The organism is Marinobacterium sp. xm-a-152 (genome assembly GCF_013282965.1).
Classification (GTDB): Bacteria; Pseudomonadota; Gammaproteobacteria; order Pseudomonadales; family Balneatricaceae; genus Marinobacterium_E.
In genome coordinates this window covers 57,672-114,252 of sequence record NZ_WBYI01000005.1, presented here as the reverse complement: position 1 = coordinate 114,252, position 56,581 = coordinate 57,672, and the positions used below count along the sequence as shown (strand labels likewise).

The 56,581-nt window shown below is 49.3% G+C and carries 56 protein-coding genes and 1 tRNA gene (2 of these 57 only partly in view); 31 read left to right on the top strand and 26 right to left on the bottom strand.

Annotated elements, in window-relative coordinates; genetic code table 11:
• The 3 genes in view from XMA152_RS06200 to XMA152_RS06190 are tightly spaced (at most 19 nt apart) and all read right to left on the bottom strand, a layout consistent with a single transcriptional unit that may run on beyond the window.
• Positions 1-868, bottom strand: partial view of a hypothetical protein gene (locus tag XMA152_RS06200; RefSeq protein WP_173481269.1) — the 5' portion only. Its footprint begins 224 nt before the window's first position; the window shows 868 of its 1,092 coding nt (coding positions 1-868); its start codon is at positions 866-868; its stop codon lies off the left edge, out of view.
• Positions 869-870: 2 nt separating this feature from the next.
• Entirely contained in the window at positions 871-1,191 is a 321-nt protein-coding gene (glpE, locus tag XMA152_RS06195) for a thiosulfate sulfurtransferase GlpE (RefSeq protein WP_173481268.1), read from the bottom strand.
• Between the two features lie 19 nt (positions 1,192-1,210).
• Positions 1,211-2,020: a symmetrical bis(5'-nucleosyl)-tetraphosphatase gene (locus tag XMA152_RS06190; protein ID WP_173481267.1), complete on the bottom strand. Its 810-nt coding sequence runs from the start codon at positions 2,018-2,020 to the stop codon at positions 1,211-1,213.
• 71 nt (positions 2,021-2,091) lie between these two features.
• Between XMA152_RS06190 and XMA152_RS06185 the strand changes: the two genes are divergently transcribed.
• The 9 genes from XMA152_RS06185 to XMA152_RS06145 are packed head-to-tail and all read left to right on the top strand — an operon-like array spanning position 2,092 to position 11,885.
• Positions 2,092-2,604: a DNA-deoxyinosine glycosylase gene (locus XMA152_RS06185; protein WP_173483060.1), complete on the top strand. Its 513-nt coding sequence runs from the start codon at positions 2,092-2,094 to the stop codon at positions 2,602-2,604.
• A gap of 34 nt (positions 2,605-2,638) precedes the next feature.
• The gene (msrA, locus tag XMA152_RS06180) at positions 2,639-3,109 is read left to right on the top strand and encodes a peptide-methionine (S)-S-oxide reductase MsrA (protein ID WP_173481265.1); all 471 of its coding nucleotides are present in this window, start codon (positions 2,639-2,641) and stop codon (positions 3,107-3,109) included.
• Positions 3,097-3,774, top strand: coding sequence for a glutathione S-transferase (locus tag XMA152_RS06175; protein ID WP_173481264.1), 678 nt, complete (start codon positions 3,097-3,099; stop codon positions 3,772-3,774). Before msrA ends, XMA152_RS06175 begins: the two co-directional genes overlap by 13 nt.
• A 34-nt stretch (positions 3,775-3,808) precedes the next feature.
• Complete coding sequence (locus XMA152_RS06170) at positions 3,809-5,026, top strand: multidrug effflux MFS transporter (RefSeq protein WP_173483059.1); 1,218 nt, start codon at positions 3,809-3,811, stop codon at positions 5,024-5,026.
• Positions 5,027-5,028: 2 nt separating this feature from the next.
• The gene (locus XMA152_RS06165; RefSeq protein ID WP_173481262.1) at positions 5,029-6,396 is read left to right on the top strand and encodes a ribonuclease J; all 1,368 of its coding nucleotides are present in this window, start codon (positions 5,029-5,031) and stop codon (positions 6,394-6,396) included.
• A gap of 16 nt (positions 6,397-6,412) precedes the next feature.
• Entirely contained in the window at positions 6,413-7,186 is a 774-nt protein-coding gene (locus XMA152_RS06160) for an NRDE family protein (RefSeq protein WP_173481261.1), read from the top strand.
• Between the two features lie 3 nt (positions 7,187-7,189).
• Positions 7,190-7,825, top strand: coding sequence for a leucine efflux protein LeuE (leuE, locus tag XMA152_RS06155; RefSeq protein WP_173481260.1), 636 nt, complete (start codon positions 7,190-7,192; stop codon positions 7,823-7,825).
• A gap of 42 nt (positions 7,826-7,867) precedes the next feature.
• On the top strand, positions 7,868-11,185 hold the full coding sequence (locus XMA152_RS06150; protein WP_173483058.1) for a response regulator: 3,318 nt from the start codon (positions 7,868-7,870) through the stop codon (positions 11,183-11,185).
• A 7-nt stretch (positions 11,186-11,192) separates the two neighbouring features.
• Entirely contained in the window at positions 11,193-11,885 is a 693-nt protein-coding gene (locus XMA152_RS06145) for a tRNA (guanosine(46)-N(7))-methyltransferase TrmB (RefSeq protein ID WP_173483057.1), read from the top strand.
• Here XMA152_RS06145 and XMA152_RS06140 read toward each other — a convergent pair.
• Genes XMA152_RS06140 through XMA152_RS06130 form a run of 4 tightly spaced genes read right to left on the bottom strand, consistent with a single transcriptional unit; the run spans position 11,880 to position 14,484 of the window.
• Entirely contained in the window at positions 11,880-12,860 is a 981-nt protein-coding gene (locus XMA152_RS06140; protein ID WP_173483056.1) for an LPP20 family lipoprotein, read from the bottom strand. The genes XMA152_RS06145 and XMA152_RS06140 overlap by 6 nt on opposite strands.
• The gene (locus XMA152_RS06135; RefSeq protein ID WP_173481256.1) at positions 12,857-13,864 is read right to left on the bottom strand and encodes a CsgG/HfaB family protein; all 1,008 of its coding nucleotides are present in this window, start codon (positions 13,862-13,864) and stop codon (positions 12,857-12,859) included. Before XMA152_RS06135 ends, XMA152_RS06140 begins: the two co-directional genes overlap by 4 nt.
• Entirely contained in the window at positions 13,845-13,973 is a 129-nt protein-coding gene (locus XMA152_RS12700) for a hypothetical protein (RefSeq protein ID WP_256368157.1), read from the bottom strand. Before XMA152_RS12700 ends, XMA152_RS06135 begins: the two co-directional genes overlap by 20 nt.
• Before the next feature lie 7 nt (positions 13,974-13,980).
• A complete protein-coding gene (locus tag XMA152_RS06130; RefSeq protein WP_173483055.1) occupies positions 13,981-14,484 on the bottom strand; it encodes an LPP20 family lipoprotein in 504 nt (167 codons plus the stop codon).
• Positions 14,485-14,653: 169 nt separating this feature from the next.
• Here XMA152_RS06130 and XMA152_RS06125 point away from each other — a divergent pair, with 169 nt between their 5' ends.
• From XMA152_RS06125 to XMA152_RS06115, 3 genes are read left to right on the top strand one after another with little or no spacing between them, the layout of a single operon-like run.
• Positions 14,654-14,923, top strand: coding sequence for a hypothetical protein (locus tag XMA152_RS06125; RefSeq protein WP_173483054.1), 270 nt, complete (start codon positions 14,654-14,656; stop codon positions 14,921-14,923).
• Positions 14,924-14,937: 14 nt separating this feature from the next.
• Entirely contained in the window at positions 14,938-16,578 is a 1,641-nt protein-coding gene (locus tag XMA152_RS06120; protein WP_173483053.1) for a SulP family inorganic anion transporter, read from the top strand.
• 35 nt (positions 16,579-16,613) lie between these two features.
• Positions 16,614-17,111 (top strand): DsrE family protein, encoded by a 498-nt coding sequence (locus XMA152_RS06115; RefSeq protein WP_173483052.1) that lies wholly within the window; start codon positions 16,614-16,616, stop codon positions 17,109-17,111.
• Here XMA152_RS06115 and XMA152_RS06110 read toward each other — a convergent pair.
• The 4 genes from XMA152_RS06110 to XMA152_RS06095 all read right to left on the bottom strand — a co-directional run bounded on the left by XMA152_RS06110 (position 17,108) and on the right by XMA152_RS06095 (position 20,170).
• Positions 17,108-17,911 carry an ion transporter gene (locus XMA152_RS06110; RefSeq protein WP_173481251.1) on the bottom strand — a complete coding sequence of 268 codons (804 nt, stop codon included), beginning with the start codon at positions 17,909-17,911 and terminating at the stop codon, positions 17,108-17,110. The genes XMA152_RS06115 and XMA152_RS06110 overlap by 4 nt on opposite strands.
• Positions 17,912-18,003: 92 nt before the next feature.
• A complete protein-coding gene (locus XMA152_RS06105) occupies positions 18,004-18,378 on the bottom strand; it encodes a DUF2237 family protein (protein ID WP_173481250.1) in 375 nt (124 codons plus the stop codon).
• An 18-nt stretch (positions 18,379-18,396) separates the two neighbouring features.
• Positions 18,397-19,452, bottom strand: a complete 1,056-nt coding sequence (locus tag XMA152_RS06100) for a PQQ-dependent sugar dehydrogenase (protein WP_173483051.1) — start codon at positions 19,450-19,452, stop codon at positions 18,397-18,399.
• 641 nt (positions 19,453-20,093) lie between these two features.
• A tRNA-Met gene (locus tag XMA152_RS06095) sits at positions 20,094-20,170 on the bottom strand.
• 118 nt (positions 20,171-20,288) lie between these two features.
• Here XMA152_RS06095 and XMA152_RS06090 point away from each other — a divergent pair.
• A complete protein-coding gene (locus XMA152_RS06090) occupies positions 20,289-21,143 on the top strand; it encodes a DUF72 domain-containing protein (protein ID WP_173483050.1) in 855 nt (284 codons plus the stop codon).
• A 13-nt stretch (positions 21,144-21,156) separates the two neighbouring features.
• Here the strand turns inward: XMA152_RS06090 and apaG are convergent, their stop codons facing one another.
• Genes apaG through lptD form a run of 5 tightly spaced genes read right to left on the bottom strand, consistent with a single transcriptional unit; the run spans position 21,157 to position 27,347 of the window.
• On the bottom strand, positions 21,157-21,543 hold the full coding sequence (apaG, locus tag XMA152_RS06085) for a Co2+/Mg2+ efflux protein ApaG (protein WP_173481247.1): 387 nt from the start codon (positions 21,541-21,543) through the stop codon (positions 21,157-21,159).
• Positions 21,544-21,569: 26 nt separating this feature from the next.
• Positions 21,570-22,385: a 16S rRNA (adenine(1518)-N(6)/adenine(1519)-N(6))-dimethyltransferase RsmA gene (rsmA, locus tag XMA152_RS06080; RefSeq protein ID WP_173481246.1), complete on the bottom strand. Its 816-nt coding sequence runs from the start codon at positions 22,383-22,385 to the stop codon at positions 21,570-21,572.
• 6 nt (positions 22,386-22,391) lie between these two features.
• Positions 22,392-23,381 (bottom strand): 4-hydroxythreonine-4-phosphate dehydrogenase PdxA, encoded by a 990-nt coding sequence (gene pdxA / locus XMA152_RS06075; protein ID WP_173483049.1) that lies wholly within the window; start codon positions 23,379-23,381, stop codon positions 22,392-22,394.
• On the bottom strand, positions 23,381-24,667 hold the full coding sequence (locus tag XMA152_RS06070; protein ID WP_371813286.1) for a peptidylprolyl isomerase: 1,287 nt from the start codon (positions 24,665-24,667) through the stop codon (positions 23,381-23,383). Before XMA152_RS06070 ends, pdxA begins: the two co-directional genes overlap by 1 nt.
• Positions 24,654-27,347 carry an LPS assembly protein LptD gene (gene lptD / locus XMA152_RS06065; protein WP_173483047.1) on the bottom strand — a complete coding sequence of 898 codons (2,694 nt, stop codon included), beginning with the start codon at positions 27,345-27,347 and terminating at the stop codon, positions 24,654-24,656. The genes XMA152_RS06070 and lptD overlap by 14 nt, the downstream gene beginning before the upstream one ends.
• A 111-nt stretch (positions 27,348-27,458) precedes the next feature.
• On the opposite strand from lptD, the gene XMA152_RS06060 reads away from it, so the two are divergent.
• From XMA152_RS06060 to dnaB, 13 genes are all read left to right on the top strand, one after another.
• Positions 27,459-28,481: an aminoglycoside phosphotransferase family protein gene (locus tag XMA152_RS06060; RefSeq protein ID WP_173481242.1), complete on the top strand. Its 1,023-nt coding sequence runs from the start codon at positions 27,459-27,461 to the stop codon at positions 28,479-28,481.
• Between the two features lie 5 nt (positions 28,482-28,486).
• Entirely contained in the window at positions 28,487-29,164 is a 678-nt protein-coding gene (murU, locus tag XMA152_RS06055) for an N-acetylmuramate alpha-1-phosphate uridylyltransferase MurU (RefSeq protein WP_217364014.1), read from the top strand.
• Positions 29,164-29,970, top strand: coding sequence for a co-chaperone DjlA (gene djlA, locus XMA152_RS06050; RefSeq protein WP_173481240.1), 807 nt, complete (start codon positions 29,164-29,166; stop codon positions 29,968-29,970). Before murU ends, djlA begins: the two co-directional genes overlap by 1 nt.
• A 91-nt stretch (positions 29,971-30,061) precedes the next feature.
• Entirely contained in the window at positions 30,062-30,733 is a 672-nt protein-coding gene (gene rpe / locus XMA152_RS06045; RefSeq protein WP_173483045.1) for a ribulose-phosphate 3-epimerase, read from the top strand.
• Positions 30,730-31,410 carry a phosphoglycolate phosphatase gene (locus XMA152_RS06040; RefSeq protein ID WP_173483044.1) on the top strand — a complete coding sequence of 227 codons (681 nt, stop codon included), beginning with the start codon at positions 30,730-30,732 and terminating at the stop codon, positions 31,408-31,410. Before rpe ends, XMA152_RS06040 begins: the two co-directional genes overlap by 4 nt.
• Positions 31,411-31,448: 38 nt before the next feature.
• Positions 31,449-32,435, top strand: a complete 987-nt coding sequence (locus tag XMA152_RS06035) for an AEC family transporter (RefSeq protein ID WP_173483043.1) — start codon at positions 31,449-31,451, stop codon at positions 32,433-32,435.
• Between the two features lie 140 nt (positions 32,436-32,575).
• A complete protein-coding gene (gene trpD, locus XMA152_RS06030) occupies positions 32,576-33,601 on the top strand; it encodes an anthranilate phosphoribosyltransferase (protein WP_173483042.1) in 1,026 nt (341 codons plus the stop codon).
• Positions 33,601-34,410 carry an indole-3-glycerol phosphate synthase TrpC gene (gene trpC / locus XMA152_RS06025; protein WP_173483041.1) on the top strand — a complete coding sequence of 270 codons (810 nt, stop codon included), beginning with the start codon at positions 33,601-33,603 and terminating at the stop codon, positions 34,408-34,410. The genes trpD and trpC overlap by 1 nt, the downstream gene beginning before the upstream one ends.
• Before the next feature lie 12 nt (positions 34,411-34,422).
• Positions 34,423-34,827 carry an OsmC family protein gene (locus XMA152_RS06020; protein WP_173483040.1) on the top strand — a complete coding sequence of 135 codons (405 nt, stop codon included), beginning with the start codon at positions 34,423-34,425 and terminating at the stop codon, positions 34,825-34,827.
• A 144-nt stretch (positions 34,828-34,971) separates the two neighbouring features.
• Positions 34,972-35,379, top strand: coding sequence for a 30S ribosomal protein S6 (rpsF, locus tag XMA152_RS06015; protein WP_173481233.1), 408 nt, complete (start codon positions 34,972-34,974; stop codon positions 35,377-35,379).
• A 20-nt stretch (positions 35,380-35,399) separates the two neighbouring features.
• Positions 35,400-35,630 carry a 30S ribosomal protein S18 gene (gene rpsR / locus XMA152_RS06010; protein ID WP_173481232.1) on the top strand — a complete coding sequence of 77 codons (231 nt, stop codon included), beginning with the start codon at positions 35,400-35,402 and terminating at the stop codon, positions 35,628-35,630.
• Between the two features lie 87 nt (positions 35,631-35,717).
• Positions 35,718-36,164: a 50S ribosomal protein L9 gene (gene rplI, locus XMA152_RS06005; protein WP_173481231.1), complete on the top strand. Its 447-nt coding sequence runs from the start codon at positions 35,718-35,720 to the stop codon at positions 36,162-36,164.
• A gap of 103 nt (positions 36,165-36,267) precedes the next feature.
• Positions 36,268-39,135 (top strand): replicative DNA helicase, encoded by a 2,868-nt coding sequence (dnaB, locus tag XMA152_RS06000; protein ID WP_173483039.1) that lies wholly within the window; start codon positions 36,268-36,270, stop codon positions 39,133-39,135.
• Positions 39,136-39,267: 132 nt separating this feature from the next.
• Here dnaB and XMA152_RS05995 read toward each other — a convergent pair whose 3' ends face one another.
• Both XMA152_RS05995 and XMA152_RS05990 read right to left on the bottom strand, forming a co-directional pair.
• Positions 39,268-39,867, bottom strand: coding sequence for a glutathione S-transferase family protein (locus XMA152_RS05995; protein WP_173483038.1), 600 nt, complete (start codon positions 39,865-39,867; stop codon positions 39,268-39,270).
• Between the two features lie 2 nt (positions 39,868-39,869).
• Positions 39,870-40,301, bottom strand: coding sequence for a thioesterase family protein (locus XMA152_RS05990; protein ID WP_173483037.1), 432 nt, complete (start codon positions 40,299-40,301; stop codon positions 39,870-39,872).
• 88 nt (positions 40,302-40,389) lie between these two features.
• Between XMA152_RS05990 and XMA152_RS05985 the strand changes: the two genes are divergently transcribed.
• On the top strand, positions 40,390-41,556 hold the full coding sequence (locus XMA152_RS05985; RefSeq protein WP_173483036.1) for an MFS transporter: 1,167 nt from the start codon (positions 40,390-40,392) through the stop codon (positions 41,554-41,556).
• A 150-nt stretch (positions 41,557-41,706) separates the two neighbouring features.
• Complete coding sequence (locus XMA152_RS05980) at positions 41,707-44,862, top strand: PAS domain-containing sensor histidine kinase (RefSeq protein ID WP_173483035.1); 3,156 nt, start codon at positions 41,707-41,709, stop codon at positions 44,860-44,862.
• Positions 44,863-44,931: 69 nt separating this feature from the next.
• On the opposite strand, the gene XMA152_RS05975 is transcribed toward XMA152_RS05980, so the two are convergent.
• From XMA152_RS05975 to XMA152_RS05955, 5 genes are read right to left on the bottom strand one after another with little or no spacing between them, the layout of a single operon-like run.
• Positions 44,932-45,810, bottom strand: a complete 879-nt coding sequence (locus XMA152_RS05975) for an amidohydrolase family protein (RefSeq protein ID WP_173481225.1) — start codon at positions 45,808-45,810, stop codon at positions 44,932-44,934.
• An 11-nt stretch (positions 45,811-45,821) separates the two neighbouring features.
• The gene (locus XMA152_RS05970) at positions 45,822-47,672 is read right to left on the bottom strand and encodes a feruloyl-CoA synthase (protein ID WP_173483034.1); all 1,851 of its coding nucleotides are present in this window, start codon (positions 47,670-47,672) and stop codon (positions 45,822-45,824) included.
• A 32-nt stretch (positions 47,673-47,704) separates the two neighbouring features.
• On the bottom strand, positions 47,705-49,477 hold the full coding sequence (locus tag XMA152_RS05965; RefSeq protein ID WP_173483033.1) for an acyl-CoA dehydrogenase: 1,773 nt from the start codon (positions 49,475-49,477) through the stop codon (positions 47,705-47,707).
• 24 nt (positions 49,478-49,501) lie between these two features.
• A complete protein-coding gene (locus XMA152_RS05960) occupies positions 49,502-50,269 on the bottom strand; it encodes a 3-hydroxyacyl-CoA dehydrogenase (protein WP_173483032.1) in 768 nt (255 codons plus the stop codon).
• Positions 50,270-50,285: 16 nt separating this feature from the next.
• Positions 50,286-51,056 (bottom strand): crotonase/enoyl-CoA hydratase family protein, encoded by a 771-nt coding sequence (locus XMA152_RS05955; protein WP_173481221.1) that lies wholly within the window; start codon positions 51,054-51,056, stop codon positions 50,286-50,288.
• A gap of 206 nt (positions 51,057-51,262) precedes the next feature.
• Here XMA152_RS05955 and XMA152_RS05950 point away from each other — a divergent pair, with 206 nt between their 5' ends.
• The 3 genes from XMA152_RS05950 to pobA all read left to right on the top strand — a co-directional run bounded on the left by XMA152_RS05950 (position 51,263) and on the right by pobA (position 53,959).
• Complete coding sequence (locus tag XMA152_RS05950) at positions 51,263-51,733, top strand: MarR family winged helix-turn-helix transcriptional regulator (RefSeq protein ID WP_173481220.1); 471 nt, start codon at positions 51,263-51,265, stop codon at positions 51,731-51,733.
• A 4-nt stretch (positions 51,734-51,737) separates the two neighbouring features.
• Positions 51,738-52,637 carry a helix-turn-helix domain-containing protein gene (locus XMA152_RS05945; protein ID WP_173483031.1) on the top strand — a complete coding sequence of 300 codons (900 nt, stop codon included), beginning with the start codon at positions 51,738-51,740 and terminating at the stop codon, positions 52,635-52,637.
• 110 nt (positions 52,638-52,747) lie between these two features.
• Positions 52,748-53,959, top strand: a complete 1,212-nt coding sequence (gene pobA / locus XMA152_RS05940; RefSeq protein ID WP_217362084.1) for a 4-hydroxybenzoate 3-monooxygenase — start codon at positions 52,748-52,750, stop codon at positions 53,957-53,959.
• Between the two features lie 63 nt (positions 53,960-54,022).
• On the opposite strand, the gene XMA152_RS05935 is transcribed toward pobA, so the two are convergent.
• From XMA152_RS05935 to XMA152_RS05925, 3 genes are all read right to left on the bottom strand, one after another.
• Complete coding sequence (locus XMA152_RS05935) at positions 54,023-55,198, bottom strand: YbfB/YjiJ family MFS transporter (RefSeq protein WP_371813285.1); 1,176 nt, start codon at positions 55,196-55,198, stop codon at positions 54,023-54,025.
• A gap of 79 nt (positions 55,199-55,277) precedes the next feature.
• On the bottom strand, positions 55,278-56,186 hold the full coding sequence (locus XMA152_RS05930) for a DMT family transporter (protein ID WP_173481217.1): 909 nt from the start codon (positions 56,184-56,186) through the stop codon (positions 55,278-55,280).
• An 80-nt stretch (positions 56,187-56,266) separates the two neighbouring features.
• Positions 56,267-56,581, bottom strand: partial view of a CoA-acylating methylmalonate-semialdehyde dehydrogenase gene (locus XMA152_RS05925; protein WP_173483030.1) — the 3' end only. The gene runs 1,185 nt beyond the window's last position; 315 of the gene's 1,500 nt are visible here — the last part of the coding sequence; its start codon lies off the right edge, out of view; it ends in the stop codon at positions 56,267-56,269.

Genomic DNA, 56,581 nt, shown 5'->3' with positions numbered 1-56,581 from the left:
CGTTGATTAACTGAAGTTTTTGTTCGGCATCAGCTGTTGGGAAATTCGACAGAGTCGCTGAGTGTCTAGAGAAGGCAATAGCTAGCGATTTGAAACGGTTGGGGACTTTGAGTTTGAGCGCTAAGGCGTCAACCTCCTCGGTGCTCAGATTCGCAAGGTGGCACAACAGAGCAAATCGCTCCTCAGCCGCTTCAAGTAGTGGACTATCGACGCTATGCAAATCCTGCAACGCAATCCTGTCCAGTGGTGCCAGCAGGTAGTTGGCATGACTCTTTGCTAAGGTAGTTAAGAACTGACTGGGTGTCTTAGTATTTAGCGCTCGCTCAAACTCCTGCCAAACCCGCTCTGTGGTCAGATGGTCCAGCTCACCCGAGGCGCTCATACCCTGCATTAATGCTAGGGTCTCAGGTGCGACTTTGAAACCAAGGTGGGCAAAACGCGCATGGAAACGGGCCACACGAAGTACGCGGAGGGGATCCTCTAAAAAGGCGTCAGAGACGTGCCTGAGTAGGCGAGCATTTAGATCTTTTTGGCCGTTGAATGGGTCGGTAATGACGCCAGTATCACTCTTGGCCATCGCATTAATCGTCAGGTCTCTCCTGAGTAGATCCTCATCCAGGGTGACGCTTGGATCAGTATGGAAGGTGAACCCTTTGTAGCCGCGGCCACTTTTGCGTTCGGTTCTGGCTAAGGCATACTCTTCGTGCGTTTCAGGATGGAGGAAGACGGGAAAGTCACTGCCAACCGGCCTATAACCCGCTTCAAGCATCGCTTCTGGTGTGGCACCGACGACGACCCAATCTCGGTCTTTAACCTCAAGACCGAGTAGTTCGTCACGCACAGCACCACCCACCAGATAGATCTGCATGGTTAACCTTTTTCGCAGTGCTCAGGGAAGGCCAATACCCAGCGTTCAAAACCGCCATCAATGCTGTAGACCTCTTCAAAGCCACGCTCACAAAGGAAAGCGGCTGCAGATTGGCTGCTCATACCGTGGTAACAGCAGACAAGAATGGGCGAATCGAATTCGTGGCTATCGATGAACTCTTGTAGGTTGTCATTGGTTAGATTAACAGCGCCTTTGATGTGATTGTTGGCAAAGCTCTGTCCATCACGAATGTCGGCTACAACGGCGCCTTTCTCAATGAGCTCTAGGGCATCTTTTGCAACGACGTGTTTAAATTGATTCATTTAGTATCCTTAGTCATTCTTAACGATTTAACTCTTGGCTTGAGATCGAGAAGATCGATCCATCCTCTAGTCTCAAAGCCGTTAACTCTCCGCCCCAAACACATCCGGTGTCGAGAGCGTAATGATTGGGTGCCACTCGCAGCCCTAATGCCGCCCAGTGACCGGTAATCTGTTTGTGAGAACTGACCTGTGTCGGTAGTTCAAACCAGGGGAGGAAACCCTCAGGCTGTTCGTCTAATCCACCGTTTGCGTCAAAGTCCAATTTACCAGAGGGTTTAATATAGCGCATGCGGGTGAAGTAGTTAGTGATCGTTCGCAATCGATCGAAGCCAATGATCTCATCTTTCCATTTGGCGGGTTTATTGCCATACATCTGTTCGAAATAGTGGACGGACAGGGTGCTGTTTAAGCAATCAGTCACCTCTTTCGCCAGTTGCTCAGCTTGTTCTAAGGACCAGATGTGGGGAATGCCTGCATGGGTCATCACATAGCCTAAGGCGTCACAGCGTTGAATCAGTGGTTGTTGTATAAGCCAACTCAGTAACTCATTGCGATCTTGCGCCTGCATGATCGGTTTTAATGTTTTTCCTACCTTTCGATCGACACCTGAGGCAAGTGCTAACAGGTGCAGGTCATGATTGCCAAGAACAATGCGCGCGCGAGGTCCAAGTGATTTTATAAATCGCAAAACCTCTAAGGAGTCAGGACCTCGATTAACCAGATCGCCAGCAATCCATAGCTGGTCATCTTCACTGAATTGGAGTGAATCAAGTAGGGCGATCAGTGTTCGATAGCACCCTTGAATATCTCCGATGGCATAGGTCGACATTGCGTTGTTAAAACCGCTTAGTTAGGCTGAAAGGCCATAGCATATAGGAATTCTTCAGTGGACCCAAAAGGATGATTGATCACTCGTTTAGCGCAGTCTGCAATACGAGCACTAAACTGCTAATCCTAGGCTCACTGCCTGGTAAAAAATCGATCGCTGAGCAGCAGTACTATGCCCACCCTAGAAATGCGCTTTGGCCTATTCTGTGTGACTGGCTGCAGATGCCAAATTCAATGAGTTACGAACAGAAGTTGGCCGCAGCCTTGGAAGGTGGGATTGGGTTTTGGGACGTCGTTGCTGAAGCCGAACGGCCGGGATCACTGGATTCAGATATCAAGTCATCGACTGTTCACTACAATCCAATTGATCAACTCATCGAGAGCTTGCCCAAGTTGAAGTGCATTGTTTTAAATGGCGGGGCAGCGATGAGGCTATTCAAACGAGCTGGGTTTGATCAGTTTGCTAAAGCAAAGGGGATAGACTTTTTTCAGCTGCCGTCGACCAGTCCGGCGCATGCATCGATGACCTTAGATGAAAAAAGAGTTGCGTGGCACTCTGTGCTGATCGACACTCTGAAAGAGTAACGTACATCCATTCGATATTATTGGAGGTGTTTGTATGGCATTAGCTACATTTGCTGCAGGTTGTTTTTGGGGTGTTGAACTGCGATTTTCCGATTTGACGGGTGTGACCGGCACTCAAGTGGGTTACATGGGCGGTGCTCTCGATCAGCCGAGCTACCAGGATGTCTGTACTGGCCAGACGGGTCATGCCGAGGTGGTGCAGATCGAATTTGATGAACACCTTATCGCGTATGAAGCCCTTTTAGACTCTTTTTGGCAATGGCATGATCCCACCACGCTGAATCGACAGGGACCTGATGTTGGCACGCAATATCGTTCAGCGATCTTTTATCAAGATGATACGCAACGCATCTTAGCGGAGCAGTCAAAAGCGGTTCTTGGAACCAGTGGCGTGTTTGCGAACCCTATCGTGACTGAGATTGTGCCGGCTCAAACCTTCTGGCCTGCAGAAGAGTACCATCAACAATATCTTAAAAAACGAGGCGCCTCTGCATGTGGAATTTAGCCACATCCAACCAATCCGCTCTTAAGTTGATTATTGGTAACCACAACTACTCAAGCTGGTCACTGCGTGCTTGGTTTTTTATGAAGCGATCAGGCCTCTATTTTGATCTGGAACGTTTAGCCCTGTTTGAGTCGGACTTCCATGAAAAACTCTCCCAATACAGTGATGCAGGGCGTGTGCCGGTGCTGATCGATTCTGAGCTTCAGGTTTGGGATTCCCTAGCAATCTGTGAATACCTCAGTGAAGCGCATCTAGCAGGATTAGGTTGGCCAGAATCCCTGCAAGATCGTGCTAAAACGAGATCCATAGTCTCTGAGGTCCACTCTGGTTTTGCCAATCTAAGGCATGCGCTACCGATGAACTGCCGTGCACAGCGATCGATCAGTGTGTCTGAGACGGTGCGATCAGAGATTGAGCGTATTGATCAGATCTGGAGTGATCCTTGGTTCATTAATGCTCGCGAGAAGGGAGTCGACTTAGGTATACTAGATGCATTCTTTGCACCGATTGCTTCTCGTTTTCATACCTATCAGATCGAACTGACAGAGCCTGCCTCACAATACCGAGATTGGCTGCTGCAGACCCCAGAGTTGATGGAGTGGTATCAACTAGCCTCAGAAGAGACTGAGGTGATTGAAGACGAAGAGGTAGGTACACCTCTTTAACTCGATTGATGCCACGCGCGTCATTTGGAATGGTATGAACACCAAATCTCCCATTAAGCCAGAGTTTTTGCTCTTGATGGCCGCTTTGCAATGTCTAATGGCGCTCTATGTCGATGCGATGTTGCCTGCCCTGCATGAAATTGGATCTGATCTTAACGCCCTCGACAACAACCGTTATCAGTTTGTTATTACTAGCGTTATGTTGGGTCTGGCTGTAGGGCAGTTTTTCTATGGCCCCCTTGCCGATGCCTGGGGTCGAAAGCCTGCGGTCTATCTTGGCTTTACACTGATGCTGATCGGCACCCTGATCTCTCTGTTTGCAGAGACCTTTGAGGTCATGTTGGTGGGACGAGTGTTACAGGGGTTAGGTGCAGCGGGTCCGCGTGTTGTTACCATGGCGATTGTGCGTGATAAATACGTTGGGCGCGACATGGCGCGTGTGATGTCACTGATCATGACCATCTTTATATTCAGTCCCGTTGTGGTCCCTATGCTGGGCCAACTGGTATTGCTTGTCGCCGATTGGCGAGCAGTGTTTGGCATGCTGTTGGTGCTGACAACGGCGGCCTGGATCTGGTTTTCTCTACGCCAAGAGGAGACGCTTAATCCAGAGCATCAATCGACTCTCTCCTTTAAACCAGTGATGAAGGCGATGCGTCAGGTTGTGACGACCCGCGAAGGGTTTATCTACACCTTTGCCGGCGGCTTGGTACATGGATCATTGATTGGCTTTTTGGTCTCCGTACAGGGGATACTTCAAGGCATCTACGATACTGGCGCACTCTTTCCGGTCTACTTTGCAATGATGGCGCTTGGGGTTGGGATATCCTCTTTCATGAACTCAAAGCTGGTCTACCGCTTTGAGCTCAGAAAGTTGGTCATCTTTGTCATGGCGTTATCGGGTCTAATTTCATTGCTAGAGGCGATCGTCATTGGTGCTTGGCAGCTGACGGTTCCTCTACAGGTGTTTATCCTGATGATGATTGTTACGACCTTCTTTTTTGGCTTGTTGTTCGGCAACCTCAACGCGTTGGCAATGGCGCCCTTCGGTAAAATCGCAGGTGTCGCTTCAGGCACTATTGGGGCCTTTACCATGTTGCTGGGTGTCTTGGTTGGCTCGCTGATCGGCATGCAGTTTGATGGCACTGTTCTGCCTCTACTGATCGGATTCGCGGTTACAACCCTATCAGGCTTAATGTTAGTGATTCTCTTTTCAAAACCCAGAGTGCAACGTGTTGAGGTGCCACACTGATCATGAGTGATCAAACATCAGCTCTGCTCTCACCCGGCCAGGAAGATCTCTGGTTTTTGCCCTTAGGGGGTTCAGGCGAGATCGGTATGAACATGAATCTTCTCGGTCACGCCGGTGACTGGATCATGATCGACTGTGGTGTCACCTTTGACGAGGTGGTTGATCCTGAATCGCACCGCACTGCAGCTGTAGTGTCAGCCGACCCCAAGTTCATCTCGCGTCAAAAAGAGAACCTTAAGGGAATTGTCATAACCCATGCCCATGAGGATCACTTGGGAGCTCTGCCGTTCCTCTGGCCACGCTTGAAAGCACCCGTATACGCTTCGCCTTTCGCGGCAGAGGTGCTAAGAAGAAAACTGGCACAGCATGGCTTAGATGGCCGAGTACCTATTCATGTGATCAACCAACGGGAGCGATTTACTCTCGGTAACTTCACCCTTGAATTTCTACCTATTACGCACTCGATTCCAGAAGCACAGTCTCTGCTTATTGAAACGGCTGTTGGTACGGTACTGCACACCGCCGACTGGAAAATCGATTATGACCCAGTCATTGGTGAGCCGTTCGATGAGTCACTCTATAAAGGGCTCTCTAAACTGAATATTCGTGCACTGCTTTGTGATTCGACCAATGCGCTGAAACCGGGAATGTCGAAATCAGAGTCGATCTGTTATCGCGGCATTTTGAAACAGCTGGAGTCGGTTCAAGGTCGAATTGTGGTCAGTTGCTTTAGCTCCAATTTGGCCCGCCTTGTCACAGTTGCCCGTGTAGCAGATGCTTTAGGTCGACGCTTTGCTCTGATTGGTCGTTCTCTAAAAAACATCTACTCCATCGCCAAAATGACCGGTTACTGGCCTGATGAGCTAGAACCCATTGATGAGTCTCATTTGGGTTATCTTCCAGCCGAAGAAGTGTTCGCGATTGCGACCGGTAGCCAGGGAGAAGAGCGTGCAGCACTGAATCGCTTAGCGCTAGACTCCTATCCTCATTTTTCAATGGAGGAGGGCGATCTGGTGTTGATGAGTTCGTTCCTTATTCCCGGAAATGAGCGGTTGGTAGAGCGGATGTTGGATCGTTTTAAAGCGCGCAAAGTTAAAGTGGTTGAATCGGCCACCAGCTCGACGCCGATTCATGCATCTGGCCACCCTTGTCAGGCTGAATTAGCCGATATGTACTCTTGGGTACAACCGATTATTGCGGTGCCATTGCATGGTGAGCCTGAGCACATCAAAGCGAATGCCGAGATTGCTCGTAAGTACTCCGTACCGGTTCAACTGATCGGTGAGAATGGCGATCTCTACGAGTTGGCGCCAGGTCATCGTATTCACTATGCCAAGGTGCCCGCCGGCCGTCTTGCTCTCGTTCAATAGCGGTCTGATTTTTGCAATGTGTCTGTTAGCTTTCAACTGGCGTCCTAACCACACTACCCCGTTACTCTTGGTAGCCAATCGAGATGAGTTCCATGACAGGCCAGCTCTGCCTATGCACTGGTGGCCTGTTCATCGAAGTGACTCTTCAGAGGTGTTGGCCGGCCAAGATTTAAAAGCCAAAGGAACTTGGTTGGGGTTCAATCGCTCTGGTCGATTCGCATTTTTGACGAACATTCGCCCTGGTTATATTGGCGTAGAGGGCGCTCGCAGTCGGGGTGAGATTCCACTGCTGTTCTTAAACTCAAACGAATCAATCCAGAAGATTGCTCAAGCGTTAAAAGAGAATAGAGATCAATATGCCGGCTTTAATTTGATTGTTGGTGAGCCTGGGGCGTTGTTTTGGATGAGTTCAAACAGTCCTGACCTTCAGCCAATAGAACCCGGAGTACATGCTCTGAGTAATGATGCACTTGATACTCCATGGCCTAAAGTGACACTGGCACGCCAACAGATCTCCGAACAGGGTGTGTTGCTAGAGACTCAACTGAACGGATCTGGTCTATTAATGGACCCTAACCTAGCGAATGACGCTGAACTTCCAGATACCGGTATCCCTGCCGATTGGGAGCGCTTACTCTCTTCTCAGTTGATTATCAGTGAAACCTACGGCACTCGATCTCGCTGCTTGTTCCGACTATCTGGTGGTCAGTATGATGTTGTTGATCAGCAGTTAGATAAAACCGGTGCTGTCGTGTCAGAACAGCCGTTTAGTTGGTTTGTCGGGGAGTAACAGATGTTTGGAATAGTGGATTTCTACACCTATCTTATTGGGACAATCATTATTATTTTGCTGCCCGGTCCCAACTCTATGTACGTCGCTACGGTAGCAGGGCGCCGTGGCGCTCTCGCAGGGTTTCAAGGCGCGGCGGGTATTTTTGTAGGGGATCTGACGTTGATGACACTGTCAGTCGCCGGTGTGGCGAGCCTGATTCAAACCACCCCAATTCTCTTTACGCTGCTTAAATATGCCGGTGGACTCTATCTGATGTGGCTCGGTTTTGGTCTGCTAAGATCGCTTTTCACTAAACCTCAAAACAGTGATTCGGACATCGATTTGCCCAAGGACTCTAAACACCCGTTTAGAGTAGCGCTGACGATCAGCCTTCTTAACCCCAAGGCAATACTCTTTTTTGTCTCGTTCTTCATTCAATTTGTCGATCCAAGCTACGACAACCCCTGGCTCTCTTTCGCCATTTTGGGTCTGGTTGTTCAACTCTGTTCACAGATCTATCTTGCGGTGTTGATTCTTATGACGATCTATTTCAAGTCTCTTCTAGCAGAGGGGGGGAAACTTTCAGGCTTTGCGAAAGGGTTAGCGGGATCACTGTTTATGGGGTATGGTCTTAAACTAGCACTATCAACTAACTAGTGTTCAGTTTTTGTATTAATAACCCGATCCTTTGGTCCAGGTATGAAGCTTATATTGAAAATAGCTCTATTGTTAGCGTTAACACTACAGGCTCCCCGGATCGCTGCTTCTGATGCCGAATTACTCTCTCAACTGAGTCAACAAGAGCGTGACTATCTCGAGAATAAACAGACCATAAGAATGCCCACCTATAGCAATTGGCGCCCCTTTAACTATGTTGATGCGGGTCAGCCGAAAGGCTATCTAATTGACTTAACTCGACAAATTAGCCAAAAGCTAGGTCTTGAACTGCGCTTTGTTAATGGGTTTGAGTGGTCGCAGCATATGGAAAAATTGGCCGATGGCCAGTTAGATGTTGTCGGTAATATGGTGCTGACTGAAGAGCGCCAACAGCGCTATCTTTTCAGTGAAAAGCAGACACTAGAACTGTTGACTGGGCTAGTCAGTTTAAAAGGGTACACGCGCTTTTCCGATCTGGATGGTCAGATTGTTGGTATTCAGAAAGACTCAATTTTTGAGAGCTATTTTAAGAAGCATTATCCTCAGGTTCGCTATAAAGAGTACTTATCATTTGATGAGATGATGGCCGCTCTGTTGAACGGTAAGGTTGATCTCTTTGTAGAGAACTATTCGATTGCCAACTATCTGATCAACCATACCCACCTCTTTAATGAGGATCTGCAAGTTAGACTGCTAGAGTCTGAATCGGGACTGCAGTTAAATATGCATTTTGCGTTTAACCCGCAAGATAGAATGCTGAAAACCCTTTTTGATAAAGCCTACGATAGCTTCAGCCCTGATGAAATCAGGGCGCTACAAGAGCTGTGGGGCATGGTGCCAAACAGTGAATTGAGCCCTTTCACTAAAGAGAGCTTACAAAAGCTGCTCTATCTCTTTTTCGCCACACTGGGCGTCATATTTCTGCTGCTTTACCGCTATCTACTTCTATCGAAACAGAGCTCAAAAATAGCGCAGATTAACAAACAGTTAGAGCAAGAGCGTTCTGAACTAGAGCGTTTGAATCAAGCTTACGCGGAACAGGCGGCAAAAGTTCAAACCTCTGAAAAACTCTCAAAAGATTATCTCAATGCCTTAACTAAGATGGGTAATATGTTTGCCGTCATAGGTGTTGAGAGCCTGAAGGTGATCGATGCTGACGATAAGACCGCTCAGTGGTGGGGATATCATTCTGCTAAAGAGGTTATCGGTAAAACGATACCTGATTTGATGGATATCACTCCAGAGTTTGCCCGCCAATTTCACCTTGAAGCTAAACGCCAAGGTGCCGTAATCCGATTTCAAAAACAGCTGCGCCCAGCACCAGGTTCTGAGGCTAAAATGGGTGAAATCTGCTTGATCTATCAGCCGGCTAAAGATGGAGTCGAGGCTCATACCATCCGTTTAATGCGCGATGTTTCGGAAGAGCAGGCACTCCGTCAAGCATTAACTGATAAGGCAGAAGAGGCTGAAAGACTCTCGCGGGTTAAAAGCGAGTTTTTGGCCAATATGAGTCATGAGATTAGGACACCCATGAATGCGGTACTGACCTTGGCTCAAACCTTAGCGCGTGCTGAAAACGCCAATAAACCCGTGCTCGAACAAGCGAAAAAAATCCTAAGAGCGGGGCAGTCATTACAAAAGCTGATCGACGATATTCTGGATTTTTCTAAGATAGAGAGCGGTAAGCTGAAACTGGTAACGACCGAATTCTATCTGGCTGAACTGCTTGAAACCCTTGCTCTACTCATGTCCAGCTCAGTTAAAAGTAAGAACGTTCACCTGGCGATTACACCGAGCTATCAGGGTAACATCAAAATATCAGGCGACCAGCAACGCCTGGAACAGATTTTGATCAATCTGATCAGTAACGCGATCAAGTTCACTTCGAGGGGCTATGTTGAGTTGACGGTTGATGTGATCAATGCAGACTCTGTACCCCGTCTTCGCTTTGCGATTCGTGATACTGGCATCGGCATGAGTGATGAGGTTTTAGCTAAAATTCTAAGGCCTTTTGAGCAGGGCGATGGTTCGATAACGCGTAAATTTGGGGGGACTGGTCTAGGGCTTAGCATTACCCAGCAACTTCTCTCATTAATGGGAAGTGAGTTAAGTTTTGAGTCCCAGCAGTTCCGAGGCACTACCGTCTCCTTCGAATTGACTCTGCCTGTGAAGGTTATTGAACCTGATCCTATAACAGAGGCTAGAGTTCTTATTGCCTGTAAAAACCCCTTTACACGTAACTCTCTTGTGGCCGTTGCCAAAGCCATGGGTCTAGATCATGAAGTTGGACAGACGCAGAGTTATCTGATCTATCAACTCGTTTCAGCCATAAAGGCGGATCGCTCCTTTGACTCTGTCATTGTCGATGAAGAGATGTCCGGTAAAAACTTGCAGCGTCTAGAAGCAGAGATCCAGAGTGAGTTACAGAGCAAGGGCGTTGATTGGTCTGGAAAACTGGCCACTGTAACCAGTCCTGTCAGTCATATTGAAGAGTTTGAGAACAGCCCCTATGACTGTTTAATGGAGCCTGTTACCAGTTCTACATTAAAACGCATCATCAATTCTGATACCCAGCCTGAGACAGAACAGATTCCCAGTCAGCGGCTTTTGAACCGAACACTGTTAGTGGTCGATGATAATCTTTTCAACCGTGATTCTGCTCGCGAATTTCTTGAAGCTGAAGGGGCCTCAGTGCTTCTTGCCAATGATGGTAGTGAGGCGATCAAACTCTTAAGAGAGGCAGAGTCATCGATAGATTTGGTATTGATGGATGTGCAAATGCCAGTCATGGACGGTCTTGAGGCGACTCAAAGGATTCGTGCCCTGCGGCGGTTTGAAAACTTACCCATAATCGGTTTGTCGGCAGGCGCCTATGCTGAGGATATTGAAAAGGCTTTAGAGTCCGGCATGAATAACTACATCACTAAACCGGTCGATATTGATAAAGCCGTTGTCGCTATTGCAGAACTGATTGCGCCTGAAGCACTGACGGAAAATGCGATCTCAACAAACACCAATCATTGCGATATAGATAGGCCTCGAAGCTACTTTGATATAGCACTGGCTAGAGATTATTGGAGCAGTGATAAAACGGCTAAAAAGTATGTTGCACAATTCATTGATAAATATGCCCAAACTCTTGAGTCGTTGCAGCAAGAGTCCGAAGAGCTAAATGTTGAGTTTATCCATAAAATTACGGGCGCTAGCAGTATTTTAGGAATGCCACAGCTCACCGAAAATCTACTGCTTCTTGAAGCCCATCTTCGCAATGGAAAGAATTTATCGGCTGAACAGCTCGCCACATTGGTGGCTGTTTGGGCAGAGACAAAGCGCGAAGCTTTGACAAGTTTGGAATCATAAATAACCGATGAGTAAGCAAGAACAGGGTATCTCTAAGGTCGTGACAACCAATCAGGCCGGTTTGCATGAGCGTCTCGATGAAATTGTATTGCGTAACTTAAATAACCCATTTCGCAAACCCATTGCCGACCATACTCAGGTCGCCTTTGATCAGGTGACCGATTGGCTCAAAGGTCGTTCCGGAGAGCTTATCTTGGACTCTTGCTGTGGTATCGGTGAAAGTTCACGTCATCTTGCCAATCGATACCCAGACGCCAATGTCATAGCGGTTGATCGTTCTGCTCATCGTCTTAGTAAGCACGAAAACTGCTTCACGGGTGAGCTTGATAACCTACTCTTTGTGCGAGCGGATCTAATCGACTTTTGGCGCCTTGCTACCGCTTCAGAGTGGCGCCTAGCCAAGCATTTTATTCTCTACCCCAATCCTTATCCTAAATCAGCTCAGGTTCAGAGGCGTTGGCATGCCAGTCCTGTATTCAGTGATCTATTGACCTTGGGTGGGGAGTTAACCGTTAGAAGCAACTGGAGACTCTACATCGAGGAGTTCGTCAGGGCACTGGCGTTGGCGGGTCATGAAACTAGCGTACAGTTATACAGCGCTGACCAACCGATGAGTGCATTTGAACGGAAATATTGGGAGAGCGGTCAGCAGAGCTGGCAGTGCCTAGCGCAGCTTTCAGAGTCTGGTGCAGCTTTATAACCCTAAGATCCTAAGAGCCTCTTCATCCTGTATGCGTCTGTTGAACGCTTGAACCAGCCCCGCCTTGGCCGTCGACTCAGAGGCTGATGAAGCCGATTTAATCGACAGAGTTGTGGCTTGCTCAACGTTAGATTGATCACCCAAAAAGCGGAGTGATAAATTGGCCTTGGCAATGTGAATGCCATAGGCGCTACTGATATCTTCATTGACCTGGCACTCGACGGTTATAACACCAGATGAGGGATTGATCTCAAAACCGGCCTCTAGGATTAGACGCTCCAGTGAGTCTTCAAAACTCATGCAGCTTTGATCGGTTTTTAGCATTACAGGGTGGTTGGTTTGGTAATCTTTAATGGCAGATTCAGTGTCTGCAACCTGGTTGCTGTACTTTTCCGCAATCCCCGATTCACCCAGCTGTTTCAGAAGAGATATTAATGGCTGTTGAGTCTTTAGATCGGTTAGCTGTTGTCGAGCACTTGCCCAGTCAGAGAGAGTCTTGATTGGCAGTGCAGAGGAGGTGGTTAATCTGGGGCCTATTTCGTTAATGAGGTTATTAATTAAGGCCGTTTTTTTCAACGCTAGCAGGGTCGCCGTTCGTTGCGGTGCAATCACATCCTGTTTAAGGATCTCATATCCACCCAAAGGCAAACGCTCGGTTCTGCTTTTAATTAATGACTCCACCTCTCGCTCAGTGTATTCACGACTATCGCTAACCGACGAAAGGCGCTGCTCTTGTGTGCTGGATAGTTGAACCAGCAGTCTCTCGGCAAGATGTGCTAATGCAGCCTGCTCAGAGGCTTGTGCGCTGCCTCCTTCACCGACACCGTAAAATTGATCACCACTGTTGACGGGCGGGCTCATCAACCAATCAGGGGTCTTAAGTTCAGCGACAAGGATGACGGGTTCTCTGCTTGCACACCCAGTCGTTACAAAACTGGTCAACACCAGAATAGCGAGGATGAATCTGCGGGTCATAGCTGGTTCTCTAAACGCGCCTGTTCACTCTTCTGACGTTCAACACGCAAAATGGCTTGGTTAATGATCTTGTTGGGCTCTTTTACCAACTGATCGGCTAACCGGTAGAGCTGCTCAGCTTGGCTAGTTTTACCGAGCTGCTCTTTAACAACGGCTAAATTGTAAGCCGCCACATAGCATTGGTCACCTGTACTGGTTAGAAGCTCGGAGAAGAGCACTTCAGCTTTGTCGATGCGGTGATCCTCAACGTACTCGATACCATACTCCAAAAGGTCCTCTTGCTCGCTGCTGTAGTCGATCTCTGGATCATCGAGCAGTTGCACTATGACAGTTGCCTCATAGGGAGCTATGTAAGTCATGAACTGATCGGTGATCTCATCAGCTAGGTTGCTTAGGACACTCTCGGGTGTTGGAAGAGAGTAGGCGCTGTCACGACAAGCATCGTGACTCTCTTTTGCCGTGAAGCGTTCAGAGAGAATCAGGTCCCCGCGTTCAGTATCAACGAGTCGGATGGTAGCGTGCAGGTTGGAGTGCATCTCATCACAAGGGATGTAGCGCTCACGAGTTTTTTTGCACTTCTGATCGGCACACTCAACACGAGTAACGTAGTAGAGCGAGTAGTCGGTGGTCTGAATCTCCACCTCACCAGTAATCAGTCCTTTCGCACCGATCAGCTGACCGATCTCAACAGACGTCTGTTCATCGACTAGCCCAGAGTGTTGAAGTTTTTGCTCGTCTAAAATTGATTCAAGATCCTTACGGTTGACCACGGTAAAAAAGGTCTCACCTGCCACCCTATGGTTGGTGACTCGAGATTCAATGCTGTTCGCCACACCGGAGTAGTCATTCTCAAATGGAAGCACCGCAACGACTTTGGTGGCGGCAGCCCGATCACTGATGGCTGGATTGATCAGGGTAATCTTAGCGGTCGATGAGCAGGCCGTAAGAAATAAAGCGGTGACCGCTAGGCCAAGGCTTTTTAATTTACAGTTTGTTAAGTTCACGCTCGGCACTCTGTTGTTGCGCTTGAGGAGAGGGGTCTTGCATCACCTCGTTAGAGGAGCAAGCCGAAAGTGATAAAGCTATCAGTAGTAGAGTAAATAGAGGTTTCATCAACAACTCACTTATCTAGTTGATCAATCTGAGAGTCGATCGCGTTATTGATCGTCGCTTTTTCAACGCCCAGCAAAATGAAGATGACCTCTGTTTCAGGGTGCTGCCAGTAGCTCACTTGTTGTGAGTTATTAATTGTCAATTCGGAGGTTTGTCTTGCGACTTGAGTGACGACGCGTTCAGCCGTCATCTCATCGGCACCCGTTGAACGTTGATAGGAGTCTAGTTTGCTTTTAATCTGAGCCTCGACCTGTTGTGCGATATCAGCACGAGCATTAATGGCTGCCTCTTTACGAGAAAAATCATACCCTAGCTTGCTCAATGGAGCAGATCCTACGCCGACATAACGATCAGCCTCCATGTAGCCACCACAAGCCCAAATAGGTGCTTGTTCACCATGGATGACGCATTCGCCACCTTCGACTAGATCGGGTTTAGGCAGTTCACTGCTGCAGCCGGCAAGGGTTGTTAAAAGTGTCGCAGTCATCAGTAACTTGGTGCGTAGGTTCATGATCATTATCCATTAGAAATTACTCATATGATGGTCACATATTTCCATAGAAATGTCAGGGTTATTTTTAGATGAAAATTGACACTCAACGGAATAAAACTCACCCGTGTGATTACCCCTTTACGGACAGATCACGTAAAATAACCAAAATCACAAATCAGAGTCTGTCATGGATAACCGCAGAAAAATTCGCGCTGCCGTCTCTCTTCTCTCGTTCATTGGGATTGTTGCCCCATTTATGTTTTTAATGGGTGCCGAAAATACCGAAGAGGCCTTTAATGAAAATGCCAGTTGGGTGATTAAAAATACGCTGGTGTGGATTGTTGTGATGTCTCTGCTGTTGATCAAGAATCCTAAGTTTTTTGGCGACGAAACCCCCTTCGATATACTGCTTCGTTACGCTAAACGTCTGTTTAAATCGAACGCTTCTGACCGATAGTGAGCCGTTGATCAATGCTTAAACTGAACGCACTATCTCTCTCTAATCTTCGCGGTGATCTGCTCGGTGGTTTAACCGCTGCGGTGGTCTCACTCCCTTTGGCGCTCACATTTGGTGTCGCCTCTGGCGCTGGCGCAGAGGCGGGACTCTATGGTGCGATCCTAATCGGTCTCTTTACCGCGCTGTTTGGTGGAACCTCTACGCTGATCTCTGAGCCTACTGGGCCTATGACCGTGGTGATGACCGCTGTGATCAGCACTCTAGTGGCTGCGAACCCTGAAAATGGTCTGTCTATGGCGTTTACCGTGGTGATCATGGCAGGGATATTCCAGATCGTGTTTGGTTATCTCAGGTTGGGCAAATACATCACCCTGATGCCCTATGCGGTGGTTTCTGGCTTTATGTCAGGCATCGGATTCATACTGATTATTCTGCAGATAGCCCCTGCGTTAGGGCAATCTCCACCGGCGGGCGGGGTGGTTGGTACCGTAACTCATCTGCCAGAGTTGATCATGAACGTGCACTTCAGTGAGTTGTTGCTGTTCTTGGTGACACTGGGTGTGTTGTTTAAAACGCCTGAAAAATACAAAAAGTTCGTGCCGCCTCAGTTGATTGCACTGGTTCTTATTACTCTGGTCTCTGTGATCATCTTTAGCAGTGATGGAGTCCAACGCATTGGTGAGATCGATGTGTCACTGCCTTCAATGACCTTGCCCTATTTCACCTATGATCAGCTTCAGATTATGTTGGTCGATGCGATGGTGTTGGGCATGCTTGGTTGTATCGATTCAATGCTTACCTCGGTCGTGGCGGACAACCTGACCCGAACAGAGCATGACTCCAACAAAGAGCTGTTTGGACAGGGGTTAGGCAATATCATGTCTGGTCTGTTCGGTGGTCTACCAGGTGCCGGTGCCACTATGGGCACCGTGGTCAATATTCAGTCCGGAGGGCGAACACCACTCTCAGGTGTTATAAGGGTTCTAGCACTGGCAATAGCTGTGTTTGGAGCAGGTTCATTGATCGAAAATATCCCTTTAGCGGTGCTGGCTGGTATTGCGGTAAAAGTGGGTGTCGATATTCTGGACTGGTCGTTCATTAAACGGGTTCACCTAGTCTCTAAATACAGTACGATGATCATGTATGCCGTCCTACTGTTAACGGTCTTTGTCGATCTGATCGTTGCGGTGGGTGTCGGTGTCTTTGTCGCGAACGTCATCATCATCCGTAAGTTATCCGATGTTGAGGCTGAGAAGGTTCGCTCTATGTCCGATGTCGATGATGAGATTCCTCTGACCCCTGAACAGCAGTCCCTGTTGAATGAGGCGAATGGCCGTATCCTACTGGTCTACCTTTCGGGAGCGATGATTTTTGGTGTCTCCAAAGCCTTAGCCCGTGAGCGAAAAGACATCGCTAAACACGATGCGGTTATTTTTGATCTCAGTGACGTCAGTTATTTAGATGACACCATGACGCTCTCCATTGAGAACGTCATACTCGAAGCCTTAGATCTTGGTAAAGAGGTGCGTCTAGTTATGGCACCGGGCGCTGAGAAAGATCGATTGATTCGCCTTGGCCTTGATCAGCGCCTCCCGGTTGATCGTATAACAGAATCAAGAACCGAGGCATTGAGGCAGTCACTTTCCAGTTTATAAGCTAAGCTGAAGCTAAAGAGATTTGGAGGTCTACTATGTTCAGTTTGATCTTTAAGACAGTTCGTCACCTGTTACTCAGGGTATTGCTTCCGCTCAGTCTGCTCTTTTCAGGCGCGGCCTCAGCTAAAACGGTTAAAGAGATCCTTGCACTTGAAGAGGCGCCACCAGGAGTGGTGTTTGAAATTTTGGCGCCTAATCCACAACAGTGGCAACGGATTCAACCTCGTTTGATGGGTGCCATAGACTCTTTGCGATCAGCTTTTCCAGATCTCGATATTGCGGTGGTTAGCCACGGCAATGAACAGTTCGCTCTGACCACTGAGAATGAGAGTAAGTTCCCACTTCTGCATCAAGGGGTTCGTGATCTAGGTGAATCTGGCGTGGATGTGCATGTGTGTGAAACCTTTGCGAGTTGGAGCAACGTCACTGCAGAGGCTTTTCCAGACTACGTAGACGTTGCCCCTTCCGGTCCCGCGCAGATCAATAACTACGTTGCGATGGGGTATCTGTTGGTGGATCAGTTCGCGTTTTAATTCGCTCTCTGATTTAACATCTCTTTAATCTCAGCCAGCTGTTTTTGAAGATCAGCGATGGTTGGCTCATTGGCCTCGATCGCTTCCTCTTTAAGGATGCGCTCATGCTCCTCATTCATCACATTGACGACAATACCGATCACCATGTTCAAGAAGGCGAAGGCCGTTAAGAATATAAAGGATAGGTAGTAGATCCAGCTTAGACTGTAGACCGTCATCGTTTCGTACATGACATCGGTCCAATCCTCAAAGGTCATCACCCTAAAGAGCGTCAACATCGACACTGCGACATCACCCCAAAGGTCAGGGTTAATCGCAGCAAAGAGCGTCGCACCAATGGCAGCATAGACGTAGAAGATGATGAACATCAGCAGAAGGACGTACCCTAGCTGAGGCAGTGCTTTGATCAACGAGTTCAGCAGCATGCGAAGCTCTGGAATGATGCTGACCATTCGGAAGACGCGGAACACGCGAACTAGACGTGCGACCAGAGCGGTATCGGCCTGACTGACAGGGATCAGGCTGATCACAACCACTAAGGTGTCGAATAGGTTCCAGGGATCCTTAAAGAAGGTGCGCTTGTTCTCATCGGCAATGAAACGAACCGTGATCTCGACCAGAAAGAAGACGGTAACAGCGATATCCAGCCAACCAACAATCATCTCAGCGGTGTCAGAAAGGTCAAAGGTCTTGGCACCAATAAGGAGCGCCGAGCCAATAATCACCGCAATTACGGTGAGCTCGAAGAGTTTGTTAGAGCGGATTTTAACGAGTGTCGATAGTAAAGCGTTGCTGTTCATTGGCTTAGAAATTCACTACATAAAATGGACGCTGATAGTAATTGAAAATACTGGAGTTGTGGAGAGGGTAGCTCTTGAGCTCTGTGTGAAAATTAATGAAGATCTATGCTGTACCGTTTAAGCGTCTCGAAACTGATAATCTCAAGTGTTTTTGCATTAGTTGCGGATAGATTAACTCTCGGGGCGCACCCTGAAACCTCAGCTTCCTCCCATCGTTGAGCACATAGGCACCAAGAGTCGCCTGGCTTTAAACCGGGGAACTGATATTCAGGCCGGGCGGTAATGAGATCATTCCCTTTGCGAAGTGAGAAGAGCAGAAACTCCTCCGTCATCACAGCGCAGACCGTGTGGGTTCCGCGATCATATTCATCTGTGTTGCAACATCCGTCTCTGTAATAGCCAGTTAGCGGATCACTGCTACACGTTTCAAGTGGCGTGCCTAATACGTTTAACTGTTGGTTGTTCATCTGTTTTACCTTAATGATTTATCGACTAATCCTATATATGCCACCATTGGGTGCGTCACTCAACACTAAAATTGAGCCATCATTGGCCTGTTCAACGTCTCTAACTCTTCCCATCTCATCATTGAATAATCTCTCCTCTGAAACGGGCAGATTGCTATCAGGATCTATGACGATTCGGTAGATGCTTGTGAACTTCAAAGCGCCAACCAAAAGATTGCCCTGCCATTCGGGAAACATCTCTTCGGTATAGAAGGTCATTCCCGATGGTGCAATGCTTGGATCCCAGACCCAGAGAGGATCGGTATATCCATCGGGTGATGAGTTAAGACCTATATCCCCACCTATGTACTCCTTACCGTAAGAGACGGTTGGCCAACCGTAGTTGTTATCTTGCTCAATGAGATTGATCTCATCACCACCGCGTGGACCATGTTCATGAGACCATAAAAGTCCTGTATTAGGCTGTAATGCAAGACCTTGTGGGTTTCGATGACCCATCGAGTAGATCTCAGGCAACCAATCTTGCTGAGTATTGGCTGGCTCCGGCTCAACAAGGTTCAGTCGAATAATTGATCCAGCATGATTGGAGGGGTTTTGAGCGTTACTGCGATCACCACGGTCGCCCAACGAGGCAAACAGGTAGTTGCCCTTTATGACTATCCGACAGCCGAAGTGTGCACCGGAGGGAGAGCGATGGTTGGAGACAAAAATATCCTTGGGTGTTAAAAGCTGATACCCATCCAATTTGGCCGATGCAATCGCTAAGCCTGCACCACCTTCTAACGGTTTGCTGTAGCAAAGATGTACCCTATTTGATTGTTCATCATAGGCGACATCGAGAAGCCCGCCTTGCCTAAAACTTGCTACAAAAGGGGTGGGTAAAACGGCTCTTTGCTGCCCGGTTGTAAGATTAATGCGCAAAAGGGCACCGGCTCTTGCTGTCACGAGGACCTCTTCATCGTTAAGGACAGCGATACCCCAAGGGTGAGAAATGTCTGAACCTATTTTTTCGATGGTAAAGGCGAGTGAAGCCTGGCTTAGTAGTAAGGCTGATAGGAGAGTGAAGACTTTCATTTCAGATACCGTTAGTTTTTATGTAGTTACGGTATTTGGGCTGGGGTGGATTTTTGGCCAGATTTATGAAAACACCTCCTGTGTTTTCACCCTTCGGGCCGTCGCACCTTTGGTGCTCCTTTCAAGGCCAGATTTGCGATTACACATCCTGTGCAATCGTCCTTCGGACTGCCTTCGGCATCCCAAAATGCTATCCATGCATTTTGGTGAACTGAGTTGTTACTTCACATCCTGTGAAGTAATCCTGCGGACTAGCTTTCAGCTATCCAAATAATGCTGTCCTGCATTATTTGTCGTCAGTTCTGCATCTGACCCATCCGCCAGACGAAAAAAAAGGTATAAACCCTGCGGGCCTATACCTTTTTTTACGTTGGTAGCGGGGGTGAGGTTTGAACTGGTGACCTTCACCGCGGAGCTAATAAGAGTGAGCCCGACGTGGTTTTTTGGGTCGTAGATTCAAGCCAGATTTATGAAAACACTTCCTGTGTTTTCACCCTTCGGGCCGTCGCACCTTTGGTGCTTCGTTCAACCAATGCAATCCATGCATTGGTTGTGAACTGACTGCGCCAGTTCTGCATCTGGCTCATCCGCCAGACGAAAAAAAAGGTATAAACCCTGGGGGCCTATACCTTTTTTTACGTTGGTAGCGGGGGCCAGATTTGAACTGACGACCTTCGGGTTATGAGCCCGACGAGCTACCGGGCTGCTCCACCCCGCATCAACGTGGGGCGTATTATACATAGGTTTAAGGTTGCTACAAGCCTGTTTCTAAAATATTACGATATTCTTCCACTATTTTTTTAGTTTGGTACTCTTTGTAGCCTATTTTAAGGAGTATGGCGTTGCACGATTACTATTTAGGCTTACCTCAGTGGCAACATCCTGTTTGGGAGGGCGGCTGTTTGGCAGGGGGTGGGACTGCGCTACAACGTTATGCTCGTCAATTTTCATCGGTTGAGGGAAACACGACTTTTTATGGTTTGCCTAAACCGGATACGGTGAAGCGTTGGCGGGATGAGACGCCTGATGACTTTCGATTCTGTTTTAAGTTCCACCAAGATCTTTCTCATCGCAGTGCTTTAGAGGTGGCTAATCCTAAAGTGGCCGAGCAGTTTGAAGTGTTGGAGCCGCTGGCGGATAAAATCGGGCTGCTCAATCTGCAGCTACCAAAAAGCTTTAACAGTGAGGGGATTGAGTATATCCATCGATTTCTGTTGGCTCTACCTAAAGCCTTCAACTACTCGGTTGAAGTTCGTCACCCTGAGTTCTTTGCGAAAGGGGATGAGGAGAGGGCGTTTAATCAGATGCTGCTGGAGACAGGCGTCAATCGTGTGATGTTCGACACCCGTCCCATTTTTGCAGTAACCGCCATGGACTCAGCTACCTTAGATGCTCAGCAGAAGAAGCCAAAGGTGCCGTTGCATGTCCTTGCAACTGGTCAGCATCCGCAGGTTCGTTTCATATCGACCATGCAGTGGCAGGAGTCTGATCGCTATTTAGATCAGTGGGTCACTAAGGTGTTGCAGTGGATCGATGAGGGGAGAGTGCCTTATCTCTTCTTTCATACGCCAGATTGTGCTGAAGCACCGGAACTGGCTGCGCGTTTTGTCGATAAGTTGAAAGAGGCAAAACCCTCTGTGCAGGGGGCAACGCCTGAGTTGCTCGCGTCGGAACAGAGCTCTCTATTTTAGAGAGTCCGTTCTCCTAGTGTAACGCGTGAGTTTGTGCCAGTGTGAAGGGGGCAATGGTCGCTTGAAAGGTCTCATTTTCGTCGGTGATCATGTCGTAGTGACCCTGCATGGCACCCACCTCAGTCGCTAAGACCGTGCCGCTGGTGTAGCTGTAGCTTTTGCCCGGTTCAATGGTGGGCTGTTCACCGACAACTCCTTCCCCTAATACCTCTTGTGTCTTCTCATTACCATCGGTAATCAGCCAGCGGCGGCTCAGTAGCTGGATAGGCATAGGGTTATGGTTGGTGATGGTGATGTGGTAAGAAAAGACGTAACGGTGTGTCTCTGGATCCGATTGGTCGGTCAGATAGTCGGTTGTCACATCGATCGCTACGTTTCGGCTCAGTTCATAATCTTGCATGTATAGACAGTCTCGTCGTGCAGTGCTTATTCAGCGCTGTTTCGTAAATCATAGATCGCGTCAGCGATGGCGACAAATTCAGCGAGAGAGAGGCGCTCAGGGCGTAATCCAGGATCAATACCCAAGGCTTCAAGTTGCTCGCCGGTAATCCAACCCTTCATATTGTTACGCAGAGTTTTACGTCGCTGACTGAAACCGGTTCTGACAACGTCAGCCAACAGCTCAGCACTTTTTGCTTGTATGGGTAGCGTTTTGTGCGGAATCAATCTAACAATGGCGGAATCGACCTTCGGTGCCGGATTAAAGGCGCCGGGTGGTACGATAAAGAGCTTCTCTACCTGACAGTAGTACTGCGCCATTATGCCAAGGCGGCCGTAGTGATTTTCCCCCGGCTGTGCAGCTAGACGTTCCACCACCTCTTTCTGCAGCATGAAGTGCATGTCGCTGATCAATCCTGAAAAACTCAAGAGATGGAAAATCAGCGGCGTTGAGATGTTGTAGGGCAGGTTGCCGATCACGCGAAGTGGGCGCTCATCTTGTTGCAGTGACGAGAAGTCAAACTTGAGAGCATCCGCCTCGTGAATCTTAAACTTATCTTCATACCTAAAAAACTTGGTACGCAGGACTGGGACGAGATCACGGTCTAACTCTACCGCTTCCAGCGCACCGGCGAGCTCTAGAATCTCTTCTGTAAGTGCACCTAAACCGGGACCAATCTCAACGAGGTGCTCTTCAGGTTTTGGATTAATCGCAGAGATGATACGACCAATAATAGTAGGGTCGTGCAGAAAGTTCTGACCGAAACGTTTGCGGGCCACGTGCCCAGGGTTTTTACTGCTCATATCAACCTATGATTGTTTACGGTTAGAAGCCATCTCGGCAGCATAACTAAGGGCGGTCTGCAAAGAGCCTGCATCGGCTCTGCCTGTGCCGGCAAGATCCAACGCGGTGCCGTGATCGACTGAGGTGCGCACAATAGGCAGACCCAAGGTGATGTTCACTGCTTGGCCAAACCCTTTGTACTTGAGAACCGGCAGCCCTTGGTCGTGGTACATCGCAAGCACCGCATCAGCGTCTTTTAGATGATGTTCGGTGAAGAGCGTATCGGCAGGGAGTGGGCCAATCAGGTTAACACCCTGTTCCCGGTAGCTATTCAATACCGGTTCGATCGTGTCGATCTCTTCACGTCCCATATGGCCGCCTTCGCCAGCATGGGGGTTTAAGCCTGCAACCAAGACGCTGGGTTTGTCACAACCAAAGTAGTGCTTCAGATCATCCAACAGAATATCGATGACCGAACGAAGTAGCGGTTGCGTTACCGCTTGAGGCACTTCAGATAATGGCAGGTGTGTCGTTGTAAGAGCAACTCGTAGCCCTTCGGTCGCCAACATCATAACAACCTGATCGACGTCACAACGCGATTGTAGAAACTCTGTATGGCCTGTGAAGGGGTAACCGGCATCATTGATAACACCCTTATGAACCGGTGCTGTGCAGATGGCATCAAACATGCCACCCAAAGCCCCGTCTACAGCTAAACGAAGGGTATTCAGAACATAGACGCTATTGAGCGGATCCAGTTGGCCTGGAATAACATCGGCATTCGATGGGGTGCCAATGTAAAAGAGCTCTCCAGGCTGACAGCCAACGGCAGGCTGGTCTGGATCAAACTCATGCAGTTTGATCGGCAAGCCTAAGAGTTTTGCGCGATCGACAATAATGTCAGGGTCACAGATGATGACCAGTTGGTGCTCAGAGCCTTGCTGGGCAATCTGAACACAAAGGTCTGGACCGATGCCGGCCGGCTCGCCCGGGGTCAGTGCAATTCGAAGAGCCACTACTTCACCTTAATGTCGACGTAGGCTTCTGAGCGAAGTTCACGTAACCAAGTGGAGAGTGCTTCATCGTACTTACGTTTACGGATTTCTGAGCGGGCTTGGTTTTCACGCATCTCAGTGGTGAAGTCCTGTTGGCGACGCTCTTGTACTTGTACAATGTGCCAGCCAAAGCGGGATTCGAAAGGCTCGCTCACCTCATTAATAGCCAGTTTGTCCATCTGCTGTTCAAACTCAACAACCATCTTGCCCGGTTGTATCCAGCCCAGTTCACCACCCAATGAGCCGCTGCCCGGGTCATCGCTGTAGCGGCGCGCCAACTCTTCAAATGGCTCGCCCTCTTTGTATCGTGAGTAGAGCTCTTCAGCGAAGGCTTGAGCCTGTGCTGATGTGCGAATCTCTGAAGGGGCTACCAAAATGTGGCGTGCTCGAGTTTCTGTTACCAGTGTGGCTTGATCGCCACGACGCTCGCGCAACTGCAGTAGGTTAAAGCCTGAAGGGGTTCTAACCACTTTAGAGACTTCGCCATTTGATAGACCCGACACAGCAGAGAATATTTGGGTCGGTAGCTCTTGTGCTTTACGCCAACCCAGATCACCACCATTCAGCGCATTGGGTGCGTCCGAGCTGCGTACTGCTAGATCAGCAAAATTAGCGCCTTGATCCAGTTCGGCTTTGAGTTGGTTGGCACGCTCTTGAGCGGATTTAATCTGCTCTGGCGACGCAGGCGAAGGAAGAGCGACTAGAATGTTGCTCAGTAGATATTCACTTCGGTCTTGGTTCTTCGCCAGATCTGAATTGAGATAGTTCTGAACCTCCTGATCCGTCACGCTGACACGACGGTTGACGTTGCTCTGCTGAACACGGCTGATGATCAGTTCACGGCGAATCTGATCACGGACCTGCTGATAGTCACGTCCTTCGTTGATCAAGGCTTTACGGAAATCACTCAGGGATAGGTTGTTCTGTTGAGCGATGCGGTTCATCGTACTGTTCAGTTCACTATCACTGACGCGAATGCCTTGGCGCTCTGCCAGTTGCAGTTGAATACTCTCAATGATCAGCTGCTCTTTGACTTGATTAGCCAAAACCTCAGCGGGTGGTAGCTGAGCTTTACGTGCCGTTAATTGAGCACGGATATCACGAATTCGCTGATCCACTTCAGAGCTCATGATGATGCTTTCGTTAACTACGACGGCAACACGGTCCAGTGCAACGGGCTCTGCAAGCACGGAGCTGCTTGAGAGGGCAAGAATCGCCGATGCGATCAAATGTTTAAAAGTTGTCACGGTCATCCTCGTTATAACCCGTTAAATCCTCAAGGAACTGACGACCTTCGCTCTGACCAAAGGCGCCCAGACCGCGAAGAATGAATTGAATGTAGAACTTGTTCTCACGTTCGAAATCGCTGCTGCCGTCGACAATGCTTCGCTGTCCGGTAAAGCGCACCTTCCAACAGCAGTTTTCGTACTCGATACCGGCAAGCGTCTCTAGGTTTTCAGACTCTTTAATATCCTGGGTGTATCGCGCAACGCCGCTCCACTCTGTCGTGATCGGCCAACGCGTGGCCAGATCGATCTGGTTGAAGGTGTTGTTACCGTCACTGCTCTGCGTTTTACGTAGGTTTGCATAGAGTAGTCGCTCATCATCTGGGCGGTAGTAGGCACGATAGTTTTCGGTCAATAACGCAGCTGTTTCACGATCAATACGCGAGTCATGGCTTAGCGTCAGCACTTCAGAGGGCTTCCAACTAGCGTAGACAGCGTAATCCGATTGATCGGCACTGCCAGTTGCATCGCCTGGGCGAGCATCGTGATCACCAAAGTAGTGAGCCTGTGCAATGCCTGCCGAGATAAGCTCACGCCCCGTCAGACTGTAGACTTTGCTCTCTAGACCTAGGGTTGCTTGATCAGTATGGCTGACACGGTCATTACCTGAGTAGCCTAAGTTATCGAACAGGTTGCCGTAGCTAAAGCCAAGGGCGCCTGAGTCAAAGTTAAGTGTGTCTGTATCCTCACCATCGACATGTATCAGTTTGATGCGTGGCTCTAGTGTCTGAGTGGCAATCTCGCCCTGACGTTCAAAGATCAGGCCTGAATCCAAAGAGGCAAATAGGTTGGTGTGCGACGCACTGCTATTATCTGAGAAGTCATAGCTTGAGTGCCAAACGCCCGCTTCAGGTCGTAGGTAACCCCAAGTGGTCTCCGCGCTGTAACCGATTGACTGGCGGGCATGAAGACGACTGCCGTCGGTTGCGCTCTCATCGGTTGAATCAAACTGCGTGTACTGCACAGCGAGATTCAGCGCTGTCTCATTCAGACTTTGGCTGGTACTGAAATTGAGCTGAGGCATGCGCTTGTGGCTGGTTGAGCCATTCAAGATCTGATAATCGTTAACCAGCGCCGATGCACTCCAGCTATTACCGCTATAGGCTACTTGAGCACGCTGAGACAGTACATCAGCAGCCGGTACCGCAAGCGTTACCGGCGTTAGGTCGTCAAAGTAGTTGTCATCACTGACGCGTGTAAAGCTGACATCACTCGACCAGTTGGGTGCCGGAGTGCCGGTATGATTGAAGTCGATCAACCAGCGCTCACTCCCCTGAAGGTCATCATCGGGAAGCCAGCTGGTATTCAGCGTGTTCATGCTGAAGCTGTTGAGGTAGCGCGCCTCGTTTTCAAACAGTACGCCACGCTGTTCGATGATGCGCGTCGTTAGCGTGTCATCGATGTTAGGCGCAATGTTGAAGTAGTAGGGCAGAGCCAGATCGTAACCATCCTGCTCGCTGGTGCTGAGGGATGGATAGAGTAGACCCGTTCTGCGCGTGTCATTCAATGGCCAGTAGAAGTAGGGCAGGTAGAAGACCGGTACACCAGCAACTTCAAAGCGGGTATTCCACGCCTCTCCATAACCCTCTTGAGGATAGAGCTCCATCTGCGCTGCTCGAATACCCCAGTCGTTATTACCCGGTTCACAGTAGGTAATCAGCGTATCTTCAGCTTCAACTCGCTGATCACCAAAGCGGGTCATCGCCTCAGCATCACCACGCATGTGTTGGTCATGCATAACGAAGCGCGCTTCATTGGCGATGGCGATCTTATTGTTCAGGTCAGCAGACATAGTGTCTGCAGTCATCAATAGGTTGGGTTCACGGTAACGCACATCGCCACGCAGCAGAGCTTGGCGCGATTGAGATTCAAACTCAGCAAGGTTGGACTTAATTTGGCGGCCAGACTCTTCGATGATGATGTTGCCACGTAAAATGGATAAACCATCGAGATCGGCATCGGATTCGTCAGCGTTGATGACGGTGCTGCTCTCTTCGTTACCGGGAGCAAGATCCCCAACCCAGATGTTCGGCTCTTCATAACGACCTTTACAGACCAAACCTTCAGCATCCAGAGGTGCTAAACGAACCCAGTCTAAATTGATGTCACGTCGATCATCGCTCGGGTCGCGAATGATGGCTACATTGCTCTCTTTCTCAGGTTGCGGTTCTGGTGACGGTTCGGGGCTTTTTGCTACTGCCGGTGGCTTAGGTGCTTCTGCACTCTCCTCTAGCTTAGCTGGAAGGGTGACCGCCTCAATCGGCTCATCTGGCGCTTCGCTCGTTGCAGTCGTTGCAACAGCTTTTCTGTCAGGCTCTGGTTTAGCGTCCGTTTTAACGGGTGCAGGTTTAGCAGCGATTTTCTGTTCTGGTTTCTGCTCTGGCTCGGCGGTCAGAGCTTTTTGGGGCTCTGGCAGCGGTTTAGGCAGCGGTTTTGTGATCTGTGCTTCGATCGCATCTTCAGTTGCTGAGATGCGAGTTAACGGAACCGGTTCAGGTTTGTAATCGGCAGAAGCACCGCAGCTCCAACCTCGGTCAGTCTGCTGACAGTCCCAGGCGCCCGCTGCATTAGCGGCGTTTGAACCACCTGCAACAACCAAGCCTAAAATGATTTTTGTAATTGCGTTTTTTTCGAAGGGCATTGAATGCGATCCGCTGGCTACCGAGACGACGTTTAAGTAGCCTCAAAAGTCGAGTAATATTGGGCACTTATAATAAAGATTCCCGCTCTTCAGTACCAGAGGTTAACGTAAATGGGTTCGCGCCAAGCGCAATTAAAAAACTGGGCTAGACAGGTTTGGCCCTATGCCGATCGCGACCAGCTAGAGATTACCCCTGTCAGCGGTGATGCCAGTTTCCGTCGATACTTCCGTGCGTCGACACCTACAGCAGAGTTAATCGCTGTGGATGCCCCACCAGAGAAAGAGAATTCAGAGCCATTTGTGCGTATCGCTAAAGAGTGGTCTGAAAAAGGCATTCATGTGCCTGAAGTGGTGGCTGATGATCTTGCTTTAGGCTTTATGCTGCTGGAGGATTTTGCTGATCAGCAGCTCTTAGATCGCCTGAAATCCGAAGGTGATGCGTCCTATCTTCAGGCATTAGAGACGCTGTTGGGTATTCAGATGCTGCCGGCTGAGGGCTTGCCCAACTATGATGCCGCCGTGCTGACACGTGAGATGAATCTTTTCCCAGAGTGGTTCTTAGGTGAGATGCTTGGCATCACAGAGGGCTGGGATAGCCTTCTAGAGAAGACCTATCAGCAGTTGATCGAATCGGCGTTCAGTCAACCTCAAGTTTGTGTGCATCGCGACTATCACTCGCGCAATCTAATGCCGTTAGTCGATGGCGGACTGGGTGTGATCGATTTTCAGGATGCATTGATCGGTCCTGTCACCTATGACTTGGTGTCACTGTTACGTGATAGCTACATCGAGTGGCCAGAGTCAACGGTCGCTGAATGGGTAGAAAACTACCGCCTCATGCTGATGGATGTCGGTTTCTCTTTGCCAGACTCAGTAGGGTTTAAAAAGCTCTTCGATCTGATGGGCATGCAGCGTCAGCTCAAGGTGTTGGGTATCTTCTCCAGACTCTACCTGCGTGATGGGAAATCGGGTTACCTTAAAGATATTCCATTGACCTTCGAATACCTCTATCGAGCTGCTTCGACCCATTCGGAATTCTCCGATCTAAAAGAGGCGCTATCTGGGCTGATACCTGCCATGCGTCAACACGAGCTGCTTGGTCAGCATATCGCTTCAGAGTGGCCAAAACCGTGAAAGCTATGATTTTAGCGGCGGGCTTGGGAACTAGAATGCGCCCGCTGACACTAACAACCCCCAAGCCTTTGATACCGGCTTTGGGAAAGCCTTTGATTGTTTATCAGATCGAAAATCTGGTTCGCGCGGGCATCACTGATATTGTGATTAATCACGCTTGGCTCGGTGATCAGATTGAGCGAACACTGGGCAGTGGCGAGCAGTTTCGTTGCTCATTGCGATATTCAGCTGAGCAGGAGCCTCTTGAGACGGCAGGTGGTATTCGTAAAGCTCTGCCGATGCTCAAATCAGAAGATTCAGATCAGCCGTTTATTCTGGTCAATGGGGATGTCTATCTCTCCCAAGAGTACTCAGATCTGGATTTAACTCTGGATTCAGACGACCTGGCTAAACTCTGGTTGGTTGATAATCCAAGCTGGCACATTGATGGCGACTTTGCCCTGTCTGATCAGCGAGTCTCACTTCAGGGTGACGAAAAGCTGACTTTTGCGGGTGTGAGTCTGTTACGACCTTCACAGTTTGATGAGTTGGCGCTTAACGAAAAAGCGGCATTAGCGCCGCTTTTACGCAGAATGATAGAGCAGTCTAAAGTGGCCGGTGCTAAGCTAGGCGGATATTGGAATGATGTGGGTACGGTGGATCGCCTTGCCGATGTTGAAACCTTTTTGAAAGAGGCGGGTTGATGAATCCTCAAGCCATAGGCGAACAAATTTTTCGATACCGTTCCGGTGTAGTGTTAGGTGCACTGGTAGGCCTGTTTACCGGTGGTATCTGGGGTCTGATTTTTGGTGGTTTTTTAGGCTTTCAGTTAGAGCGTGGCATTCGTTCAGCTAAGCAGATGGCACCACAGTTAATATTCTTTCGAGCGACCTTTGCCGTCATGGGGCGTATCGCAAAAGCGGATGGGCGAGTGACCGAGGATGAGATCGCATACGCCCGCTCCGTGATGGATCGAATGCAGCTCGATGAGTCCAAGCGCCGAGAGGCGATAGAGTACTTTACCGAGGGTAAGTCCCCAGACTTTGATCTGGATCCACTGTTGCGCCCACTTGCTGCAGTCTTTAGACATCGTAATGACCTGCGCATGATCTTTTTTGAATTGCAGATGGCAGCGGCTTTTGCCGATGGTGAAATCAGCGATGCCGAGCGTTTGGTGATTGTCGATATCTGTCAGCGACTGGGTCTTAAACGCGATGCCATTGATGCTCTGATTCGTCGAATGCAGGCGCAAAGCAGTTTTCATCAGCACTGGCAGGGTGGTGCACCGACTCAGCAGCGTATCGATGAGGCCTATGGTGTACTCGGTGTGGATGCCAGTGCCACCGATGCACAGGTAAAAAGGGCTTGGCGCAAACTGATGAGTCAGCACCACCCTGATAAGCTGGTCTCAAAAGGTTTGCCAGAAGAGATGATGCAGCTGGCTAAAGAGAAGGCGCAAGAGATCCAGGCGGCCTATGACCTGATTCGAGAGGTCCGCAAAGCCAGTTAACGGCCCATTAAAAGAGTCTTCAGTTTTTCTTTCTGTTGTCTCTTTTAGCACTGACTTAAAATGAACCCAATTAAACAGTTAGGTTAGACCCATGAAAGATTTTTTGATTGCCCCTTCAATATTGTCAGCGGATTTTGCTCGTTTAGGTGAAGAGGTTGAAAACGTATTGGAAGCAGGCGCCGATATTGTTCATTTCGATGTGATGGATAATCACTACGTTCCTAACCTGACCATTGGCCCAATGGTCTGTAAGGCACTGGTTAACCATGGCATTAAAGCGCCAATTGATGTGCATCTGATGGTTAAACCTGTCGATCGTCTGATCGGTGACTTCATCGACGCTGGCGCCAGCTACATCACCTTTCACCCTGAAGCGTCTGAGCATATCGATCGCTCACTGCAGATGGTGCGTGACGGGGGTTGTAAATCTGGCTTGGTGTTTAACCCAGCGACGCCGCTGCACTACCTTGATCATGTCATGGATAAAGTCGACATGATTCTTCTAATGTCGGTGAACCCCGGTTTTGGTGGTCAGAAGTTCATTCCAGGAACGCTGGATAAATTGCGCGAAGCACGTCGTCGTATTGATGAGTCTGGTTTGGATATCCGTCTTGAGATAGACGGTGGTGTAACGACCAGTAATATTGCAGAGATCGCGAAAGCGGGTGCCGATACATTCGTTGCAGGCTCTGCGATCTTCAATACCGATGACTACAAAGCGACCATCGACACTATGCGAGCGGAGCTAGCTACCACGCGATGAGACTCTTTGCCGATCAAGCACCCAAACTCATCATGTTGGATCTGGATGGTACTCTAGTCGACTCCGTTCCAGATCTGACGGTCGCGGTCGATCAGATGTTAAAAGCCGTTGGCAAACCCGAGGCGGGTGATGCCAAAATTCGAACCTGGGTCGGTAATGGTGCGCATGCGCTGGTCGCTAGGGCGCTATCGGATGCCATGGACTATCCCGCTGATCTTCAAGAGACACCTGAGTATCAGCAGGCTTATCAGTTGTTTCTTAACTACTACGAAGCCTCTAATGGCGTGACGGCTTGTACCTATCCTGGGGTTAAAGAGGCGCTGGCGCGTTGGAGCCAAAAAGGCATCAAGCTGGCGGTCGTTACCAATAAGCCTATGCAGTTCACCACTCCATTAATTGAAGGGGTGGGCATTGCTCATCTGTTTGATTTTGTGAGTGGTGGCGACTCGCTACCTAAACGTAAGCCCGAACCTGATCAGTTACTGGATATCATGGTTAAAGCGGGTGTGAGTGCTGACGAATCCCTCATGGTGGGTGACTCTTCCAATGACATTAATGCCGCTCATGCTGCCGGCGTAGCCGCTCTGGCAGTGCCTTACGGATACAATCATGGGCGCCCTATTGAAGAGTGCAACCCAGATCAGGTAGTCGAGTCACTGGACTCTTTTCACCACTAATTGGCTATTAACTTTCAAGGATTGATGGTTAGCGCTTTATGGATAAGCTCTCCTTTTCGCTGTTCATTATTTTTGCCGGTCTGGGCAGTGGCTACCTGCTGCGCAGAGTCGTTGAAGCGTCTCTTATTAGGCTCCCTTTTGCGTTAACCACACTCAGTCGCGTGACGCGTGATTTAGGCATCATGGTGATGATCCCCATCGCCTTTCTATTAGCGATCTGGGTGCTCGAGTTTACGGATCCTAGCCTTCTGGCACTGCCTTTGATCTGCCTATTTGCTTTGATCGTCGGCGGTCTGCTGGGCTATGGCTTGGGTCTCTTAAATAAGCAGGATCGACCAAGTCGAGCTGTAATGGGCTTAACCACCAGCTTCACCAATATTGGTGCCATGGGATCCTTGGTGGTCTACCTCTTTTTGGGTGAGGCGGGCTTTGCGTTGGTCACCCTCTATCGACTGTTTGAGGAGATCTTCTATTTTCTGGTGGGGTATCCGGTCGCGCAGTGGGTTTCAGGCAAAGGGAGTGAGGGGCTGACTCGTTCTCAGCGACTCATTAAGGTGATTAAGCAGCCCTTTCTTATCGCTATTTTAACGGCGTTTACCCTTGGGTTTCTGTTTAACCTCAGCGGAATAGACCGTCCTCTATTTCTAGACAGTGCGAATGATTGGGTCATTCCGATCGGGACCTTCAGTATGCTGGTGTCGGTCGGCTTGGGATTGAAACTGACCAGTATTGCGCGCTACGCCAAATATTCACTGCAAGTGGCCATTACCCGCGTCACCTTGGTTCCGCTGTTGACCCTCTCTATGGCCTGGTTGGTTGGATTGGGCGAATACGCCGGTGGCTTGGCGCTCGGCGTCGTGTTGATATTGAGCTCCATGCCCCCTGCGGTCAACTCAGTGGTGGCCAGCGCCTATTACGATTTGGATGTTGATCTGGCTAACTCAAATTGGATTGTCTCGACGCTTTCGATGGCGTTGGTGGTCCCTTGGCTCTACTTCGCTCTGCATTTAATGCAATTGGTCTAGGATCGCCAAAAGGCTAAGGATTTTCTTCTAAAGAGGTTGCGAACCCGATTGGGATTGGGCATCGTACAGCATCACCAAAAGATAACAGTTATTGTTATAACAGTTGCGCGTGCGCTGCGAGCACGAAGAAAGGAAATACCATGGATATTAAAGAGGCATTAGCCTTAGTTGTTGCGGGGCATCACCTATCGCGTGATGAGATGACCGCGGCTATGCGCCAGATCATGACAGGCGAGGCGACCGACGCTCAGATCGGTGCTTTTCTAACAGCACTTCGCATTAAAGGCGAAACCGTAGAAGAGATTACCGCAGCAGCCGATGTTATGCGCTCTCTAGCAGTACCGGTGAGTGTCACAGAACCACAAGCGGTCGACATTGTTGGTACCGGCGGGGATGGTTCAAACCTGTTTAATGTCTCTTCTGCGACCTCGTTTGTTGTCGCAGCTGCGGGCGGTACTGTAGCAAAGCATGGTAATCGTTCGGTCTCTTCAAAATCAGGTGCTGCAGATCTTCTTGAGGCGGCGGGTATTCACTTGGCGCTGAACCCAGAACAGGTTGCTCGCTGTATTGATGAGGTGGGAGTCGGCTTTATGTTTGCGCCACAGCATCACAGTGCGATGAAGCATGCCATCGGTCCTCGTCGTGAGTTGGCGATGCGTACGCTGTTTAATGTTCTGGGTCCTCTGACCAACCCAGCGGGTGCTAAGCACTACCTCATGGGTGTGTTTGATGAGTCTTTGTGTCGCCCAATGGCTGAAGCCTTGCGCAGTTTGGGTGCCGTACACGCTTTGGTTGTTCACTCTAATGATGGTCTGGATGAGATCTCGCTGGCGACCACAACGCAGGTGGCAGAGCTGAAAAACGGTGAAGTAACAGAGTACGAAATTACAGCCGAAAGCGCGGGTCTTGAAGCACAAACCCTAGAAGGTTTGCAGGTGGCTGATGCGAACGAAAGTCTTGCTCTGATTCGAGCAGCGATGAGTGGCGCCAACCCTAAAGCGGCCGATATGGTAGCGCTGAATGCGGGTGCTGCACTCTACGCAGCGGACAAGGTTGAGTCACTCAAAGCGGGTGTCCAGTTGGCGGTGGAGACGCTCGCATCCGGTGCGGCGTTAGCGAAAATGGAAGAGCTGGCTCGTTTCAGTCAGGCGTTTAAGGAAGCCTAATGTCAAATATCCCTACGGTACTAACCCGAATTATTGATCGTAAATTTGAAGAGATTGCCGAACGTTCAGAACAGGTCTCTATTACTGATCTGAAAGCTCAAATCGAAACGAACCGAGGCGGTGCCACTGATCCGCGCGGTTTCGTGAAATCGATGCAAAATGCATTGTCAGAAGGTCGCTCGGCAGTCATTGCTGAGATTAAAAAAGCGAGCCCTAGTAAAGGGGTACTACGTGAACACTTTCACCCAGCTGATATCGCGCAATCTTATGCCGCAGGCGGTGCAAGTTGTCTGTCGGTATTGACCGATGTTGATTTCTTTCAGGGGGCTACTGAGTACCTACAGCAGGCTCGTGCAGCCTGTTCGCTACCGGTCATTCGCAAAGACTTTATTGTCGATGAGTACCAGGTCTATGAAGCGCGTGCCATGGGTGCGGATTGTATACTGCTGATCGTGTCGGCTTTGGATGATGCCAAAATGAAAGAGCTCAACGACCTAGCTATATCGCTGGGTATGGATGTGCTGATCGAAGTGCACGATCGTGACGAGCTGCTCCGTTCTCTGCCGCTGGGCAACACCCTAGTGGGTATTAATAACCGTAACTTGCACACCTTTGACGTTAGCTTAGATGCCACCATACAGCTGTTGGCGGACATTCCTGATGATCGTATTGTAGTCACCGAGAGTGGTATTTTAGGGCCCGACGATGTGGCGCTAATGCGTCAGCATCAGGTAAACGCCTTCTTGGTGGGTGAGGCATTTATGCGTGCCGACGTGCCGGGTGAACGTCTGGCTGAGCTGTTTAAATAAAAGGATTTTATTATGCATGTTGAAGTAAGCTGGGAAGGGGAAGAGCGTTTTAAAGCGATTACCGACTCTAAGTTTGAAGCACATATTGACCGTGATTTAGAGACTGGGCCGCGTCCAATGGAGTACATCCTGGTTGGCTTAGGTGGCTGTGCCAGTGTTGATGTCATGAGCATTCTGAAAAAAGCTCGCCAAGATGTGGTTAGCTGTGTTGCCTCCATTGATGCAGAGCGAGCAGACGCTGTGCCTGCTGTCTTCACTAAGATCCATCTGACCTTTAAGGTCACTGGCCATAACCTTAAACCGGCCGCGGTTGAACGTGCGGCTCGTTTGTCGGCAGAGCAGTACTGTTCAGTCTCTAAGATGCTTGAAGGTGGTGGAGTCGAGATTACTCACAGCGTGGAGATCAACGACGCATAATCCCGCACTGGACTTGCAAAAGGGCGCGCAGATCAGTATGATCACGCGTCCTTTTTTATATCAACCTCCTTGCTTTTGGAAAGATCGGCTGTAAAGGGGCCGGTCACAGACGATCCAAAGGCTAATAAACCGTAAGGAGCTACAATGCGTCACTACGAAGTACTGTTCATGGTTCACCCGAACCAGAGCGAGCAAGTGCCTGCAATGATCGAGCGTTACACGACTCTGATCGAAGGCGATAACGGCAAGATCCACCGTCTAGAAGACTGGGGTCGTCGTCAATTGGCTTACTCAATTAACAATGTACACAAAGCACACTACGTTCTTATGAACATCGAAGCTACTCAAGCTGTAATGGACGAGCTAGAAAACTTGTTCCGCTACAACGATGCTGTGCTACGTAACATGGTTATTCGCACTAAAGAAGCGATCACAGAGCCATCTCCAATCAAAGCTGCTGAAGCGCGTGAAGAGCGTAAGCCTCGTCGCGAAGAGCGTCCAGCGCCAGCTAAAACTGAAGAAACTGCTCCAGCAGCAGCTTCTGAAGAATAATTTAAGTAGGAGATATTCAGATGGCACGTTTTTTCCGTCGTCGTAAGTTCTGTCGTTTCACTGCAGAAGGCGTTACTGAGATCGATTACAAAGATCTAGACGTCCTAAAAGGTTACATCACTGAAACTGGCAAGATCGTACCTAGCCGTATCACTGGTACCAAAGCTAAGTACCAGCGTCAGCTAGCTACTGCTATCAAGCGCGCTCGCTACGTAGCACTTCTTCCATACACTGACGGTCACGACCGTTAATAGTGATTGATAGCTCTATAGCTATCTTTGGGTGATTGTTTAATTTTTTACTGCAGGTATACCTGCAGCCTAAATGAGGTTTGAGAGATGGAAGTTATCCTCCTCGAGAAGATCGGTAAACTAGGTGCACTAGGCGATAAAGTTAACGTTAAAGCTGGCTTTGGTCGTAACTACCTGATCCCACAAGGTAAAGCAGTTTCTGCAACTGCTGCCAACGTTGCACGCTTCGAAGAGCGTCGTGCTGAACTAGAAGCGGCTGCTGCTGAAGCACTTGCTGCTGCGACTGCACGCGGTGAAGCTTTAGAAGGCAAAGAAGTAACTATCACAGCAACTGCTGGTGATGAAGGTAAACTGTTCGGCTCTATCGGCGCACGTGACATCGCAGAAGCGATCACTGCGGCTGGCGCTGAAGTAGAGAAGAGCGAAGTTCGTCTTCCAAACGGTGTTCTACGTAACATCGGCGAATACGAAATCGTTGTTCAACTACACGCAGAAGTATCTGCTACAGTGAACCTTAAGATCGCTGCTGAGTAATCAGACGCTTTCTCAAAAAAAACCGCGCTTCGGCGCGGTTTTTTTATGCCTAAACAGGTATAGTTACCTGCTCTAATCATTTTATTTTTGCAGTAATTAGACCATGCTCGATTTCCAAGACGACGATCTCACACAGGCCAAAGTACCGCCTCACTCGATAGAGGCGGAGCAGTCGGTGCTGGGTGGCTTGATGCTGGACAACAACGCCTGGGACGTTGTGTCGGAAGTCTGTCTGGAACAGCACTTCTACACCGGTGGGCATCGCATGATGTTCCGCACCATGCAGAAGCTGATCGATCAAGGCCGTCCGATCGATGTTGTCACGCTTTCTGAAGAGCTGGACCGTACCGGTGAGCTGGAACGTGCTGGCGGGCTAGAGTATTTGGTTGATCTTGCGCGCAACACGCCAAGTACATCCAACATTCGAGCCTACTCAGAGATTGTCCGCGATCGTGCCTTACTGCGTCAGATGATTTCGGTCTCGACAGAGATCTCAGACGCCTCCTTCTTCCCAGATGGTCGTTCGGCCGATGAGGTCTTGAATGAGGCGGAATCTAAGATCTTTCAAATTGCAGAGAACCGTCCCAACCAGAGTGGCCCTCAATCGGTTAACCCGCTGCTTAAAGCGGCCGTTGAACGTATCGATGAACTGTTCAGTAATGGCGATGCACTCACCGGCCTAACGACTGGCTTTGATGACCTGGACGAGCGCACCGGTGGTCTGCAGCCGTCAGATCTGATCATCGTTGCCGCAAGGCCCTCGATGGGTAAGTGCATTGTTTCAGGTTCACGATTAGTCGACCCGAAAACGGGCTCACGATTAACGATCGATGAGATGGTTGCCGAACAATATGGTGCAGTTACTTCAGTTAATGATCAGTTTAAGTTAGTGGAAGCCCGTGCTTCACAATTTGTGGATGATGGCATTAAACCTGTATTTGAAGTCAAAACCGCACTCGGTCGCTCGATTAAAACAACGTTAACTCACCCATTTTTAACGGGTAAAGGGTGGAAAAAACTAGCCGATATATCCATTGGTGAAAAAATTGGTGTGCCAAGGGCGCTGCCAATTTTTGGCTCGACACCCTTGCCAGAGTATCAAGTTAAAGCCCTGGCTTATTTCTTGAGCGATGGCGGTACCACGCAAACTAACCCCATCTTTACTAATGTAAATAAAACCATTGTTGCTGACTTTAAACAGGCCGTTGAACAGTTTAATTCGGCTAAGGTGACTCGTACCAGTTACGATCATCGTGCGCCAAGCTACCGTGTTTCTGGGCGCTCTGAAAATACCAATCTAATGAGAGTTAGATTTGCAGCATATTTAGAAAACGCGATGCAAAGGTTTGGACTCTCAGGTAAAGCGTTAGCCAATAGATTATCACTCCAGCCGTCGACAATTAGTGCCTGGCGTAATGCCGTTTCTGTGCCAAATCCATTAGGTTACCAGTCCCTTTGTGATGTTTTTGGAAGTGAGTTCCAGCAGGAGACCTATGAGGTTTATGAGTCTGGTTCAACGTTAATTAACCCGGTGACAGTGTTCTTGAAAGAGCAGGGTGTTTGGGGTTGTTTAGCGCATGATAAGGTTATTCCAGAAGCAGTTTTTAGCTTGCCAAAAAGTCATTTGAAGCTCTTCCTAAATCGTATTTTTGCATGTGATGGTGGAGTCTCATTCAGTTCAACTGGGCAGATTCGGATTAGTTACAGCAGTGCCAGTGAATCCCTAGCGAGTGATATCCAACATTTGCTTTTGCGTTTTGGAATAGTTGCCAAGCTAAGAACTAAGACGCACCACAAGCGTGACCAGTTCGAAGTTGAGCTGATTTCGCGCGAATCGATAGAAACCTTTATCACTCAGATAGGAATGATTGGTAAAGAGGATCGTCTTGCAAATGCCAAAGCTGAGTTGTCATTAAAAAGATCTCACACAAACCGAGATGCACTGCCGGATTCAGTCAACGACTATATCCTTGAACTGAAAGGCGAGCAGAGCTGGCCAGATCTATTTGCACAGAAAGGGTTAGAGTGTCCGAATGGATTTAATCCACATTTACAGGGTGTAAGTAAGCGTTCGTTAAGTCGCCAAAAAGCTCGTTTTTATGCAGAGCTCTTTGATGATAGCTATCTGATGAGTCTCTCTAGTTCTGATCTATATTGGGATGAGATAGTTTCGATCGATTATGTTGGAAATGATCAGGTTTATGATTTAACCGTCCCTGAACTACACAACTTTGTCGCTGAAGATATTTGTGTCCATAACACCACCTTCGCTATGAACCTGGTGGAAAACGCCCTGATGGGGGACGATAAACCGGTTCTAGTCTTCAGCCTCGAGATGCCTGCCGCTCAGTTGATGACGCGTATGTTGTCATCGCTTGGTCGTATCAACCAGACGCGTGTGCGTAACGGTCAGTTGGAAGATGATGATTGGCCAAAGCTCACGGCGGCCGTCAACATGTTGAAGAACAAGCCCCTGTATATCGACGATCAGCCGGGTATCAGCCCTAACGAGATGCGTACCCGTGCCCGTCGTATTGTGCGTGAGCATGGTGAGATCGGCATGATCATGGTCGACTACCTGCAGTTGATGCAGATTAAGACCGGTAAGAGCGAAGGGCGTACCGCCGAGATCTCAGAGATCTCCCGCTCGTTGAAAGCGCTAGCCAAAGAGATGAACTGTCCGGTTGTCGCACTGTCGCAGCTTAACCGATCTCTGGAGCAGCGCCCTAACAAACGCCCAGTGAACTCCGACCTCCGTGAATCCGGTGCGATCGAGCAGGATGCCGACGTCATCATGTTCATCTATCGTGATGAGGTTTATAACGAAGATTCGCCAGAGAAAGGGGTAGCTGAGATCATTATTGGTAAGCAGCGTAACGGCCCGATCGGTACTACTCGACTAGCCTTTATCGGCAAGTACACCCGTTTCGAAAACCTTGCACACAGCTACGAATACCCACCGGACGAGTAATGTTCTGATCGGAAAGTGACTGGCTTTAGCCTGTCATCTGCCGTTGCAGCCTTTTCCAGAGATTCACTGTTTGTAGTGAGCGGATGACAGGCTGAAGCCAGTCACCAAGACCTTGGGAGCTCGCTGACACCGTCAATAAAACTCGGTCAGATGAAACGGCTCAGATGCTTTTAACGGCTTACACCACTCTACCAGTTTCGCTCTTTCGGTCGCGTTCATTTCTGGAAAGCGAAACTCTAAGTATTCAAGCGCACACAGTAATAGTATCTGGCCCATTCCAGGCGTGGCTCCAACGACTCTTGGCGGGTGTTCAGCGAGCTCATCTAACAGGCGTTCAATGGCTCGTAATCGACGAGTAGGTAGTACGCTGTTACGGTTCTCGTCAGTCGCCAGTGATTTGTTAAAGAGCATCATCCAGACGGTTGCATCGAGTAAACCGATGGCTCTGCCTGCCAGCGACATCTCTTGAATGGCTTGAGCATTGGGAAAAAGCGGAGGGTTGGGTGCGCGGCGCTCCAAGTACTGCATGATCAGCAGGGTTTCGGTCAGGGTAGTGCCATCATCCAGAATCAGCGTGGGGACTTTGACACTGGGGTTGGCCTGAACCAGTTCAGGAGTGTTTGATGCGGGATCAACCCAAACCATGCTGCACTCTGAGTCTAGCCCTTTAAGCATGATCGCGATGCGCACCGCCCGTGCATAGGGCGAGGTATGTGAGAGCATTAACTGCATGGCTAAGCCTCTTTCAACAAATTAGCCCGAAACGCCTCTGGTAATCCCACCACTTTGCGTGCGTCATAATCAAAGAAGACGATGCCGGTTTTTACGTGCGCTATCTCGACGGCGGTCGCTCTGTTGGTCATTAGATAGAAAATATCGCAGCCATACTTGTTGAAGTCCCCGACCGTGATGTCGATCTGGATCTGGTCGCCGTGGAAGCCCTCCGCCTTATAGACGACTGCGCTATCGGTCATGATGATGCCAAAGCCCTCTACATCCATTTCGGTATAGCCATACTGTCTGAAAAAACGGGTACGCGCTTCGTGAACGAAACTCAGAACCGAGTCATTACCTAGGTGGTTGCCGTAGTTGATATCGCTGATACGAACATCCATTACCGTCGAAAATAGGTAGTTATCGGGCATATCAATTTTAATGCGTGCCATGGGCTGTAAATCCTTCTTGTAACACTAATCCCTATATGAGAACTTAGCCTGTTATCGCACACAGCACTAGTGCTTTTAAGGAAATCTTATGTCTTCTGCTTCAACCAATGTGAAACTCTACCCCGTTGCGCAAGCACTAGGGGCTTCGACGCCGCCGATCATCATCTCGTTGGGCGGTCTGGTCAGTCTCTCTCTTAATGCACCGCAAGACTTGATCACCATGCCGGTGTTTCTGTTCAATTTAGGTGTTGCGCTCAGTACCTTGCCGGCTGCCTTTATGGTGCGACAGTTCGGGCGAAAAGCGGCTTATCTGTTTGCCGCTATGGTCTGCGTATTGGCGGGACTTGTGGCAGGGACGTCGATCATCAACCAGTCGTTTATCTGGTTCTGTAGTGGCACCTTCTTGGCGGGTTTCTACGCGGCGCATGTTCAGAGCTACCGGTTTGCCATAACCGAAGGGGTGGCGAGTGAAGAGCAGGGTAAGGCGATATCACGCGTTATGATTGGTGGTCTAGCCGCCGCGATTATTGGTCCACAGGTCGTTGTCTGGACCGAGGGTGCACTAGAAGCGCAATATGCTGGTAGCTTCCTGTCGATGTCAGTGCTGGGTGTGTTGGCCATTATACTGCTGACTCAGCTTAAACCGGTGGAGTCCGGCTCTAAAGCGAAGTCGGGTGGCTCAAAGTTGGAAGCGCTGGCGCTGCTTAAGCGCCCCGCCTATCTGACAGCGGTTGCTGCCGGTGTGGTCTCCTATGGCCTAATGGCCTTTGTCATGACCGCTGCACCGATCGCCATGGTCTCGCACGGTCACGAGGTACATCAAGCGGCGCTGGGAATTCAGTGGCACGTGTTGGCGATGTTCGCGCCGAGCTTCTTTACCGGGAAATTAATGGCTAAGTATGGCAAAGCGCGTATCACAGCCATAGGGCTTCTACTCATTGCGCTCTCTGGATTAATTGCGCTGTTTGGCTTGGAGCTGACCCACTTCTGGGGTTCGTTGATTCTGTTGGGTATCGGTTGGAACTTTGGCTTCATTGGTGCGACGGCGTTGGTGGCGCAAAGTGTTCCGGAAGAGGATAAGAGTGTTGCCCAAGGTTTAAACGACTTTTTGATCTTCTCCATTGTGGCGGTCGGCTCGTTTATGTCCGGTTTGCTGCTCAACTCGACCAGTTGGCAGGTACTTAATCTGGTGATCTTCCCGACTGTTGCGTTGGCGCTTGGTTTGATGCTGTTTAATCAAAAGCGTTCTAGTTGAGGATAAGTTGGCCTGAAAATTGCTTAGCTCTATTTAGGGCTTTATTAAGCTATTTTAGCTCCATCTGTCTTAAATGAGCCTTGTTATTTTGCAAATTCTCTCTATGTATTTGCAATTTGCAACGCAAAATAGTTAAAAGTTGGTTGATATATGAACAGTGCTTCAAAAACGATTTATGACAAGTTAGCGATTAAAGTCGCCTTTTTTATGGTGTTGCTATCGCTGCCAGCACTTGTGCTGAGCCTGTGGGGCGCTATCGCTATTGATGGTGCGTTCGGGCCAGTGATGGCCCAGGGTGTCTTGTTCATCTGTTTGATCATCGCGTCGCTGCGTTCTATTCCGCTGCGTTATCAGCACCGACTAATGATTTCGATCCTGGTTATCTTTATAGCGGGTGCAGTGGCAACGCTTCGTTATTCAAACCCAACGGTCGGTTATACCTACAGCCTGATCATCACACTGTTGATGTGTCTGTTGCTTCCTCGTTTTGCGGTCTTTGCTCTCTTGGCTTGTATTAATGCTTTGGTAGGCGCTGTTGCCGTTTTGATCTTTGATCTGTCAGTGGTTCGAGTGCTGCTTCAGTTCGTCACCTTTACCGGGTTGACGATCATTGGGCTTGAGGTGTTGTTTCAACTGTTAAGTCAACATATGAACTCTAATAAATGGATTGAAGAGGAAAGTGCTCGACAAAAGGTGGTCTCATCTGAGGCTAACATCGGTTTTTTTGAATACGGTCTGGAAACCGGGCTTTTAAAAGGGGATGCCGTCAATTCATCTCGATTCGGTCTGTCGAAGTCTGATGCCCCGATAGTGTTTAGCGACTATACGCACTGCTTTCCAGAGGAGAGTCTGGCAGCTATTAGTGAAGTGTTTGATAAACTAGTCAAAGGTCCGGTAGGCACTCATACGAATTTTGTTCACGATATGCGTATCCAGCCAAGTGGAGTGTTGTGTCATTTTAAAGTGGTCGGTCAGTCCATAGAACGTAAGGGTGAAAAGCTATTTATCGGTGTTTCAATTGATATTACTGAAGAGGTTCAGTTCTCCAAAGAGGCCGAAGACTTAACCGATCAAATCAATCTTGTTTCAAATGTTGGTGGCGTTGGGCTTATCGAATTTTTCCCAGATACTCGCACCTTTAAGTGTAATTCTGAGGTATCGGCGCGTTTAGGGGTTGAACACTCAGAGTCAGAGCGTGACATAGAGCTATTCTATGCTCACCAAACGGAAGAGGTTCGCGCAACCTTCAAAACGCCCCGTGAAGTCTTAGCGAAGTCACCGAATGGCGAACTGCAGGCCTTTGTGCATCCATTTTACCTTGCTAATGGTGATCTTCATTACATGCGCGTTTCACGCATCAAGCGGGAGCTGAACGGTCGCACAAGTTTCTTAGGCCTTTCGCTGGATATAACCGATGAGGTGCAGGCCAAAGAGCAAGCAGAGAGACAGGCGGAACAGTTAAACCTGCTAGCGATGAGTGGCGAGGTCGCCTACTTCGAGGTGGATCTTGAGCGCGGTCTGATAGACGGTAATGCACTTCTGAAACAGCGCGCCGGACTGCCAGCGGATGCGCCGGCGTTTCCGATGGCTGAGATAGTCGCCAGTATCCCAGCCGATGCTCGCCCTGAATTTGAAAGCAATGTGCAGCGAGCTATAGAGGCGGGTCTAGGTGGAGTAACCACCTTCGAACACCCCTACTACAAAGATGATGGTGAATTGATCCATATGCGCGTCACTGCCACCACACAGATGCGAGAAGGTCGTCTACATGCGCTCGGTGCCTCGGTTGAGATAATTGAGGCAGTGCGAGCTAAGCGGCAGGCCGAGAAACAGGCGGAACAGCTTAAGCTGATTACCGATCAAGGCAAGATTGGTCTTTATGTGTTTGACCTCGAAAACGGCGTTATGCATGCGAACTCGGTATTGTGCGAACGTTTTGGGGTTGATCCCGAAGTCGGTGAGATCTCACAAGAGCGAATGCTTGAAGGCCTCACGGAGGATTCAAGGCCTGGTGCGCTAGAGCATATAGAACGGGGTAAAACCGCACCTGAAGGATACTTTGCAACGTCGACGGTTGATCATATCTTTAGCGATGGCTCCGTTCATAAGATTCGTATCTTCGAGAAGCTTGAGCGTCGTCAGGGTCGTCCATTTTATGTGGGGGCCTCAGTGGATGTTACGGACGAGGTAGAGGCCCGTGAGCAAGCTGAAACTGCAATGTCCAAGCTCGCCCAAGAACAGGATCGCCAGGCCCAGATGTACGCCGTAATTGGCCATGAATTGCGCACCCCTGCGGCCAGTCTGCAGATGATGCTCGATGATCTTGAAGAGGGAGAGACGCTGGATAAAGCCCTTGTCGAAAGCAATATTGAGCATCTTTTGGGTGTGATCGATACTTTGCGTGCAGTGGCTCAGCCAGAACGTATGGCGAAAGCCGCGTTTAAAGATGTTGTGATAGATGAAATGCTCACGGCTCAGGTTGCAAACCTATCGGCTCTTGCAGAGCGATCGGGTGTCGAACTTACCGCGGACTTATCGAATTTAACCAGTGAATCGGTTCATATCCAATCCACGTTGCTCAGACAGGCCATAGCGAACCTCATTAAAAACGCCATCATTCACTCGGGTGGGGATAAGGTTCAACTCCATGCTAGTGGCGAACTAAAAGGGAATCACACCAAGGCGTTGACGATTCGAATCTCAGATAACGGTAAGGGTATTTCTGACTCTAAAATAGATACTCTGTTTGAGGCATATCAACGCGGTGACACTAACGCAGAGGGAACTGGCTTGGGTCTGTTTGTCTGCAAAGAGATAGTGGCTTTGATGGGCGGGGATCTTCATTATGAAACCTCTGAACAGGGCGGCGCTGAATTTGTGATCGAGTTAGTGGTCAATCTATCCAAACAGACTAGTGAAACTCCAGTGCCGATCGATAATCCACTGGAGGGTAAGCGAGTCTTGATGGCAGAGGATAATAACGTCATCCAGATGCTAACCGCCAAGATGTTGAAAAAGCAGGGCGCTAGTGTGGTTGTTAACAGCGATGGCCAACAGGCCCTAGACGCCTATGCCGAGGGTGCTTTTGATCTGGTGTTGTCTGATATCTTTATGCCGGAACTGGATGGCTACGGTCTAGTGAAAGGGCTGCGTGAGAGAGGCTATACTGGCCCCATTGTCGGTCTGACGGCAGCCACCATCGGCGCAGAGACCGATCTTATGTTAGAGGCCGGCGCTGATATCGTGATCTCTAAACCGATCGAACTGGCTAAACTCCAAGCCTTCTTGATTGAGTATGACAAATAAGCAGTGCAGTAAGTGAGTTCAGACAATAAAAAACGGGCCCTAGAGGCCCGTTTTTGTCAGTTTGAAAGGTTATTTCAAACCGAGAATGCGTGCAGCGTTCTCTTTCATGATCAGAGGTTTTACCTCCTCTTTAACGTCGAGTTTTTCGAAGTCAGCAATCCAGCGATCAGGTGTGATGACAGGCCAGTCAGAACCAAACAGCATCTTCTTCTTAAGCATACTGTTCATGTACTGCAGCAGGATTGGTGAGAAGTACTTTGGAGACCAACCTGATAGATCCATGTAGACGTTTGGCTTGTGAGTCAGTACTGATAGCTGCTCTTCCTGCCATGGGAAGGCTGGGTGTGCCATAACGATGGTCATGTCTGGGAAGTCTGCAGCAACATCGTCAAGGTAGATCGGCTGTGAGTACTTAAGACGCATGTTCATGCCACCAGGTGCACCCGCACCCACACCGGTCTGGCCGGTGTGGAATAGGGCGATAGCACCCTCTTCAGCAATCGCTTCGTATAGAACGTACGCTGAGCGATCGTTCGGGTAGAAGCCCTGCATGGTTGGGTGGAACTTAAAGCCTTTCACACCAAACTCACGTACAAGGCGGCGCGCTTCACGAGCACCTAAGCGGCCCTTAGCTGGGTCAATAGAGGCGAACGGGATGAGGATGTCATCATTCTCAGCACAGATGCGTGCTACCTCTTCGTTTTCGTAACGCTTAAAGCCGGTATTACGCTCTGCGTCGACAGGGAAGATAACCGATGCGATCTTGCGCTCACGGAAGTAAGCCGCTGTCTCATCGGGTGATGGCATCATGTTGTGGCCAGCGGGGTTCTTGAAGTACTTCGCAAAGGCTTCTTGGAACTCAAAGTAGCCATCATCACGATCACAAGAGCAGGGCTCTTCCGCGTGTGTGTGGAAGTCGATGGCGATGATTTCGTCTAGATTAATCATTCTCTATCCCCTTAAAGTGAGATCACGTGGTCATCGGGTGACTCAACGTATAGTGATTCCATTATATCAGCACGGCGAGCCATGACAGCGCGCTGGTTGATTGAGCCTTTATCAGTGATCTCGTTACCATCAATCGATGGCAGTTCAGACAGTACTGTGATGCGTTTAACACGTGTTGAACTACCGGTACTGGTGCCCGCCATCTGCTCAAGACGTTCAGCCATCACCTCTTTAACGTGAGGTTGAGCAACCAATGTTTCGTTGTCCATCTCTTTGCCACCAGGAACCAGCGCCTGAAGGTGAGCCCAGTCTGGGAAGATCATCGCTGCAATGTAACCACGGTCACGACCACAAATTACCGCATCTTGCACGTAAGGTGCGAAGTGGTGGATCAGTGAAGCACGCAGTGTGCCTACGCTGACCCAAGTACCGGTATCGAGTTTAAAGTCTTCAGAGACACGGCCGTCAAACAGAAGGCCACGGTTTGGTTCGTTCGCGTCGATCCATTTAACTGCATCGCCAAGACAGTAGAAGCCCTCTTCATCGAACGCTTTCTTAGTCTGCTCTTCGTTACGCCAGTATCCAGGGGTGATGGTGACCGCTTTCACGCGAATCTCAGTCTTGTCACCGTTTGGAAGCAGTTTAAGCGTAATGCCTGGAGCTGGGCTGCCAACAACACCTGAAGCGGACTCTTCAACGGATGCGAACAGGACAGACGGTGCAGTTTCAGTGGCGCCAAGGCCAGTCACCATTGGAACCTTCTTGCCGGTGTGTTCAACCGAAAGCTCGTCAAGCTGATCCCAGACGTGCTGAGCTAGGCCAGCACCAGCGAAGAAGAACATCTTCAAGTTCTTGAACAGCGATTTAGCGATATCAGGGTTCGCTTTTAGCTCTCTCGCCATCAACTCGTAGCCTTTAGGTACGTTGAAGTAGATGGTTGGTGAAATCTCTTTAAGGTTCTCCATGGTGTGGTGAATCATCTTCGGAACGGGTTTGCCTTCATCAATGTAGAAGGTACCACCGTTGTAGATCGCCATACCGATGTTCTGGTTACCACCAAAGGTGTGGTTCCATGGCAGCCAATCAAGAATAACGGGCTTCTCATCTTTAAGGAAAGCGTAGACAGAACGCACCATCTCTTGGTTGGCACAGATCATCTGCTGAGTGTTGATGACCGCTTTCGGCATACCCGTTGAACCCGAAGTCCATAGGAACTTTGCGATGGCATCACCGGTTAGTGCGTTATGTGCTGCGTCTGCTTCCGCTGATGCTGTGTAATCGATCGCATCATCTAGGTTACTAACGGCGTAGCTTAAGCCGTCCGTTGCGTGGTCTGCTGAGCAGGTCAGTACTGGTGCTTTATCGGTGTTAACCGCGTCAATGGCATCACGGTATGGACCTAGGTTATCAGTGAAGATCAAACCCGGAGTCAGTGTGTCAAAGACGTGGCGAAGTTTGCCGTAGTCGCTTGAGATCAACGAGTAGGGGGTTGAAATAGGCGAGAAAGGCACGCCAATGTACATTGAGGCTAGCGCAACCAGTAGGTGCTCAGTTGAGTTACCTGACAGAATCACAACTGGGCGATCGTTGCTCAGGTTCTGAGTTAGCATCCAGCTTGCGATAGAGCGAACGCGCTCGAGTGTCTGAGCGAAAGTAAGTGATTCCCACTCGCCGCTCTCGCCACGCTGGCTGATAAGCACAGTGTCTGGTGTCTCGTTAGCCCAGTGCACCAGTTTGTCAGTCAGTTTGACGGGGTAGTCACCTAATGGCTCTGCACTGGTGACGTATTGCACGCCGTCCGCAGCGTTCTCAATAGTTACGCCGAAGTCGTTGATGTTTACTGAGTGAAATTCTGCAGTCATGTTTATCTCCTGATGCTTAATGCATCTAAGCCTTAGGCATCAAATTTGTAGTCAGCAATTCCGTCAGCTGCGGAATTGAAGTTAGCAACTTTTGCATACACCTGAGGTAGCTGGTGTGCGTTGTAGAACTTGGCTAGTGCAATCATATTGCCGAAGAACTCTGGATCGTTGCTCTGTTCTACTGTTGCTTTCAGTGCAATCTCACCGAGCTGCCATGCGGTTAGCAGGAAGCCTAGTGCATCTAGCATCGGTACTGCCCCTGCATTCAGTTGCAGTAGATCAGCCTCTTCAACAAGCAGGGCTGGGATGGCATCACGAACGGCTGCGGTAGCAGCAGACAGATCCTGACCCAGTTTGGCAAGTTCAGCATTAGCGCTTAGCTCACCTGCGACAGCGTTGATCTCTTCAAGTAGTTCAGTCACTGCTGCACCTTTGTCCATTCGAATCTTACGGAACAGCAGGTCACTGCCTTGAACACCGGTAGTACCCTCGTAAATGGTCGTGATGCGAGCATCACGCATAAACTGTGCGACGCCGGTCTCTTCGACAAAGCCCATGCCACCAAATACCTGAATACCGGTACCGGTCATTAGGTTGGCCTGTTCAGTGGCGAACGCTTTAAAGATTGGGGTGAGTAGGGCAATGCGAGACTCAGCAGCTGCTTTTTCAGCTTCGTCCGTTGCGTGCTCTGATTGATCGAATAGGGCAGCGATTAGGTAGCCTAATGCGCGCTGGCCAGTCGCGAATGACTTCATGGTCATTAGCATGCGGGCAACATCGGGGTGTTGTGCGATCGGTACGCGACGCTCGCCAGTAGCAAAGTGACGACCCTGTGGACGTTCAAGTGCATATTCACACGCCTGCTGATATGCGATTTGAGAAAGAGCTACACCCTGTACACCGACAGATAGGCGAGCTTCGTTCATCAGAATGAACATTGCCATCAAGCCTTTGTTCTCTGGACCGACTAATTCGCCGAAACAGTTGTCCTTGTCACCGTAGCTCATTGAACAGGTCGGGCTACCGTGTAGACCGGTTTTGTGTTCGATGCCGGTACAGACAACGTCGTTAAATTCACCCAGTGAACCATCGTCATTAATACGGTAAGTGGGTACAGCAAATAGAGAGATGCCACGGCTACCTTCAGGAGCATCGGGTGTGCGAGCTAGAACAAAGTGAACCTTGTTCTCAGTCATGTCGTGCTCACCGTAGGTGATGTAGATCTTTTGACCTTTAATTAGGTATTGGCCGTTATCCTGAGGAATCGCTTTGGTTTTGAGCTCACCCAAGTCAGTACCAGCGCTAGGCTCAGTTAAAGCCATGGCAGCAGTCCATTCGCCGGTGATGAACTTCTCGATGTAACGAGCTTTCTGCTCTTCCGTGCCGAACTTCATTAGGATTTCGCTACAGCCCTGAATGACTGCGTGGAACATGACAAACGAAAGGTTAGCGCTGTGCCACATCTCGTTAACAGGCTGCGCGATGAATTTAGGCAGCTCCTGACCACCAAAATCCATAGGTAGGGCTAGGCCCATCCAGCCGTCTGCTGCGAACTGATCGAACGCCTCTTTCCAACCGGTAGGTGTGAAGACTTTGCCATCTTCAAAGCGACAACCTTCGTTGTCACCCACAGCATTCATTGGCGAAAGCGATTTTCCAGCCAGTTCACTGGCCGCTTCTAGAATGGCTGCCACAGTATCGGCATCGAAATCAGCCAGCGCTTCATTTGCGTTCAGACCGGTATTTTCAACAGCGTTCTGAACCAAAAAATGCATCTCTTTTAGCGGAGCTTGATAGTCACTCATCGTTAACTTACCTCTGCTTAATGATTATTTGGCGGCCATGCGGATCGCACCATCAAGGCGGATCACTTCACCGTTTAACATCTGGTTTTCGATGATCTGCTGTGCAAGCATTGCAAACTCATCTGGATTACCAAGACGTGAAGGGAAAGGTACAGATGCCCCAAGCGCTGCCTGAACCTCTTCAGGTAGTTCGTCCATCAGCGGTGTGCGGAATAGACCTGGAGCAACCGTCATGATGCGGATGCCAAGTTTCGCTAGTTCACGCGCTAGTGGTAGTGTCATTGCTGCTACACCGGCTTTAGATGCAGAGTAAGCCGCCTGGCCAATTTGTCCATCAAAGGCTGCAACCGATGCCGTGTTGACAATCACACCACGCTCGCCAGAATCACCTGGTTCGTTGTTCTGCATGACGTTTGCAGTCAAGCGTGCAATGTTGAATGTACCGACTAGGTTGATGTTTACAATGCGCTGGAAGCTCGCAAGGTCGTGTGGGCCATCACGGCCAACCAGACGTTTAGCACCGCCAACACCAGCACAGTGAACAACCCCTGAGAGTGCACCAAACTTGGCTGTTGCTGCTTCGATACACGCGCTTACAGAAGCTTCATCAGAGACGTCAGTTTTACAAAAGATCGCCGAGTCGCCCAAATCGGCTGCAACACGGTTGCCGCCTGCTTCATTGATATCTGCGATACATACCTTGCCACCCATCGCACTTAGACGACGTGCCACTGCTTCACCAAGGCCTGAGCCAGCGCCAGTCACTAGAAATAGTTTATCTGCAATCTGCATAGTGAACTCCGGCCGCTTACTGCTGTGGCTGTTTTTTACGGTTTAGGAACTTCTCTAGACGAGCAACAACGTCTGGGTGAGTCTGTGTAATACCGCAAAGTAGAGACTCAGTGTACATGCCGTCGTCATGAGACATGCTGTCGATGTGACGAAGGCCTGTTGTCATAGCCCAGTTTGAGTAGGGTGAGTTGGTGGCAATGTGTGCTGCTAGCTCTTTTGCTTTCTCTAGTGACTGGCCATTTTCAACAACGTAGTGTGATAGGCCTAGGCGGTAGCCCTCCTCAGCGTCGACATCACGACCCGTTAGCATCATCTCAGTCATGCGGCCGGCACCGATAACGCGTGCAACGTTACGTGATGCACCACCACCCACGAAGATACCGTGGCGGCCTTCTGGTAGGCGGTAGTAAGTGCCTTTTTCAGAAACACGAACGTGTGCACAGGTTGCTAGCTCAAGGCCACCACCGATAACAGCACCCTGCATAGCGGCAATTACTGGAAGGCCTGAGTTTTGAATATGTCCAAAGGTGCGGTGCCACATGTTTGAGTGCTTAACAACATCTAGGCCTTGGCGTGCTTTGTGTTCCGCAAGATCAAGACCTGAACAGAACTCTGGGCCAGCACCCGAGAAAATCACGACACGTACATCTTCAGGCATGGTGATAAATACCTGTTCGATCTCAAGACACAGTTCGTCGTTGATCGCGTTTTTCTTCTCAGGACGGTTAAGGTGTAGGTGGCCGATGCCGTCTTCAACAGTGAACTGGATGTAAGTGTAGTTGCTCATAAGAAGCCTCATTTTGTTTGGGTGCTATGAAGCACAGTGTCTGTCTGATATTTGTTTATCATATAAACAATTAAAGGGTTCAGCAATATGCTTTGGTCTAAAACTGTTTAGTAACTAAACAATTTTAATTTAAGTACAAAGTGTGTTTACAATATCCCTATCTTTTTAAGTGCTTATAGCAGCTGTATTAGTGTTAAGGGTAAAGAATGGCGAGTCGTTCAAAACGTAAAAATGAATTAGATGTGGATCTTGGCCTATTGGGGAGCTCCCTGGGTTACCACCTGCGTCGTGCTCAGCTTGCTGCCTTTAATGGGTTTTCCAAAGGTTGTGCTGAGTTAGGCATCAGTCCAGGTCTGTTTTCAGTGTTGGAAATTGTTTACCGCAACCCTGGCCTGACGCAGACCGCAGTGGCGAATACCCTTGGTACTGACCGTTCGGCTATGGTCGCAGCGATCGATAAGCTAGAAAAAATGAATCTGCTAGAGCGTTGTGCTGCCGAGAATGACAGACGATCCTATGCGCTCAGAATGACTGAGCATGGCAACGAGTGGTACCAAGCGGCAGAGAAGAAGGTGCAGGCTAACGAAGAGGCCTTCTATGAGCCGTTACAAGATTCAGAGCGCGAACTACTGGTCGATATGCTGACTCGTTTATCGAATCGAGCTGAGGCTCAGTAAAAGCATGACCGCCTCAACGAGCATGAACCCTATTCCCCAGTTTGGGCTCTACGGTGAATCTAATATCGATGATCCGGTGTTTGTGCATGTTGAGAACATCGCGAGCCGCAGTCGTGATAATGGTTGGTCGATCCAACCACACCGACATGGACGGATGTTCCAAATCATTTTTGTCTTTGATGGCATGGCTGAAGTGACCATCGATGATCAAAAACAGTCTCTCACAGGCCCCTTTGCGATTTCATTGCCAGCCGGCGTTGTACACGGCTTTCGATTCTCGCCCGAAACTGAGGGTGTCGTGCTGACATTGGCAGAACCGCTGTTGACCAACGAGTCCTATGAGCGTTGTGAACCCTATTTTGGTTCCCTGTTTGCTGGTGCATCGGTGATCTCTTTGGTGGGCCAGGAGCGTATTGTCCAGGAGATTCAAGGCTATATAGGAATGATCGAGCGGGAACTGGCCTCTGTCGATATGGGGCATTCTCTGGTTTCAGAGTGGTTAGCCCGAGCGACGTTGATGCAGCTGCGTCGTTTGCTAGTGACTGATGCCGACACCGCGCCATCACTTCAAGCCGCCAAACCGGTAATAAGATACCGGAAGCTGATCGAACAACACCTTTATGACCACCTGTCGGTAGAGCAGTATGCGTCGTTTATTGGAATATCGGCCGATCATCTTAACCGCCTCTGTAAACAGGAGGTGGGTAAAACCGCCAAGGCGATGGTGCAAGAGCGATTGCTGCTGGAAGCCAAGCGTCGTCTGGTGTTCACCCGCGGTAGTGTCGAAGAGTTGGCCTTTGATCTGGGCTTTAAAGACCCTGCCTACTTCTCGCGTTTCTTCAAGAAACTGACTGATCAAACCCCTGCTGTCTACCGTAGTTCTCATAACTACGACTCTAATTAAGATCGGAAAAGTACTATTAATGATCGTTAATGGCCCTGTTGGGAGCAGAGCCGTCGGTCCATTATGTTTGAACGATTTTGAATCATCTCGAGAGCAGAATAATGAAAACATTGAAGACACAAGTAGCGATCATTGGTGGCGGCCCTTCGGGTCTGTTGTTAGGACAACTGTTACACAAGAAAGGGATCTCTAACGTCATACTTGAACGTGTAACAGGTGATTACGTATTGGGTCGTATCCGCGCAGGTATCCTTGAGCAGGGCTTTGCAGATCTAGTCCGTGAAGCCGGTGTTGCTGAAAACATGGACAAGTGTGGTCACGTTCATGAAGGTGTCGTCATTGCAGTAAATGGTGAAAATCATCGTATCGACCTTAAAGGTTTGACAGGCGGTGACGTCGTTGTCTGTTACGGTCAGGTCGATATTACTGAAGACCTAATGGCTGCTCGTGAAGCAACTGAAGGCTTGGATACTTACTATGAAGCATCGGATGTTCAGCCACATGATGTGAAGAGTGATAATCCTTATGTGACATTCACTCACGGTGGAGAAGAGTACCGTCTTGAGTGTGACTTCATCGCGGGTTGTGATGGCTTCCACGGCGTTTCACGTCAAACGATTCCTGAAGATGTACGTACTGAGCACGAGCGTGTCTACCCATTCGGTTGGTTAGGTCTACTGGCTGATGTGCCTCCATGTCACGATGAGCTTATTTATGCGAAATCAGAGCGTGGCTTTGCCCTAGCATCACAGCGCTCACCAACTCGTTCACGTTACTACATTCAGGTACCTTTGACTGACAAGGTTGAAGATTGGTCTGATGAAGCGTTCTGGGAAGAGCTTAAAAAGCGCCTACCTAAAGAGGCGGCTGACAATGTTACTACTGGACCAGCACTTGAGAAGTCTATTGCACCGCTCCGTTCATTTGTTTGTGAGCCAATGCAGTACGGCAATCTTTTCCTAGTCGGTGATGCGGCACACATCGTACCGCCAACAGGCGCTAAAGGTCTTAACCTGGCTGCTTCTGATGTGGCAACGCTATACAAGATTCTGACTAAAGTTTATGAAACGGGTGATCGTAAATACATTGATCAGTACTCTGAAATCGCACTGCGCCGCGTTTGGCACGGTGAACGTTTCAGCTGGATGATGACTAACATGCTTCACGACTTTGGTGACGAAGTTAGCGATGCAGGTACTGATCCAGAAATGCGTCAGCGCTTTATGGATTCTGAGCTCAGCTACTTCATGAACTACGAAAATGGTCGTCGTGTTATTGCCGAGCAGTATGTAGGTCTTCCTTACGAAGATGTAAAAGAGTAATTTTACGCATCTGCTAAAAACGCCAGGCTGCTTAGTTGCAGCCTGGCGTTTTTATTTGGTCATTCACTTCAGGTTATAGCCAATCTTATGCAGGAACAGCATGCCTGCAATCATCACAACCAATGCTCCAAGAAGTGCTCCAAGGTAGGAGCCAGATAGGTCTGCAACGTAACCGGCAAAAATCGGTGCAACGATCTGAGCAACCCCAAAGCTGATGGTCAGTTTTGCCATCGCTTTCGCTGGGTTGTAGGGGAATGCACGTCCGACAATAGCCAAGGTTAAGCTGACGATTCCGGCAAAGGTGCCTCCCCAACAAGCGGCGGCAATGAAACTGGCCAAGCTGTGGTCGGTCACAAGCGGCAAGATAAACGAAACGATTTGAATGATGTAGGCCAATTGCAGGGCTTGTATCTGTCCGATGCGGTTAGCTACCTTGTCCCAGATCAGTGCCGACGGCGCCGCACAAAGTCCCACGATGACCCACACCCAACCACCTTTGCCGGCTAACTGAGGGGTGTTCTGTAGTATGTCGATAATGAACGTAGCACTAATGACGTAACCGACACCGGCACAAAAATAGGTGGCGATCAGTAGATTCATGAACCGCGAATCGGGCTCTTCAACAGCACTGGCGGTGTTGGCTTCAAACTTCGGTGGGTAGGGCATCCAGAGCCAGGCAGGGATAAGAAAGAGGGCGCCCATCAATGCAAGATCCTGCCACTGTTGATCCCAGCTTAGATCGGCCGAAAATAGGGCGGTGATCAGCCCAGTAAAGACAATGCCGATACCCATGCCGATGAAATGGACCCCTAGTTGCGGCTTGAAATGATTGGCGCGCAACCAGTTGATGACCAGTCCAGAGGCGAGTAGCAGCCCCGCGGTACTGGAGATGCCAGAGAGAAATCTGAGTATTGACCAGAGCAGGTGATCCTCAGTAAGGCCAGTGCCATAAGTAGTGACCGTCGCAAGAATTAGATAAAAACGGTAGAGGTGAAATTTAGCAGACAGCTCTTTGATATTCGCCGCTAAGATGGCCCCGACTAGATAGCCGATGTAGTTGTAGGTTGCTAACCAGCCTCCCACTAACTTTGAGAGATCTGTCTGCTCTAGCATTTGCGGTAGCAGAGGTGTGTAAGCGAATCGAGCTATGCCAACCGTCAGGATCATTGAACAGATGCCAGCAAAGATAACTTTGTTGCGCTCAATGATTAAATGTCTGTTTGAATCTGTGCTGCTCACAATGCTCAATTCCTAAAGGTGATCGATCACTCTAATGCGAAAAAGTAGATAAATGTATTAAACCTTTAGTGCATCGATTTTAAGATGCGGAATGCCCATTGGATCTTAGTCGTTTCGATTTACAGAAAACCTTTAACAATAGGTCTGCTCTGGATATGAAAACCGCGAGCAGAATCAACGTGCAACCAAGTAGTTGTGACGCGGACATCGTCTCCTTCAGCCAAATCATACCTAAGATAGCCACCCAAACAGGCTCCAATGTCAGGATCAGAGCACCTCGGCTTGCGGGGCCAAGTTTCAGTGAGTAGGTCTGAACAAAAAAGCGCAGACTGGTCCCAATTAACACACTGGCAAGAAACCAGCCTAGAATCGAGATCTCGGCGTTAATGGTCCAGCTTTCGGTTAATAATGAGATCGGCAACAGAACAGCGCCCGCTGTCAGCAGTTGAATCGACGTCAGTGCTCTTAATGGTGTTTTACCGGCGGCGCGACTATTGATGTTTAGGTAGATTGCAAAAGAGATTGCTGACGCTAAGTAGTACCACTCACCCAAACCAAAGACAAAGTTAGATGTTAAGGTGAGAAAAGCAGCACCGATCACAGCAACCGGCACCGCGAACCAGGCAAAACGTGTGGGTTGGTCACCAAATAGTGGCGCCAAAAGAGGTGCAAAAATGGCACCTAAACTGGTCAGAAACGCGCCGATTCCGATATGAGTTCCGTGGAACAGGCCTAATATCCAAAACCCTAGGCCTGCGGCAAATATCACACCAACCAAGGTCACCCGCGAAAGGTCACGTAAGGTGAAGAGTAACAACTCACTGCGTGCGAACAGGGCAATCAGGAGCCCCGCCAACATAAATCGACAGCCCATGAATAGAATGGGTTCAAGACCTAGCAGAACCTCTTTAGAGAATATCCAGCTAATGGCAGCTAACAGGGAGGCCAGCAGCATGAGTAGGTCAGATTTAAGGTATTGAGGGTTCAATGTGTGATCTCGTAAGGTTGAGTGGATAGCATAAACAAAAAAGACGACCCAAGGGTCGTCTTTTTGTTGCTCAATGAAGATTACTTCATTGTTGGCATTGTGAACTCTGGACCAGCACTTAGACCGGTTGGCCAGCGAGCTGTGATTGTCTTCATGCGAGTGTAAAAGCGAACGCCGTCTGGACCGTGCATGTGCAGTGGACCGAATAGTGAACGTTTCCAACCACCGAAGCTGTGGAATGCCATAGGTACTGGGATTGGCACGTTGACACCGACCATGCCTACTTGTACGTTTTCACAGAAGTTACGAGCCGTGTCACCGTCACGTGTGAAGATAGCCGTGCCGTTACCGTATTCGTGTTCGTTGATTAGGTTCAGTGCCTCTTCATAGCTGTT

What these genes read in the sequence shown, in the direction of transcription:
- XMA152_RS05965 (WP_173483033.1), bottom strand. Translation starts at nt 49,477, where the DNA reads ATGAGTGACTATCAAGCTCCGCTAAAAGAGATGCATTTTTTGGTTCAG.
- rpe (WP_173483045.1), top strand. Translation starts at nt 30,062, where the DNA reads ATGAAAGATTTTTTGATTGCCCCTTCAATATTGTCAGCGGATTTTGCT.
- XMA152_RS06100 (WP_173483051.1), bottom strand. Translation starts at nt 19,452, where the DNA reads ATGAAAGTCTTCACTCTCCTATCAGCCTTACTACTAAGCCAGGCTTCA.
- glpE (WP_173481268.1), bottom strand. Translation starts at nt 1,191, where the DNA reads ATGAATCAATTTAAACACGTCGTTGCAAAAGATGCCCTAGAGCTCATT.
- XMA152_RS06145 (WP_173483057.1), top strand. Translation starts at nt 11,193, where the DNA reads ATGAGTAAGCAAGAACAGGGTATCTCTAAGGTCGTGACAACCAATCAG.
- XMA152_RS06115 (WP_173483052.1), top strand. Translation starts at nt 16,614, where the DNA reads ATGTTCAGTTTGATCTTTAAGACAGTTCGTCACCTGTTACTCAGGGTA.
- XMA152_RS06040 (WP_173483044.1), top strand. Translation starts at nt 30,730, where the DNA reads ATGAGACTCTTTGCCGATCAAGCACCCAAACTCATCATGTTGGATCTG.
- XMA152_RS06110 (WP_173481251.1), bottom strand. Translation starts at nt 17,911, where the DNA reads ATGAACAGCAACGCTTTACTATCGACACTCGTTAAAATCCGCTCTAAC.
- rsmA (WP_173481246.1), bottom strand. Translation starts at nt 22,385, where the DNA reads ATGAGCAGTAAAAACCCTGGGCACGTGGCCCGCAAACGTTTCGGTCAG.
- XMA152_RS06160 (WP_173481261.1), top strand. Translation starts at nt 6,413, where the DNA reads ATGTGTCTGTTAGCTTTCAACTGGCGTCCTAACCACACTACCCCGTTA.
- msrA (WP_173481265.1), top strand. Translation starts at nt 2,639, where the DNA reads ATGGCATTAGCTACATTTGCTGCAGGTTGTTTTTGGGGTGTTGAACTG.
- XMA152_RS06130 (WP_173483055.1), bottom strand. Translation starts at nt 14,484, where the DNA reads ATGAACCTACGCACCAAGTTACTGATGACTGCGACACTTTTAACAACC.
- XMA152_RS06190 (WP_173481267.1), bottom strand. Translation starts at nt 2,020, where the DNA reads ATGTCGACCTATGCCATCGGAGATATTCAAGGGTGCTATCGAACACTG.
- XMA152_RS05960 (WP_173483032.1), bottom strand. Translation starts at nt 50,269, where the DNA reads ATGCAGATTGCAGATAAACTATTTCTAGTGACTGGCGCTGGCTCAGGC.
- XMA152_RS05980 (WP_173483035.1), top strand. Translation starts at nt 41,707, where the DNA reads ATGAACAGTGCTTCAAAAACGATTTATGACAAGTTAGCGATTAAAGTC.
- djlA (WP_173481240.1), top strand. Translation starts at nt 29,164, where the DNA reads ATGAATCCTCAAGCCATAGGCGAACAAATTTTTCGATACCGTTCCGGT.
- XMA152_RS05975 (WP_173481225.1), bottom strand. Translation starts at nt 45,810, where the DNA reads ATGATTAATCTAGACGAAATCATCGCCATCGACTTCCACACACACGCG.
- dnaB (WP_173483039.1), top strand. Translation starts at nt 36,268, where the DNA reads ATGCTCGATTTCCAAGACGACGATCTCACACAGGCCAAAGTACCGCCT.
- apaG (WP_173481247.1), bottom strand. Translation starts at nt 21,543, where the DNA reads ATGCAAGATTATGAACTGAGCCGAAACGTAGCGATCGATGTGACAACC.
- XMA152_RS06020 (WP_173483040.1), top strand. Translation starts at nt 34,423, where the DNA reads ATGCATGTTGAAGTAAGCTGGGAAGGGGAAGAGCGTTTTAAAGCGATT.
- XMA152_RS06140 (WP_173483056.1), bottom strand. Translation starts at nt 12,860, where the DNA reads ATGACCCGCAGATTCATCCTCGCTATTCTGGTGTTGACCAGTTTTGTA.
- rplI (WP_173481231.1), top strand. Translation starts at nt 35,718, where the DNA reads ATGGAAGTTATCCTCCTCGAGAAGATCGGTAAACTAGGTGCACTAGGC.
- XMA152_RS05985 (WP_173483036.1), top strand. Translation starts at nt 40,390, where the DNA reads ATGTCTTCTGCTTCAACCAATGTGAAACTCTACCCCGTTGCGCAAGCA.
- XMA152_RS06185 (WP_173483060.1), top strand. Translation starts at nt 2,092, where the DNA reads ATGATTGATCACTCGTTTAGCGCAGTCTGCAATACGAGCACTAAACTG.
- XMA152_RS06090 (WP_173483050.1), top strand. Translation starts at nt 20,289, where the DNA reads ATGGCGTTGCACGATTACTATTTAGGCTTACCTCAGTGGCAACATCCT.
- leuE (WP_173481260.1), top strand. Translation starts at nt 7,190, where the DNA reads ATGTTTGGAATAGTGGATTTCTACACCTATCTTATTGGGACAATCATT.
- XMA152_RS05990 (WP_173483037.1), bottom strand. Translation starts at nt 40,301, where the DNA reads ATGGCACGCATTAAAATTGATATGCCCGATAACTACCTATTTTCGACG.
- XMA152_RS05945 (WP_173483031.1), top strand. Translation starts at nt 51,738, where the DNA reads ATGACCGCCTCAACGAGCATGAACCCTATTCCCCAGTTTGGGCTCTAC.
- XMA152_RS06120 (WP_173483053.1), top strand. Translation starts at nt 14,938, where the DNA reads ATGCTTAAACTGAACGCACTATCTCTCTCTAATCTTCGCGGTGATCTG.
- XMA152_RS06105 (WP_173481250.1), bottom strand. Translation starts at nt 18,378, where the DNA reads ATGAACAACCAACAGTTAAACGTATTAGGCACGCCACTTGAAACGTGT.
- trpC (WP_173483041.1), top strand. Translation starts at nt 33,601, where the DNA reads ATGTCAAATATCCCTACGGTACTAACCCGAATTATTGATCGTAAATTT.
- XMA152_RS06150 (WP_173483058.1), top strand. Translation starts at nt 7,868, where the DNA reads ATGAAGCTTATATTGAAAATAGCTCTATTGTTAGCGTTAACACTACAG.
- lptD (WP_173483047.1), bottom strand. Translation starts at nt 27,347, where the DNA reads ATGCCCTTCGAAAAAAACGCAATTACAAAAATCATTTTAGGCTTGGTT.
- XMA152_RS06175 (WP_173481264.1), top strand. Translation starts at nt 3,097, where the DNA reads ATGTGGAATTTAGCCACATCCAACCAATCCGCTCTTAAGTTGATTATT.
- XMA152_RS06125 (WP_173483054.1), top strand. Translation starts at nt 14,654, where the DNA reads ATGGATAACCGCAGAAAAATTCGCGCTGCCGTCTCTCTTCTCTCGTTC.
- XMA152_RS06035 (WP_173483043.1), top strand. Translation starts at nt 31,449, where the DNA reads ATGGATAAGCTCTCCTTTTCGCTGTTCATTATTTTTGCCGGTCTGGGC.
- XMA152_RS05970 (WP_173483034.1), bottom strand. Translation starts at nt 47,672, where the DNA reads ATGACTGCAGAATTTCACTCAGTAAACATCAACGACTTCGGCGTAACT.
- XMA152_RS05995 (WP_173483038.1), bottom strand. Translation starts at nt 39,867, where the DNA reads ATGCAGTTAATGCTCTCACATACCTCGCCCTATGCACGGGCGGTGCGC.
- XMA152_RS05950 (WP_173481220.1), top strand. Translation starts at nt 51,263, where the DNA reads ATGGCGAGTCGTTCAAAACGTAAAAATGAATTAGATGTGGATCTTGGC.
- trpD (WP_173483042.1), top strand. Translation starts at nt 32,576, where the DNA reads ATGGATATTAAAGAGGCATTAGCCTTAGTTGTTGCGGGGCATCACCTA.
- XMA152_RS06170 (WP_173483059.1), top strand. Translation starts at nt 3,809, where the DNA reads ATGAACACCAAATCTCCCATTAAGCCAGAGTTTTTGCTCTTGATGGCC.
- rpsF (WP_173481233.1), top strand. Translation starts at nt 34,972, where the DNA reads ATGCGTCACTACGAAGTACTGTTCATGGTTCACCCGAACCAGAGCGAG.
- XMA152_RS06165 (WP_173481262.1), top strand. Translation starts at nt 5,029, where the DNA reads ATGAGTGATCAAACATCAGCTCTGCTCTCACCCGGCCAGGAAGATCTC.
- rpsR (WP_173481232.1), top strand. Translation starts at nt 35,400, where the DNA reads ATGGCACGTTTTTTCCGTCGTCGTAAGTTCTGTCGTTTCACTGCAGAA.
- XMA152_RS06060 (WP_173481242.1), top strand. Translation starts at nt 27,459, where the DNA reads ATGGGTTCGCGCCAAGCGCAATTAAAAAACTGGGCTAGACAGGTTTGG.
- XMA152_RS05955 (WP_173481221.1), bottom strand. Translation starts at nt 51,056, where the DNA reads ATGAGCAACTACACTTACATCCAGTTCACTGTTGAAGACGGCATCGGC.
- murU (WP_217364014.1), top strand. Translation starts at nt 28,487, where the DNA reads ATGATTTTAGCGGCGGGCTTGGGAACTAGAATGCGCCCGCTGACACTA.
- XMA152_RS12700 (WP_256368157.1), bottom strand. Translation starts at nt 13,973, where the DNA reads ATGAAACCTCTATTTACTCTACTACTGATAGCTTTATCACTTTCGGCT.